Here is a 56,589-nt window from a genome sequence, read left to right as displayed (position 1 = left end):
CGACTGGACCATCGAGGACGTGGTGCAGCCGCACGCAGCCGCCCGCTTCGTGGCGCTGGGTGCGCAGCCGCGGTACAGGGATGCCGATTCTGTTAATTTCGGCATGAGCACTTCCGCCGTCTGGCTGCGTATCACCTTGCGCAACAGCAGCGCGGCCGACATCGAGCGCCGCATCGAAATCGCCTTTCCGCAGCTCGACAGCGTCGAGCTGTACGTGCCGCAGCAGGGCGGCGGCTATCGCAAGATGAGCGCGGGCGACGCCTTTCCGTTCGCGCAGCGTCCTCTGGAGCACCGCTATTTCGTGTTCCCGCTGCAGCTGGCGGCGCATTCCGATACCACGGCCTACTTGCGCGTGGTGTCCGACAGCTCGCTCGACATTCCGGCCAAGCTGTGGGAGCCGCAGTCGTTCGAGGCCGACAGCCTGCGCCAGTACATCGGCCAGGCGCTGTATTTCGGCATGTGGCTGGCGCTCGGCCTGTACAACCTGCTGCTGTTTCTCTCGCTGCGCGACCGCACGTATTTCTACTATGTGCTGTTTACCGCGACCAGCGCGCTCAGCCTCCTGTCGTACAGCGGCATCGGCTTCCAGTTCCTGTGGCCGCAATCACCGCACTGGGCGAACATCTCCAGCATGATCGGCTTCGCCGCCAACGGGCTGGCGCTGCTGCTGTTCCAGCGCCACCTGATGGCCACGCAAGCTACCGTGCCGGCGCTCGACCGCGCCATGCAGGCGTTCATGGCGGCCAACGTGCTGCAGATGCTCGGCTTCGTCTGGCTGCCGTTCTTCCCCATGGTCCAGGTCGGCATCGCCATCGATGCGCTCAACATGCTGTTGTCCGCGGTCGTGGCGATCGCCAGCCTCCAGCGCGGCCAGCGCAGCGCGCGCGTGTTCCTGCTGGCGTTCGGCGTGCTGGTGCTGACGTCGCTGCTGACCGCGCTGCGCAGCTTCGGCCTGGTTCCCACCAACTTTTTCACCACCAACGGCATGCAGCTGGGCTCGGCGATGGAAATGCTGCTGTTCTCGCTGGCGCTGGCAGACCGCTTCAACCAGATCCGGGCCGAAAAGGAAGGCGCGCAGCAGCAGCTGGTGGACAGCCTGAAACGTTCCGAGCGCATGCTGGAACAGCGCGTCGAGGAGCGCACCGCGGAACTGTCGCGCACCAACGCCGAGCTGCGCGAGCATGAGCAGGCACTGCAGGCGGCCAAGGAAGTGGCGGAGGAAGCATCGCGCATGAAGTCGGCCTTCCTGGCCAACATGAGCCATGAAATCCGCACGCCGATGAATGCGGTGATCGGCATGGCGTACCTGGCGCTGCGCACCGAGCTGACCGGCAAGCAGCGCGACTATGTGGAAAAGATCCACCGCGCCGCGATTTCCCTGCTGGGCATCATCAACGACATCCTCGACTTTTCCAAGATCGAGGCCGGCAAGCTCGACATCGAACAGACCGATTTCTCGCTCAACGAAGTGCTGGCCAACGTCAGCACCGTGACCAGCCAGAAGGCGCATGAAAAGGGCCTGCACTACCTGTTCGACGTGGCCGACGACGTGCCGGTGCAGCTGGTGGGCGATCCGCTGCGGCTGGGCCAGGTACTGATCAACCTGATGAGCAACGCCATCAAGTTCACGCCGCAGGGCGAGGTCAGGCTGCATTGCCGCGTCGAGCGCATGTCGTTCAAGGAGGTCGAGCTGCGCTTCGATGTGCGCGATACCGGCATCGGCATGACGCCGGAACAGCAGAGCCGGCTGTTCCAGGCCTTCTCCCAGGCCGACGATTCCACCACCCGCAAGTACGGCGGCACCGGGCTGGGGCTGGCAATTTCCAAGCGTCTGATCGAAATGATGGGCGGCACGATGACGCTGCACAGCGAGGTCGGCGCCGGCTCGAGCTTCAGCTTCACCCTGCGCGCCGGCCTTAATTCCGCACAGCCGGCCAAGCGTCCGCCTCTCCCGGAACGCCTGCTCGGCTGCCGCGTGCTGGTGGTCGACGACAATCCGGCGGCACGCGAAATCCTGATGCAGATGATCGCCGGCATGCACCTGCAGGCCGATGCCGAATCCGGGGCCGCCGAAGCGCTGGCGGCGATCCGCCGTGCCGACGCCGGTGCGCCCTACGACCTGGTGCTGGTCGATCTCGGCATGCCGGGCATGAACGGACTGGAACTGGCTGAGGCGGTCGAGGCCGCCGGCCTGCGGCACCTGCCCAAGGTGATCCTGGTGACCGCGTTCGGCCGCGAGGACGTGATCCGGCATGCTGAAGGCGCCCCGCTGGCAGCCGTGCTGTTCAAACCGATCGACCAGTCGATGCTGCACGATACGCTGAATACCGTGCTGGCATGCGAAGCCGGCGCACGTGCCGCCGCGCCGCGCCGGGGAGTGCCGCGCTTCGATGGGCGCAAGGTCCTGCTGGTCGAAGACAACGACGTCAATCAGCAGGTTGCGCTCGAAATGCTGGCCGCCGCCGGCCTGCAGGTCGACCTCGCAGCCAACGGGCGCATCGCCCTGGAACGCCTGCTGGTCGTCGGCCCGGGCGAGTACGACCTGGTGCTGATGGATATCCAGATGCCGGAAATGGGGGGACATGACGCCACCCGCAGCATCCGCACGGACCCGCGCTTCGCATCGCTGCCGATCATTGCGATGACCGCCCATGCTTCCGAGGAAGAGCGCGCGGCCTGCATCAGAAGCGGTATGCAGGACCACATCACCAAGCCGATCAATCCGGCGCTGTTCTACCAGACGCTGGCGCGCTGGCTGCCGCGGGGCGCGACGCCGGCCGCCGGGCCCGTGCACCTCGCAGGACCGCTGCCGGACATGCCGGCAATCGAGATACCCGGCTTCGACACCGCCGATACGCTCGAGCGCCTGGCCGGGGACGTGGCGCTGTATTGCCAGGTGCTGGACATGCTCACGCCCACGCTGCAGGATGCGCTCGCCCGTTTCAAGACGGCAGTCGCCGCGGGCGACCGTTCAGCGGCAGCGTCGATTGCGCACGGCGTGCGTGGCATGGCCTCCAATGTCGGAGCAACGGCGTTATCCGCGGCCGCGACCGAACTTGAAGCCGTGCTCGTGCACTACGAAGCCACCGACGAGCAACTGGCAAGTTTCATCGCCCTGATCGAGGAAACGCTGGACGCCGTGGCGCATGCGCTGGCAGGCAGAAGCGTCGCCGTCGCCTGAAGCGGCAGCAATCATCGTCTGCCGCGCCTGCGCGTAGCGCCGATTGCGACACTCAATCAAGCCAGTACCAGATGCCGTTGCAGCTCGGGCAGGAATTCCCGGATGTCGCGCGGCTTGCGGCGACGGGGATGCTCGATCTGGTCGAGCCGCATGGCACGTGCTGCTTTCCACAGCAGCACGTCATCCTCGTACGGACGAAGCGCAGCAGTCTTTTCCCACAGCACCCGCCGGTGCGTAATGAAATCCCAGCACACCGGCGTCAAGCCGTCGAGCTTGCCTTCGGCCTTGAGCTTCAATGCCATTCCCATCACGTCGCCGACATCCGGCACGTCTTCCGGGAAATAGATGGAATTGGCCCAGGCGCGTACATCGCAGAAATCAAGAATCTGGCCGCGAATCGGCTTGGACCATTGATTGGGATGGGCATGCCGGTTCGGCCAGCGCTCCGCTCCCACCCAGGCGCCTGTCTTTACCATGGTTGATCTCCTTTACCGAGTGAATCGAGGCTTTGCGACGACCTGAGACAGCACAGACGACCAACAAGTATTAAGAACGACGTCACTTGAAAAAACCGCAGGAAAACCATCGTGAAAACCTTACAACGTTCAAATCAATCAAAGCAGATTTGACCATCAAATTCACATACTGTTCATTCATACAGTATCACGCATTTCACCCTTTGTCCACGCGGCCCTTTTGAGATACAACATCGTTTTTGATGAGAAATTCATGATGCCATTTCACACCATTTCAAAAATGACAAAACCACGGCGGGAACGAGGCAAACACGCTTTTTTCCTGCCATCTGTTTCATATTTGACGAAATTTTTACCGTCTTTCGATCATGCAATGATGTCTTGCGGCAAAATACCGGCCTGACTAATTCTTGGTCCAACGTAATCTGGAGAAAATAATGAGTGTGATGGAACGGCTCTTCAAGTTAAGGGAGCAGAACACGGACGTGCGCACCGAGGTGCTGGCCGGCCTGACTACCTTCCTGACGATGGCCTATATCGTCTTTGTCAACCCGTCCATCCTCGGCGACGCCGGCATGCCCAAGGACGCGGTATTCGTCGCCACCTGCGTGGCGGCGGCGATCGGTACGCTGGTGATGGGCCTGTACGCCAACTACCCGATCGCGATGGCGCCCGGCATGGGCTTGAACGCCTACTTCGCCTACGGCGTGGTCAAGGGCATGGGCTTTTCCTGGGAAGCGGCGCTGGGCGCCGTGTGCATTTCCGGCATCCTGTTCGTGATCGTCAGCCTGGTGCGCATCCGCGAAATGATCATCCGTGGCATCCCGCATTCGGTGCGCACGTCGATCACCGCCGGTATCGGCCTGTTCCTTGCGATCATCTCGCTCAAGAACGCCGGCATCATCACCTCGCATCCGGCCACCTACATCACCCTGGGCGACCTGCACAAGGCGCCGGCCATCCTCGCCATCGTCGGCTTTTTCCTGATCGTCTCGCTCGATCGCCTGAAGGTCAAAGGCGCGATCCTGATCGGCATCGTCGCAGTCACCATCCTCAGCTTTTTCTTTGGCGGTAACCAGTTCGGCGGTATCGTGTCCATGCCGCCGTCGATTGCGCCGACCCTGTTCAAGCTCGATATTTCCGCGGCGCTGTCGGTCGGCATCCTGAACGTGGTGCTGGTGTTCTTCCTGGTCGAGCTGTTCGACGCCACCGGCACGCTGATGGGCGTGGCCAACCGCGCCGGCCTGCTCAAGGAAGGCAAGATGGACCGACTGAACAAGGCGCTTCTGGCCGACAGCAGCGCGATCGTCGCCGGCTCCTTCCTCGGCACCTCCAGCACCACCGCCTACATCGAAAGCGCCGCCGGCGTGCAGGCGGGCGGCCGCACCGGCCTGACCGCAGTGACCGTGGCCGTGCTGTTCTTGGCCTGCCTGTTCATCGCGCCGCTGGCCGGCGCCGTGCCGGCGTACGCGACCGCGCCAGCCCTGCTGTTCGTGTCCTGCCTGATGCTGCGTGAACTGGTCGACATTTCCTGGGACGACACCACCGAGAGCGTGCCGGCCGTGGTCACCGCGCTGATGATGCCGTTCACGTACTCGATCGCCAACGGCGTGGCCTTCGGCTTCATTTCGTATGCGGGTCTGAAGCTGTTTACCGGGCGCGCCAAGGAAGTCCCGATCATCGTGTGGATCATCGCCGCGGTCTTCGTTTTCCGCTACGTCTATCTGGGCGCGGATTAAGCGTCCCCGGCCGCCGCGACGGCGGCAAACGCAGGGCACGAAACGTCTTTCAGGCGCTTCGTGCCCTGCGTGCTTTCGGCATTCTTACCCCGCATCACCGCTTCCCGCGCAATGGCATAAAGCTTGCTGACGCTTGGCTGCCCACATCAACCTGAGGAGCCCTGCCATGAAAGCAAACCTGACCGTCCTCGCTGCAGCGCTTGCGCTATCTTTCTCGGCAAGCGTCCATGCCCAATCCTCCCCCGGTGCAAGTTCATCGCCCCAGCCATCCCAGAATCAATCCGGCAGCCAGCAGCAAGGCTCGAAGGATAACTGCGACAACATGAAGGGCAATGCCAAGGATATCTGCAAGGCCCAGGCGGAAGGCCAGAAAAAGGTATCCGAAGCACAAGCCAAGGTGAACGCGCGCGACACCCCGAAGAATCGCCTGGAACTGGAACAAGCCAAAGCCGGCGCCCAGTACAAGATTTCCAAAGCACAATGCAGCGACCAGGTCGGCGACGCCAAGAAGGCTTGCGAAGACGTCGCCAAGGCTTCGCGCGACCTCGCCATCGCCCAGGCCAAGCAGCATTCTCTGGCGCAAGCCACTTCCGGCAGCAGCGCTTCCGGCACTGCCGCTTCCGGCCAGTCCGGGCAACCGGCATCATCGAATACCGCGCCAGCCACCTCCGGTAGTTCTGCTTCACCGCAACCTAGCGCTTCCAGCGGGGATTCTTCCGGCAATCCTTCGGCCACCCAAAGCACCACGTCCGGCGCCGCTACTTCCAGCGGGGCGCAACCGGGTCAGCAGCCAGCGCCGAATCCGGGACAGTCGCCGCAATAATCCTGCTGCAAAGCAAATTTTCTATATTGCACTGAATTTGGGTCAGGGCCGGTTTCACCCGGCCCTGATGCTGACATGCGGAGCCAACTTCTTGGCAGCATGAACCCGCGTGCTTGAATTACATTTTTTGCAATATAAAACTAGGGTGTTGAGTCCGCCAGAGACCTTGCACGCCATCAATTTCATTTCGTGCAGGATGAATATTCTCTCCATGTTTTCTCAATCGGTGCGCGCTTGTCTTTCCAACCATCAATAAGACGCGCATTGAGAACAATCGCCGGAGAGTGGAGACAAAAATGCGAAACGAACTTTATGCAAGCGACCAATCGCTCTGGAAAACCGCTGTCCTGCTCGGCGTACTGCTGCTGCTTGGCGGGCGGTATGGTTTCCAGCTCTATCTGGACCACAAGCTTGACCTTGCACAGGCCGAATGGGAGATGGAAATCGAAAAGGCCAGGTCGCTGGCACAAACCGCGCAACTGCGGCTGGTTTCACTGACGAACCGGCCGCCGGCGCGCGTGGATGAAAAAAAGGCGAAGGACGCCGAACTGATCCGCGCGGAAGCGCATCACAGCCACCTTCGCTACCAGGAAATCCTGGTCCAGGCCGCGCACGAAAAGGACATGGCGGAACAATTGGCGCGACAGGAAAGCGAGCGCAGACAGCGCGATGGCGCAACCGAGAGCCGCAACCAGATTGCCGCACTGCGGCGCGCCCTGGACATTCCGATCCAGCGCCACTGAGGCAGGCGGCGTAGCAGCCCGCGCGGGGTCGACTGGCTTATGCCGTCGTGCCGCCTAGGCGCGCATACCGTTGCGCCAGGACCGAACCGACCATCAGCTGAATCTGATGGAACAGCATGAGCGGCAGCACGATCATGCCGACCGCATGGCCGGCGAACAGGATCTTGGCCATCGGCACGCCCGTCGCAAGGCTCTTTTTCGAGCCGCAAAAAATGATGGCGATCTCGTCGGCCCGGTTGAAACCCAGGCGGCGGCTGCAAAAGCGCGACAGCGCCAGCGCGGCCCCCAGCAGCACGACATTGACCAGCACCAGCCCCGCCAGCGCGGCGGGCGGCAGCTGATGCCACAATCCCTGGTTCACGGCGGCGCTGAATGCCGTATACACCACCAGCAGGATCGAGCCCTGATCCACCAGGCGCAGCGTGGCCTTGCGGCGGTCGACCCATTTCCCGATGCGCTTGCGCGCCAGCTGGCCGGCGACGAACGGCAGCAGCAGCTGCAGCACGATCGACAGCACCGCGTCGAGCGACGCGTGGCCCACGCCGCTGCCGGCAAAGACCAGTCCGACCAGCAGCGGCGTGATGAAAATGCCGAGCAGGTTGGAAGCCGAGGCGCTGCACACCGCTGCGGCCACGTTACCCCTGGCCATGGCCGTCAGCGCGATCGACGACTGCACCGTCGACGGCAGCACGCACAGGAACAGAATGCCGAGGTATAGCTCCGGCGTGATGAAATGCAGCGCCAGCGGCTTCATCAGCACGCCCAGCAGCGGGAACATCACGAAGGTGCTCGCCAGCACCAGCAGGTGCAGGCGCCAGTGCGCGACGCCCGCGAGGACTGCCTCGCGCGGCAGTTTGGCGCCGTGCAGGAAGAACAACAGGGCGATCGCCGCGTAAGTGATCGCGTTCAACGCCGTGGCATACATGCCGCTGCAGGGCAGGAAAGTGGCGACCAGCACGGCAAATGCGAGCGCCAGCGTGAAGTTATCGGGCAAATAGGTGGGACGGGCCATGCGGTTGACTATGAATGATTGTGGCTAATCTGGCGCTCAACCCATTTCGTGATGCCTTCGATCGTCCGGAAGTCGGCAATCGAGCGGCATTGGATATCGGGATGGCGCGCCTGCATCATACGCGACAAAGCCGTTCCCGGTCCCAGTTCCAGAGCAACCGTCACGCCCGCCTCCGCGCATGCATCCATGCACTCCATCCAGCGAATGGTCTCGGCGATCTGGCGCGCAAGGCAATCCAGCACGTCCTGTTTCCGATAAAGCATTTGCGCGGAAATGCCGGCCAGAACGGGGAAGCGCGGATCGCGCAGTCCGCGCATGTCCAACTCGCGCGCAAATGCCTCAGCCGCCGCAGCCATCAACGGCGTGTGCGACGCCACTTCCACCGGCAGCAGGCATGCACGCTCGCCGGCGCGATGCACCGTCTTTTGCAGTTCGAGCGCGGCCTCGCGTGCGCCGCCGACGATCACGCTGTCTTTGCCGGTTTCGATCGCGATGAACAGGTCGCAGCCGGCGATCATCTTCCTGACCTGCGCGCCATCGAGGCTGGGCAACGCAAGCATGGCCTGAGCGGCCGATCCGGAGGCGCAGACATCCATCAGGCGAGCGCGCGAAGCGGCCAGCGCAATGACATCGGCCTCCGAGATCGCGCCCGCGACAGCGCACGCGGACAATTCACCGATGCTGTACCCTGCAGCCAGCACCGGCGCCGGCAGCAGGTCCCGCAGCACGCTCCACACCGCCATTTGCGCAGCAACGATGAGCGGCTGCGCGACACGGTTTGCAAACACGACGCCGCCGGCCAGGGCCGCGGCCGGCGTCATGCCCAGCGCCTGCTCCAGATGCCAGCGCGCGAACAGATCCTCCCGCCGCCGCGCGTCGACCAGATCGAACATCTGCGCATGCTGCGCTCCCTGCCCGGGACAAAGTATGGCAAAACGGTTCGTCATCGTATTTTCCGGTCATCGGCTGCGCGGCAAGCGCCCCGTCGCCTTGTGAATGAAGCAGGCGGCGGCCAGCAGATCGGCCGCGCCGCCGGGAGACAGGCGTTGTCCGGTGAAGATGCGATGGCAGTCCTGCGCATGGGCCCGCCAGTCGGCGCAGCAGGTGCCGCCGCGCGCGATGAAGCGCCGCGCGTGCTCGCGCACCAGCCCGGCGCCCGCCGCTCCGCGCCGGTAGTAGACATTGGTATCGCTGATGTGCGCCATGAGCGCAAACAATGCGTCGATCCGGGCACGCTCCCAGCACAGGCTCCCGTCCAGCGTACGCCATAGCGCCGGCAGCGCGATGTCGAACACTGCCGGGAACCCCTGGGCCGCCTCCTCGCGTGCGCCGCTCGCGGCATGCATGGCCGCTACCAGCTGGCCGTGCGATCCGTTCGACTCCGCCCGCGTATGCGCCTGCAATGCCTCGCCCCACTGACTCAGCAAGGCAGCGCGAATCGCCCGCGCGGAAAGGGTAACGCGCCGGGAATGACAATGTCCCACCGCCGCGCACAACATGCCGAGAGCGAAAATCGCGCCGCGATGCGTGTTGATTCCGCCTGTGGTGCGCAACATGGATTGTTCCGCCTTGATGCCGAGCCGCTTGAGTTCGGAAAACGGGGCGTCATTCATGCCGGCTTGCGTGATCGCGATGAAGTAATGCCTGAGCGAAAACATGCTGCGCATGAAAGTCCCGGCATTCATGTCGTCGTGGCTGCCGTTGTCCACCGCCGATACCAGCCCCGGCTTCGGATACAACATCAGTTCGTCGTACAGGCTTTGCACCGCCATGCGCCCCACTGCCAGGCAGGTGCGCCGCTGCTGACGGGCCAGAGCGATGCTGAAGGTCTTGCCGGGCGCGGCCGGACGCGTTTCGGCCAGGCCGGCCAACATTGGCGCTAATGGATGCATGAGCGATCTTCCAGGGTGTCGAGCAAATCCTGCGGTTTCATCAAGCGCACCGCATGCAGCTCCTTTGCCAGCACGCGGCATCCGGTTTGCGCCCGCTGCGCACCGAGCCATTCCTTCCATGCCACAGCATGGCCGGACGGGAACACGATTTCGCCGTCGAGCGGCACCGCGCCGGTATGGACCGACAACAGCGCGAGTCCTGCCGCCAGCTGCGCACTTGTCGTCGGCAGGAAAAGCAGATCGAGGTCGGACGATGGCGTCAGATACGACTCGCCCGTCAGGTGCTGCATGGCCGCCGAGCCGTAGACCCTGAAGCCGATGCCGGCAGCGCCGGCCTGCTCGCACAGCGCAGCCAGGTGCGGCTGCCACGCACCAGGCATGTCCGGTACGGCGTGCTCCAGGTTCAACGGAGCCAGGCTTTTTTTTACCAGCTCCTGGCGAGCGCGAAGCGCGATGCGCCGCTTGGCGCCCGATACGGGATCGGGAGGAAGCGCGACGCCGAGGCAGACCTGGTCCGGCGCCGCGTCGTCGTCGCAGCGCCGCACGATGGCCGGCCAGTCACGCGCGCCCCAGCAGGCAAGGCCCTCGCGGCAAGAATCGCCCGCCGCATCGAGCGCCTCCTTCCAGCCTTCCGGCTCAAGCCAGACCAGGCTATGCCGCGCGAGGCTGGCCATCGGCGATCACCGCATCCATCACCCGCTGTGCACTGCGCCGGCCGCCGCGCGCCATTCCGTGCGCGCTGCGCCGATCAGTGGTGGCGGCCTGTGCCATTGCCTGCGCCAGATTGCGCGCGAGGTCATCCTTCCAGATCGCCTCGATGCCGCCCATGACGAAATAGTTCTCGGCCCCGGGCGCGAAAACCGGGTTGGACTTCGCCAGCTCCACCAGCTTTTCTTCCGGTACCTTGGTAATGCGCGCCATCGCCGGCAGTGCCATCACGCGGATAGTCGCGTCGGGCAGCGCGTAACAGGCGTCGGCCATCAGCCCGCTGGTGATGAACCCGCCCGACAGCGCCTGGTCATAGACCAGGGCCACGACCCTGTGCCCGCTGCGGCGCGCCAGTTCGATGCATTTCCCCAGGTGCGCCATGTAGCTGTTAATGCCGAGCATTTCGTCGCGATGCCGCAGGCGCTGCCCCTGGGTATCGACCAGGATCACGATCGGGCGCCCCGGGTGGTGGCGGACCGTGGCCAGTACTGCCTTCGCCTGGGCCAGCGCAATCTCCACGCCGATCGCGGTATGCCCTGTGGTGCCGATGACTGCCACCGGCTTGCCGTCGACCTCGGCCTTTCCCGACAAAAAGAAGTCCTGTTCGACGATGCTGTGCCCTTGCGGAAAAAGCTGCGCTGCGAGTGTTTTCCAATCCATGCTCAAGCTCCCATCCTGTATTGGTCAGCCATGCGGCGAAAGGGATCGGCCTCCAGCATCGGCACCTGTCGCGGTTGCGGCACGCCCATTTGCTCCCAGATCTCCAGAGGATCGGATTTCGTGCCGAAGGCCTGCAGGCGCAGTTCCAGCAAGTTCTGCTCCGCTTCCAGCGCAGACAGCGTCAGCTCGACGCCGTCTCGGGCGCAGGCGTCGATCGCCACGGCCGCGGTCGTGCGAAAGGCGCCGATGTCGTCGGCGACGAGGTATTGGCAGTCGCCAATCAGATAACGGTGCTTGCCGCCGGTCGTGCGCCACACCAGTGCGCGATCGCGCGAATCGAATTCCTCGACGCCATTGGCCGTTTCGATCACTTCCGGTCCCGACATCGCGAGCCTGCCTTCTTCCGACATCACGATCGCATTGGCGCAGCGCGCGACGATGCCCATGCCACCGAAGCAGCCGTTCGATCCGCCCACCAGCACCACCACGGGAATGCCCGAAGCGCGCACGTCGAGCACCGCGCGCATGACCTCCGATACCGCGATCAGGCCGGCATTGGCTTCATGCAGGCGCACGCCGCCGGTTTCCAGCAGCAGCAGCACCGCGTCCGCGCGCTCGAGCATCGCGCGCTTAAGCAGGCCGACGAGCTTGGCACCGTGCACTTCGCCCACCGCGCCGCCCATGAAACCACCCTCCTGGGAAGCCGCAAACACTCTCTTCCCGTCCAAAGTGCCATGCCCGATCACCACGCCGTCGTCGAACGACACCGGCGCGTCGAGCTGCTCCAGGTGCGGGCTCATCATGCGCGCCGCCGGCGGCAGCAATTCGACGAACGAACCGGCGTCGAGCAGCTGCTGAATGCGTTCGCGCGCGCTCGCTTCCATGTAACTTTTCATCATGCGGCTCCCAGCATCGTTTCCACCGCCTGGTCCAGGCGCAGGCTGACGACGGCAGGCGTCGCCCCCATGTCGTTGATCGAAATACGCGTATTGGCGAGCGGCCAGCGCGCGTGAAAATCGGTCATCACCGCCTCCCATATCGCGCCAAAGCCGTGCGCCGCGGTTTTCACTTCGATCTCGCACGCGCCGTTCAGCGGCACCGGTTCGATCAGCACTTCGAGATTGCCCGAGCTGACCACGCCGACCAGCTGCGGCCGCGAGCCGCCGTCGTGCCGGCCGTTCTTGAAGCGGAATTTCAAGCTTTCCATATCGGCCCCTACCAGTTCCTGAAACGTTTGGGCGGATCGTACAAACCGCCGGATGCGCGCACCAGGTCTTTCATGTTCTTCGCCGCAAGCAGGTCGCGCGTAGCGATGCGCTTGTCGATGCCAAGGTCTTCGGCGCGGCGGATGATGCCGCGGTCGCGCAGGTTTTCCACCATGCGCTTGTCGCGTCCGAGCCCGACCGGCGTATAACCTGCCACGCCGCGGATCGCCTGCTCGCGCTCCTCATCGGTGCGGCACAGCAGCAGGTTCGCAATGCCCTCCTCGGTCAGGATGTGCGTCACATCCTCGCCATAGATCATCACCGGTGGAATCGCCATGCCGGCCTGTTCCGCCAGCTGCCATGCATCGAGCGTCTCGACGAAGGCCGGCTGCATGTGCTCGCGGAAGGTCTCGACCATCTGCACCACCAGTTTCTGGCCGCGCGGGATCAGGTTCTTTCCGGAGCGCGCCTCGCGCCCGGCTTTCAGCCAGGCCTCGCTGACATGCCGGCGGCCGCGTGCGTCGGCGCCCATGTTGGGCGCGCCGCCGAAGCCGGAGATACGGCCCAGCGTGGCGGTCGAGGAATTTCCCTGCAAGTCGATCTGCAGCGTGGAGCCGATGAACATGTCACACGCGTAATGGCCGGCGGCCTGGCACAAGGCGCGGTTGCTGCGCATGCCGCCGTCGGGTCCGACGAAGAACACGTCGGGCCGGGCGCGGATGTACTCTTCCATGCCCAGTTCGGAGCCGAACGAATGCACCGATTCGACGAAGCCGGCTTCAATCGCCGGGATCAGCGCCGGGTGCGGATTCAACGCCCAGTGGCTGGCGATCTTGCCTTTCAAGCCGAGCGACGCGGCATAGGTCGGCAGCAGCAGCTCGATGGCCGCAGTATCGAAGCCGATGCCGTGGTTCAGGCTTTCGACCTGGTATTCGGCATAGATGCCCTTGATGGCCATCATCGCCATCAACACCTGGATTTCCGAAATCTGCGCCGGATCGCGCGTAAACAGCGGTTCGATATAGTGCGGCGTCGGCGCGGCGACCACGAAGTCGACCCAGTCGGCCGGGATGTCGACGCGCGGCAGCGTATCCACGACTTCATTGACCTGCGCGATCACGATGCCACTCTTGAACGCGGTGGCCTCGACGATGGCCGGCGTATCCTCGGTGTTCGGCCCGGTATACAGATTGCCGTTGCGGTCGGCGGCCTGCGCCGCGATCAGGCATACGCGCGGCGTCAGGTCGACGAAATAGCGTCCGAACAGTTCGAGGTAGGTGTGAATCGCACCGATATTGAGCTTGCCGGAGGACGCCAGCTTGGCCAGCCGACCGGCCTGCGGGCCGGAGAATGAAAAGTCGAGCTTCGACGCGATACCCCGCTCGAACACGTCGAGGTGCTCCGGCAGCGCGATCACCGACAGCAGCATGTGCAACCGGTTGACGCGCTGCGCGTCGAGGCTGGCCAGCGCCTTGCTGAGAAAGTCCGCCTGCTTCTGGTTGTTCCCTTCCAGGCATACGCGATCTCCCGGCTCCAGCACCTGGTGCAACAGCTCGGTGATCTTGTCGGTCGCGCACAGCTTTCCTGTCAGCGCCGGGCCAAGCGCCGCCCGGGCCCGGCCCAGGCGTTCGGCGCGATTGGTCTGCTGGGTGTTCCAGATACGATCGTTCGCGCCCATCTATTTGGCTCCCATCACGATGTCCGGCAGGCTGACGGCGATCTGCGGGAAGACGCACAGCAGCAGCACGGCAGCGAACATCAGCACCACGAACGGCATCACGCCCCAGATCACGTCCTTCAACGGAATATCCGGCGCGATGTTCTTGATCACGAAGATGTTCAGCCCGACCGGCGGATGGATCAATCCCATCTCCATCACGATGGTCATGACGATGCCGAACCAGATCAGGTCGAAACCGGCCGCTTTCAGCGGCGGCAGGATGATCGGCGCGGTCATCAGGATGATCGATACCGGCGGCAGGAAGAAGCCGAGCACGATGACCATGAGCAGGATCACCGCCAGCAGCAGCCATTTGGACAGCGCCAGGCCCACCACCCATTGCGCCGCCGACTGGCTGATATGCAGGTAGCTCATCACATACGAGTACAGCAGCGACATGCCGATGATCATCAGCAGCATGGCCGATTCCTTGATCGTCGATGCCAGGATCGGCGACAAGTCCTTCGGCTTCCAGATGCGATAAACGATCGCGATCAGCACCATCGCCAGCAACGCCCCCAGGCCGGCGGTCTCGGACGGGGTTGCATAGCCACCATACAGCGCGATCATCACGCCGGTCAGCAGCACCACGAAGGGCAGCACGCGCGGCAGCATTTCGACCTTCTGCGAAAAGGTGAAATGCTCGTTGTCGAGGTAGGCCGACTTGGCGCCACCGCCCTCATAGACCGCGAGCGCGGTACGGTATTCCTTCCTGGCGCGGTACACCGCGTAGCCGGCGAACATCAGCACCAGCATGACGCCCGGCCCTATCCCGGCCAGGAACAGGCGGCCGAGCGATTGCTCCGCCGCGACCGCATAGAGGATCATCGTGATCGACGGCGGCAGCAAAATGCCGAGCGTGCCGCCGGCGGCGATGATGCCGGCCGCAAAGCCGGGTGAATAGCCGCGCTTGCGCATTTCCGGAATGCCCGCCGAGCCGATCGCAGAACAGGTCGCCGGCGACGAACCGGCCATGGCCGCGAACAGCGCGCAGGCAAACACGTTGGCGATGCCCAAGCCCCCCGGGATCTTGTGAAACCAGGTATGGATGGCCGAATACAAATCCCTGCCGGCTGCCGACTTGCCGATGGCCGCGCCTTTCAGGATGAACAGCGGGATCGACAGCAGCGTGACCGAGGCCATTTCCTCATACACGTTCTGAGTAACGGTATCGAGCGACGCAGCCGGCATGAAGAAATACATGAAGCCGACCGCGACCGCGCCGAGGGCAAACGCGATCGGCATGCCGGAAAACATCACGAACAGGGTGACGGCGCCATACATGGCGCCCAACTGGAGTTCGCTCATCGGGCCTCCCTCTTGGTCGATGCGTGCATAAGCACCTGGACGAAGAGTTGCGCGGTCAGCAGAGTCATGCCGAGCGCCATCATCGAATAGGGAATCCACAGCGGCAGCGCGAGCGCAGACGAGGTGGTCTGGCCGTCAACCCAGGCTTCATGCAGCAGCGTCCACGACTTCCAGGAAAAGAACGCGCAAAACAGGAAGGATGCGATGTCGACGACGAACAGGCGCACGGCGTTGACGGCAGGCGGCAGCACCGAAGCGATGGCCTCGATGCCGATGTGCCCGCGATATGACTGCACGTATGCGCAGCTGAAAAAGATCGCGCCGACCAGCATGAAGACGGTGGCGTCGTCCTGCCAGTCGGTCGGCACGCGGAAGAAGTAACGCACCACGACCGCATAGGTCAGCACGACGGCGGTGATCACCATAGCCAGCATGGACAGCGCAAGTAGCGCACGGTTGACACGCTCCAGCATGCGCACCACGCCGGCCAGCGCCGGGTTGCAAGGCAGCGCCGGCCGCGCGGCCGGCTCCAGTTCGATGGCGTGGCTCATAGGGTCTGCTCCGCCAGCTTGAGCAACTTGGCGCAATTGGCATTGCGTTCCGCATAGTCCTTCCATGCGGTATCCCTGGCGATGGCCTGCCACTTCTTCACGACTGCCGGGGTCAGGTCGGCGACCTTGGCGCCAGCCTTCTGGTAGACCGTGGCGACCATTTCGTCGTCGGCCTGCGCCGACTTGCGCGCGAATTGCTCCATCTCCGCGCCGACCGTCATGATCAGCTGCTGCTGTTCCTTGCTGAGGCGGTCGAACACCGCCTTGGACATGAGCAGCGGCTCGAACATGAACCAATAGGCGCCGCCGCGGCCCGTGGTCAGGCTCTTGGCCACCTCTTCCAGGCGGAAGGATATCAGCGAGGTAGACGACGTCAGCGCCGCATCCATCGCGCCGGTCTGCATGCCGGCATAGATCTCGTTGGTCGGTCCGGTGACGACCGCGGCGCCCGCGGCCTTGAGCATCATGTCCATCTCGCGCGAGCCGCCGCGGATTTTCAGGCCCTTCGCGTCTTCCGGCTCGATGATCGGCTTGGCGCCGCGCGCGGCCATGCCGCCCGCCTGCCAGACCCAGCTGACCACCACGATCCCTTTGTCGTTCAAGAACTTGTTGAGCTCCTTGCCGACTTCCTTGTTCTTCCAGCCGTAGCCCTGTTCGTAGGATGTCACCAGGCCCGGCATCAGACCGATATTCACCTCCGGCATTTCGCCGCCGGCATACGACAGCGGCACCAGCGACATGTCGAGCGCGCTCTTGCGCACGGCCGAGATCTGGGCGTTGATTTTCATGAGCGACGCGCCCGGATAAATCTCGAACTTCAGCCCGCCCTTGCTGCGCTTCTCGACTTCCGCTGCGAACATCCGGCACAGGCGATCACGGAAATCCCCTTCGTTGATCGTCCCGCCGGGAAATTGGTGGGAAATCTTGAGGGTGGTGGACTGGGCCCATGCCTGACGCACGGACAGCAAAGGGGTAGCCGCGAGCGCGGCCAGTAGGGTACGTCTCGTCGCTGACGTCATGTTGTCTCTCCTATATTGGATGAAATCGGTGCCTCTTGTTGCGGCTTCCCAGTTTTACGTATCTTTATGCACGTTTTTTTATTGTGTATACAAGATTGCATGTTAAAAATACGTTGTCAAGTGTAGAATCGTATCTACAATTTATATAAAAATACAATTACTCCCTAATGCCATGAAAAATCGATCCGAAACGCTGCGCGATTCCATTGAAGAAATGATTGCGGTCGGCAAGCTACGCCCGGGAGAGCATCTGGACGAGACGGCGCTGGCAGCCGAATTCGGCGTCTCGCGCACGCCGATCCGGGAAGCGCTGATTCAGTTGGCGTCGATGGGATTGGTGGTCACGCGTCCGCGGCGCGGCTCGGTGGTGGCGGAAATTCCGCCGCAGCGGCTGGTGGAAATGTTCGAAGTCATGGCAGAGCTGGAAGCGATGTGCGGCCGGCTCGCCGCGCGCCGCATGACATCGAATGAACATGGGGGGCTTTTGGCGGCGCACCAGGCCTGCAACCAGGCGCGCACCGACAACGACGCGGACGAGTATTACTACCGGAACGAAGCATTCCACGAAGAGATTTACGCCGGCAGCCATAATGCATTCCTGGCTGAACAAGCGAAGAATCTGCACCGCCGGCTACGTCCTTACCGGCGCCTGCAACTGCGCGTGCGCGACCGGCTCGCCAACTCATTTGCGGAGCATGAGCAAATCGTCAATGCAATTGTGGAAGGGGATGGGGAGAAGGCGGGTGAATTGTTGCGCGGTCACGTGATGATCCAGGGCCAGCGCTTTGCCGACCTGATCGCTTCGTTGAATCAGTTGAATGCGCAGGCCGCGTAAGTTCAGCAAGCCGCCGCATGCCCGCGCGGGCATGCATGGCGCCCCATCCGGCGCAAGTACGTCGTCCGCTTATTTGGACGCCTGAGCCTCGGCAGGCGGCAGCTTCAGCTTCGCGACGTAATTCTTGCGGAACCGCACATAATCCCATGCCGTCGTTCCCGGCTGTTCGAGCATCGGCATGTGACCGGTGTCCTTCAGCATGATCACCTTCGAATTCGGCAATAGCTTATGCAGGATATCGGCGGTCGCCGGATGGATGAGGCGGTCTTCGGTACCCCAGACGATCAGGGTTGGGATCGGCAAATCCTTGACGCGTTTTTCCATGGAGGGATCATTGACGATCTGCTGGAAAATCTTTTCCTCCAGGTCGGCATTCTTGATGCGCTCCTGTGCCATCGTGTTCAGCACGATGCGCGGCACAAACGGCGGGTCGCTCATCACCATCTTGAATACGTCCGCAAACTCATCCTCGCTGCGCACGATCAGCGGGTTTTTCCCGGTCTTCAGGTAGATTTCCGCGAATTCGCTCTTGGGCGCATCCCAGATGCCGGAGGGATCGAGCAGCCACATGCTCTTGACCTCGTCGCGATACAGTTCGGCATACGCCATGGCGATCTGCCCGCCCATCGAATTGCCGCCCAGATGGACATCCTTGATATTGAGCGCCTGGGCAAATGCATGCAGCCGCTTGGCCTGTGCCGCCGGCGTGTAGTCGCCGTCGGGCAGGTGGGTCGATTCGCCGAAGCCGACGTGATCCGGGATGACGACGCGGTAGTCCTTGGTCAGGCCGGCTGCCACGCGCGTGAAGTTATCCTTGTTGCCGCCGAACCCGTGCAGCAGCATCAGCACATCGCCCTTTCCGCCCGCCAGATAAACGTAACGCACGCCATCCGGCAAGTCGATTTCATGGCGCTCCAGGCCAGCCTTCTTGCGGTCCATGTTGATCGCGAAGCTGGTGAGTTTCGGCGCCTGTCCCGCACACCCTGCCAGGAACAGCAGCGCCAGCAGGAATGGGAAAATGAGTCGCTGATGCAAAGTCATGTCGGACCTTCTCTGAAAAAATCACTGGATGTTGCGGGCTGTCTCTGAAGCGTCTTTCGCACCCGGCATTTACGCACGCTCACACCGCGCGCATCTTGAGATAACGCCAATAACGGGCCGGCCGGAATCGGGCTAGACGCCGGCAACGGGCGAAGGCGCAGGAATTCGCGCGGAATGGCGCAGGGCAACGCAATCGCACATGTGAAAATGTTAAGACGGGCCGATCAGCGGAACCGCTTTTTATGCTGACATGCGGGGCCAATCCCATGGCTTCACGGGCCACTGCCGGCACGGCCTTTCAGCGTGCCTGGTCCAGCAGCCTGAGCTTGTCGTCGAAGTTCCAGGTGCGCCGGATCTCGATCACGTCGAAGCGGCGCGCCAGTTCCGGCGGAAACGCGGCGTAGCGTGCGTTGAGCCTGACGATGCGCCGCACCGCTTCGTCAAGTTCCGGGCGTCCGCTGCTGCGATGGAAGACGATGTCCTCGACGCTGCCGTCGCTGCGCACCGCCACGGTCACGACCGGTTCTGTGTATGCCGACTCGACCAACGACTGCCTGTAATTCAGGCGCCCGTTGCGCTCGATCTTGAGACGCCAGCTTTCCACATACATCATCACGCCGATGTCGTGGTCGGCACGCCCGAGCGCCGAGCGCCGGCGCGCGGGGTCGGCAGCCTGAGGCGCCGGATCGGGCACCGGAGGCGTCAACTGGCGCGGCAGCGGCGGCATGTCCTGTGCCTCGCCGGATTTCCTCGCCTGCTCCAAAGCGCGCGCGGCGAGACTGCCGCCGGGCGCATTGGGCGCCACGGCAGCCATTTGCGCTGCACTCTCCTTTTCGGCGAGCGCCTGTTCACGCCGCGCCGCGGCGGCCTGTTCCTGCCGGCGCGCTTCCTCCCGCGCGCGCTCCTGCATGGCGAGCTCTTCCGCCTGTTTCTGGCGCAGCGCCGCTTCCAGCGCCTGCCGGCGCTCTTCGCGCTCCATCGCCGCGCGCTGCTCTTCTTCCTGCAGCCGCAGTTCCTCGCGCATTCTCGCTTCCATCGCTTGCGCGCGATGTGCGTTTTCTTCTTCCTGCCGACGTTGTTGCGCGGCTTGCTGTTGCGCTGCTTCTTGCGCCTGGCGCGCTGCACGCTCCTCATCCTGCCGCTGCGCCTCGCGTTCGAGTACGCGCCGCACGCGCTCTTCTTCTTCGCGCCTTTGCCGTTCCAGCATTGCCTGCGCCTCTTCCTGCCTGCGTTCTTCCTGTTCCTGCACCCTTGCTTGTGCTTCGCGGACATGCTGCTCGGCCTCTTGCTCCGCGCGCGCATCCATTTGCTCGTGCACAGGTGACGCGGCCAGCGCTGCCGCATCCGGGGGCGCCGGTTCCGGCAGCGCATCGGGATGCGACGCGACTGCCCGGTCGGGCCCGTCGAAGATGGGAAGCGGCACCGAGAACGTGTTCTGGCCCATGTCGTCCTGCGTCAGAAGGCGCGGCCCCGAGGCGACCATCCCCGGCTTGCGGGGCCTCGCAGGCGCGCGCGCCGGATTCTCAGTGCGGGCATGCATGGCCGATGTTATTGCTGCGGAGGTTTTCCCTTGCGCATCAGGCGACGCCGGTTGCACGTTAGCGGGCACGGCAAGTGCGCGTCGCTGCGGTGGTTCGATGCGCTCCGGCGGATGCTCCTGCGTGCTCGTGCCGTCCGGTGTCACGGATGCCGTTTCCGGGATGCGTGATGGATTGGCCAGCACCACGCGCAATCCATCCGCCTGCGCGCGCCGCTGATTCCACGGCAGTTCCAGGCCGGGCAGCCCCAGCCCGGGAAGCCCGAACTGCAGCGACATGACGAATGCATGCGCCAGCAAAGACAACGCGAAGGCAGTCGCAAGCCGGCGCCGGTATTGCGCGTCGTAATGACGTGCGTGTTCAATCACTGGAAGATGCGCGCGCTGCTTCATCGATGCTCCGCAACGTCCATGCCTGGCCCCGTTGCGTCAGGCGTCGGAAACAGGCTCATCGGCGAACTGCGTCGCGCCTGGCGTCACGACTGCTCTTTGAGCAGGCAGAGCGATTCGATCAATGGCGCAAAATAGGCGCGCGATGCGGCGTAATCGATGCAGGCATAGTCATGGAAGGAAGCCCGCACCACCAAGGGGGGAGCCGCGATGATCTTGCCGATGACGCGGTAGTTGTTGCCTTCTGCCATGCAGTCCGTCGTCGAAATGCAGGCCTGGTTCAGCGCGTCGCTTTCATCGTCGATGATGCGCCATTGATAGCCGCCCATATTGTCGAGCGACTTCAGGTCGTTGGCGCGAAACACCTTAATAACTTGTTCTGCAGCACGGTTATCGTCCTCGCGCAATTTCCAGGTACTGATATACAAGCCCTTGGTACCGTCGCTTGCCTCGAAGTAAAGCGAACTGCTGCTGCTCGCATCGCGTTGTTCCCAATCGGAAGGTAAGGACATGATCCACGTGTCGGTGCGGATGGTGCAATAAGTAGTCAATTCATTTCCCCTGAGTACAGCTTGGCTGCTGGCAGCATAAAAATCGGCCGCATTTCTTGTTCTTTCTCTCGTCATGCCAAGCCTGGACCTGCTTCGTGCCGTAGCATAACGCAATACCGGTACCGGAAGGTGATTCCCGAGGGACAGTGTCGTTTCAAATTGGAAAATAGAGGTTGATCAAAGGTTCGTTTCAATGCTGCACGATGAGATTACGGCGTTGCTCGATCTCAAACTAGGCGAAGGACGTGGTGGATAAATTGAGGAAACTCCTTCTCTCGAACAATCGATTTGAGGGAGGGCTTTCCCAACCCCATTTCGAGGACCAACGTCAATGCGAACTCATCTGCGCCTCACACTCCTCTCCCTCTCCGTCTCGCTCGCTCTCGCTGCATGCGGCGGTGGCGGCGGCTCGAGCACCGCCCCCGATTCCGGCGCTCAAACGGGTGGCAATAACAATGGCTCGCAAACCGGTAATACGGGCAACACCGGTAACACAGGCAATACCGGCAATACCGGCAATACGGGTAACACGGGCAATACTGGCACCTTCCCGACCACCACCGCGTCGACCATCATGTCCTGTCCTGCGGACGCGCTTGATCCGGGCACCACGTCCCAGTGCAGCGGCAACGACGTCGCCGTTCCCGCAGCCAATGGCAACGGCGTGCTGGTGACCAGTTCCGGCGTGCAGGCCTACGCCAAGTCGACCAAGGACAATCCGACTTCGGCCGAGGGATTTGCGCTGGCTACGGACGGCATCGCCGAGGTCAGGGTTTTCAAGGGCACCAGCAGCGTGTCCAAGCCCACGCTGATACTCAGCAATCTCGGTATCAAGTGGGACGGCGCGACCGAAAGGCCTCCGATCATCGAGCGCTTCCTGTCCACACAGGGCCGTACGGACTTCGGCGCAAACAGGACCATCACCGTTGGCTCACTGCCCGACATCAGCACGTTCACCTTCGACGCCACCAAGCGCAGCGACCCGACGTTCCAGGCGCGCTTCGCCAACAACAGCTACTTCCCGCGCACCGCTCCGGAGTCGGTCTGCCCGACCAACACGACCTGTCCGCCCGCATCGACTGCAGGTTCCGTGACCTTTGCTGCGGGTAACTGGCAAAGCGGCGGCACCGATGCGGACCTGACGACTGCCGGCCGCCTGCACGAGGATGGCGATGTCAAGGGCCCGAACGTCCCCTTCCCCGGCACGAAGGGATATCGCGACTTCGCCAACTACAGCTACCGTTATGTGAACATGGCCAAGTGGCTGTCGCAGGACACGGTCGAGATTGCCGAATGGACCGCCACCACGCAAGTCAACGAACACAGTCAGAACCGCCGCGGCGTCGTCGCCTACGGCGCGGTAACGGATCCGGCCACGGTGCCGACCACCGGAACGGCTACCTACAAGGGCTGGCTGTACGGCTGGTATGCCAAGTCCGCCGCCGATCCGGATCCTGCGCCGTTCCGTGCCGAAGTGACGGTCACGGCCGATTTCGCCGCGCGCACGGTGACGGTGACGACGATTAACGGCACCAATGTCGGAGCCACGCCGAACGTCGCACTGACCTTGCTGAACTTCACCTCGAAGGTCGCCATGGGCGCCGCCAATTCCAACCTCGCCAACTACATGACCGGCGCGATCACCAGCGGCGGCTTGCAGGGCGGGCTCGGCGGCCGCTACTTCGGTCCGGTCGAAAGCGGCGCCGGCGGCAGCGGCCCTGCTGAAGTCGGCGGCGCCATCCGCATGCAGGATGCCACCGGCGCCGCGCTGGTGGGCGGTTTCGTCGCCATCAAGCGCAATCTCCCGTAACATCGCCGACAAGAAAAGGGGGGCAGGTTTTCCTGCCCCCCTTTTCATTCGTGCCACCGCGGCACAACGATGCATCCGCGATCCGTCTTCTTGGAGGCAGTTCGCGCAAGCGCTTTCGAACAGGCTCTTACTTGCCCACATCGATCCCGTTCAGGATGGAAAGCGCGCGCACCGCGTCCGAAGATCCTGCATTGTCATCGAACCCGACGCTGCGCACGCCACCGCCCGCCGCATCTTCCTGATAGCGCCAGTCGCCATCGGCCAGCGCCAGGCCCGCCGGTGCCGGCTTCTGGACTTCCGGCTTGCCGGCGAGCGCGACTCGCATGTAGTCGACCCAGATCGGCAGCGCCAGCGTCGCGCCGAATTCGCGGCTGCCGAGCGACTTCGGATCGTCGTATCCCATCCATGCCACCGCCACCACGTTGGCGCCGTAGCCGGCGAACCAGCCGTCGAGCGCATCGCTGGTGGTGCCGGTCTTGCCGGCGATGTCGGCGCGCCCGAGCTTCTGGCCCGCCGCGGCGCCGGTGCCGTTGCGCACCACGTCGCGCAGCATGCTGTCCATCACGAACGCGTTGCGCGCATCGATCACGCGCGCGCCCTGCGTGCCGGCGCGCACCGGCCTGGCGCTGAACAGTTCCCGGCCGCGCGCATCGGTGACCTTGCGGATCAGGTAGGGATTGACGCGGTAGCCGCCGTTGGCGAACACGGCATAGGCGCCGGCCATCTGCAGCGGCGTGGCCGAGCCGGTGCCGAGCGTCATCGTGAGGTTGCGCGGATGCTTGTCGGCGCCGAAGCCGAAACGCTCGAGGTGCTCGTGCGCGTACGGCACGCCGACCGCGCGCAGGATGCGCACGGAGACGATATTCTTCGATTTGGCCAGGGCGCGGCGCATCGAGATGGGGCCGTCGAAGCCGTCGTCGTTCTTCGGTTCCCAGGCCTGCCCGCCGGTGTCGGCCGAGCCGAGGGCCAGCGGCGCGTCGTTGATCAGGGTGCCGGGCGCAAAGCCCTTCTCGAGCGCGGCCGAATACACGAAGGGCTTGATGCTCGACCCCGGCTGGCGCCATGCCTGCGTCACATGATCGAACTTGCCGAGGCTGAAATCGAATCCACCCACAAGGGCGCGGTAGGAGCCGTCGTCGGCATTGAGCGCGACGATGGCGGCCGCCACCTCCGGCAGCTGCGTGATCCGCCAGCGTCCGTTCGCATCCTGCATCACGCGGATCACGGCGCCGGGCCTGATGCGCAGGGGCGATTTCGCATTCGCCGACAGGCCGGCCGCCGCCAGGCGCAGGCCCTCGCCGGCAATGTCGATCGCGTCGCCCGACGCGGTGAGCGCGCGCACCGCTTTCGTCGAAGCGGACAGCACCACGGCGGGCAGCAGGCCGTCGCTGGCCGGGCGTTTCGCCAGCTCGTCGTCGATCGCTTCCAGCCGCGCGTCGGCCGCCTTGGGCAAGGCGATGATTGCTTCCGGGCCGCGATAGCCGTGCCGCATTTCGTAATCCATCACGTTGCGCCGCAGCGCCTCATAGGCGGCATTCTGGTCGCGGCTGAGAATGGTGGTGTAGACGTTGAATCCGCGCGTATAGGTGTCTTCCTTGAACTGCTCGACCATCGCCTGCCGGGCCGCCTCGGCGACGAACTCGGCGTGGGCGCCGAACTCCTGCCCGCCGGTGCGCACGCGCAGTTCCTCGCGCGCCGCCTGGCGGTATTGCGCGTCGGTGATGTAGTCGCGGTCGCGCAGGCGCTGCAGGATGTACAGCTGGCGCTGCCGTGCGCGCTTCGGGTTGGCGACCGGATTGTTGGCCGCCGGCGCCTTGGGCAGGCCTGCCAGCATGGCCGATTCCGCGATCGTCACTTCCTGCACGGGCTTGCCGAAATAGGTGCGCGCCGCGCTGGCAAAGCCGTAGGCGCGCTGGCCGAGATAGATCTGGTTCATGTACAGCTCCAGGATCTGGTCCTTGGTCAGCGCTTCCTCGATCTTGTAGGCGAGCATGACCTCGTACAGCTTGCGCGTATAAGTCTTCTCGCGCGACAGGAAGAAGTTGCGCGCGACCTGCATCGTGATGGTCGACGCGCCCTGTCCCATGCCGCCGCCGGCCAGGTTGGCTACCGCCGCGCGCAACACGCCGGTGATGGCGATGCCGCCATGCGCATAGAAGCCCTCGTCCTCGGTCACCAGCAGCGCTGTTTTCAGGATCGGCGGGATTTGCCTGATCGGCACGTATTCGCGGTGCTCCTGGCCGAATTCACCGATCAACACATTGTCGGCCGTATAGACGCGCAGCGGGATTTTCGGCGTGTAGTCGGTGAGCGTATCGAGCGACGGCAGGTTCGGCTCGATGACGAGCTTTATATAGGCTACGGCGAAGGCGGCGAACACGCCGGCGATGGCGAGCAAGCCGAAGAGCAAGGGCCAGAGGATGCCGCGCGAGCGTGGCGGCGCTTTTTTGGGAGGGGCTTTTTTGGACTTGGTCAATTTGGAGCCGGATGACGTGTTGGGGAGCAGCCAGCGCATGCCGCGAGGGGCGTTTTGCTATGCGCGCCGACAAGTATAAGAAGCCGGGCGGCGATTTGTCGTCCCGCAAGAAAAATTTACAAATGCCGCGGCCGCCAAAGCGTGGCCTGATCGACAACGCGGCCGCCGAACAACCAGCCTACCAGACCAGGATCGCCCTGAAATCGTTGACGTTGGTGCGCGTCGGCCCGCTCACCACCAGTTCGCCCAAAGCGCTGAAAAAACCGTAGCCGTCGTTATTGTCGAGCATGGCGCGCGGTCGCAGGCCGAGCCGCGCGGCGCGTTCCATCGCATCGGGAAGGTAGAGCGCGCCGGCGTTGTCTTCCGTGCCGTCGATGCCGTCGGTGTCGCAGGCGATCGCGGCGACGCCCGGCGTGCCGTCGAGGGCCGTCGCAACGCTCAGCAGGAATTCCGCATTGCGCCCGCCGCGCCCGTTGCCGCGCACGGTCACGGTGGTCTCGCCGCCGGAGATCAGCACGCAGGGCCGTGAAAACGGCTCGTTGCGCAGCGCGACCTGGCGCGCGATGGCGGCATGCACCAGGCCCGCGTCGCGCGCCTCCCCTTCTATACAGTCGGACAGGATATGGGGCGCCACGCCGGCCGCGCGCGCCGTCGCGGCAGCAGCTTCCAGCGCCTGCTGCGCGGTGGCCACAATATGATGCTCGTTGCGCACGAAGCGCGCATCGCCGGGCTTGGGCGTTTCCCCCGCGCCGGACGTCAAATGCCGCTCGATTGCAGCCGGAATGTCGATACGGTACTTGCGCAGCACCGCCAGCGCATCGGCGCAGCTGGTCGGGTCCGGCAGCGTCGGGCCGCTGGCGATGATGCCCGCATCGTCGCCGGGCACGTCGGAAATGAGCAGCGTCACCACGCGCGCCGGCGCGCAAGCCAGCGCCAGGCGCCCGCCCTTTATCGCGGACAGGTGCTTGCGCACGCAGTTCATCTCCGAAATCGTCGCGCCGCTCTTGAGCAGCGCCTTGTTGAGCGCCTGCTTCTGCTCCAGCGTGATGCCCGGCGCCGGCAGCGCCAGCAGGGCCGAGCCGCCGCCGGAAATCAGGCACAGCACCAGATCGCGTTCGCTCAATCCCTGCACCATCTGCAGCATGCGGCCGGCGGCCTGGCGCCCGGCTTCGTCGGGCACCGGATGCGCCGCCTCGACGACTTCGATATGGCGGCATGCGGCGCCATGACCGTAGCGCGTCACTACCAGCCCGGCAATCTCGCCCTGCCAATGCCGCTCCACCGTGCTGGCCATGGCCGCGGCCGCCTTGCCCGCGCCGATGACGAGCGTGCGGCCGCCGGCGGGCGGCTGCGGCAGGTACGCAGGCAGGCACTTTTCCGCGCTGACGGCGTCCACGGCACTGGCATACATGTCGAGCAGCAGTTGGCGGGGATCGATCTCATGCATAGGAGTACGGGAAAATGGTTGAGCGGGCTGGAGAATTGGCAAAAAGCCATCGCGCGCCATCCCTCCGTCGCGCCATTGCAGCTTGGCGGAGACGAAGCATGCGTCACGCATTGACGTATAGCGTAATAAAGCTGAAACTGATCCAGCAGTGTAACGAGAATAACGGATGCGCGCTGAAACCGTAAAAAAGCTGGGAGGCATGGTGCTGGCGTTGGCCACGATCGCCGCGGCCGGATACCTGTCGTATTCCTTTAGCCACAACGCCGAAATTCGCGACTTGCATGCCAAGGCGGAGCGGCGGCTGGCCACGTCCAGCGCGACGCTGTTCGCGCCGATCGACAAGTACCGCTACCTGCCGGCGCTCGTCGCGCTGCAGCCGCAAGTCATCGATGCGCTGCGGCACCAGGACGACAAGCGGCGGCTGCGCCTGGCGAACATCTACCTCGAACGCGCCAACAGCAGCGCCGAGTCAGCCGTCGTCTATATCCTCAACGCCAAGGGTGTGGTGATCGCGGCGAGCAACTGGCAGCAGCCGACGAGCTTCGTCGGCCAGAATTACGCGTTTCGCCCGTATTTCCAGGATGCGCTGCGCGATGGTAGCGGCCGGTTTTACGGCGTCGGCGTGACCAGCAAGATGCCCGGCTTTTTCCTTTCCCATGAAGTGCGCGACGGCGGTTCGGTGCTCGGCGTGGCTGCTGTCAAGGTCGATCTGGGCAACCTGGATGCAGGATGGAACAGTGCCCGCCTGGGAGGCGAATTCTTCGTGACGGATGAGCACGGCGTGATCTTCCTGAGTTCACACCCCGACTGGAAGTACCGGCCGCTCGCTGTCCTGACGGCAGACGCGCGCGACGAGGTCAGACGCACGCGCCAGTACGATACGGTGCTCAAGGAACCGCTGGCGATCACGACGCTCGCCCAGCTGCGGACGGACGAAAAGCTGGCCGATATCGCGCAGGAAGACGATGCCGCCAACGGCCGGCGGCAAGAGCGCTATTTCATCAAGACCGCGTCGCTGGCCGACTCCGGCTGGACCTTCAACGTGCTCATTCCGACGGCATCGGCCGACCTGCGCGCGGCGGGCACCGGCGCCGCCACGGCCGTCGCGGCGGCATTCATCATGCTGGCGGTACTGTATGTGCAACAGGCCCGCCGCCGCAGCCAGGAACGCGAAAAATCGCGGCAGGAACTTGAGCGCACGCACACCGCGCTCGAACAGCAGCACCGCGAACTGCAGCAACTGACCGAAGAGCTGCGCGTCACCTCGATCACCGACCCGCTGACCGGCGCCTACAACCGGCGCTTCTTCTTCGAGACCGCCGGCAAGCTGGTCAGCGCCGCCCAGCGCCACGGCTCAGCACTGTCGATCGTCACGATCGACGTCGATCATTTCAAGCGCATCAACGACTTGTACGGGCACCCGGCCGGCGACGAGGTGCTGCGCAAGCTGACCGAGATCTGCAAGGATGCGCTGCGCGAAAGCGACGTCTTCGCACGTTTCGGCGGCGAGGAGTTCATCATGGCGCTGCCCAACAGTGACAGCGCCGCAGCCTATGCGGCGGCGGAGCGGCTGCGCATCACGACGATGGAACAGACCATTGTCGTCAAGGATGCCCCGCTGCGCATCACGATCAGCTGCGGCGTATCGCAATTCCTTCCGCAGGAAACCGGTATCGACGAAACGCTCAAACGCGCAGATGAAGCACTGTACGAGGCCAAGAACAGCGGGCGCAACCGGGTGGTGCTGTGCTAAGCGGAAAACGCTTATTGGGGATTTTCCTTAAATATTTCCCCAAAGCAACTCATCACCTTCAAACCAGCTTGCCCTCGGAAAAACGGGGAATCGGCTATCCTATGAAATGCCTTTCGGCATCATTAAAAGATGCTGGAACGTCAACAGATTTCACAAACTGGAAACGGAAAAAGTTATACACTGCGCCTTCTTTTTTTCCATGTGTTAACTTCCCGCGTCTCTTAGTCCGCATCGAAACAGTCCATTCGTCAACGAAATTTACCCGCCGTTAGATGCTCCTTCCGGTTCGATTCATCAAAGCCCTGCTCTCCTCCACCGTCTGGTGGCTAGGCGTGGCGGTGTCGCTTGTACTGGCGCTGCTGGTGGCCAGGATGGTCGACAGCAAGACCGAGGCGGTATTTGATTACCAGGTCAATAATGCGCAGCTCGCGATTCAAACCCGGATGCGCGCCTATATCGATGTATTGCGCGGCACAAGCGCCCTTTTCTATACAGGCAACAGCATTTCCCGGGAACAGTTCCATGCCTACGTGACGCATCTGCAGCTCGATCGCAGCTTCCCCGGCATTACCAATCTGAACGCCGCCTTCCATATCACTGCGCCCGAAAAAAGTGCGTTCGAAGCAGCGGTACGCGCCGAGGCCGGCATGAGCGGCGCCGGCCATCCCGATTTTCGCATCACGCCCGCCGGCGACCGTGCCGAGTACCATGTGCTGACCTACTTGGAGCCGCTGGAAACCAACCAGGCATCGTTGGGCCTCGACATCGCATCGGTCGACACCGTGGCCAGGACGCTGGCGGTGGCGCGCGACACCGGCCAGCTGATGTCATCTGGACGGCTCATCCATGTCTCGGGCCCGAACCGGCATGTGGGCATGGCGATGCGCATTCCGCTATACCGGCGTGGCATGCCGACCAGAACTATCCAGGAAAGGCGCGCCGCATACTACGGCTCGGTAGGCGCCGGTTTCGACATCAGCAAGCTGATGCTTGGCGCGGTTGACAAAAAGGTGCTGCCCCACCTGGGCTACAGGATCTATGACATCGGCGTGTCCGGCGACCGGCCTGGTTCCGGGACCCGGGATGCGGGCCACTTGTTGTTCGACAGCGAGGCCGGGGAGGCGAAGCCGGCCCCGTCGGGGCCGGTATTCGTCAAGCGGGTGGCAATGACGGTCGGCCCGCGCGTATGGGAAGCCGAATTCATCGCAAGCAAGGCTGCCATGATGGATGAACTGGACAAGTCGCTGCCGCACATCGTCCTGGTGGTCGGCCTGGGAACGGCGGGGCTGTTATTCAGCATTATCTATTCGCTGACATCGGCGCGCCGGCGCGCGGTGGAACTGGCCAAGGAAATGACCAAGGACTTGCGCGCCAGCGAAGCCAGCCTGGCCGAAGCGCAGCACATGGCGCACCTGGGCAGCTGGCTGCTCGACATCACCACGCAGACGATGACCTGGTCGGCCGAAACTTTCCACCTCTTCGGAATGGAGCGGCATTCGGCACTTCCGAACTATTCGGACTACCTGCACCGCGTCCATGAAGAAGACCGCCAGCGGGTCCAGTCCGGCCTGGCCAAATCGCTGCGCAGCGGCGAAGAGTTCAGCACCGAGCACCGCATTGTGCGGTGCGACGGCACCACCCGCTGGGTACAGACGATCTGCCGCCCGAGCAATAACAACGGCGTGATCGTGTTGCGCGGGACCATCATGGACATCACCGAACGCAAGCAGACGGTCGAGGCGCTCAAGCGCTCGCGCAAGCTGCTGCGCGAGCTGACCGCGCATCAGGATCGTGTGAAGGAAGACGAACGGCGCCGCATCGCGCGCGAAATCCACGACGAGCTGGGACAGACGCTATTGGCGTTGCGCATCGACGTGTCGATGCTGGAGACGCGCACCGGCAACACGCACCCGCGGCTCAACGAAAAGGTGCGCGGTGCGCTGCAGTACATCGACGCCACCGTCCGGACCATCCGTACCATCATCAACAACCTGCGCCCGGCGGTGCTCGACCTCGGGCTGACCGCCGCCATCGAATGGCAAGTCAATGAGTTCCGCCGGCGCAGCGGCATCTCCTGCGAACTGGTACTGGGCCAGGAAGAATTCGCGGTGGACGATGCGCGCGCCACCACCCTGTTCCGCATCCTGCAGGAATCGCTGACCAACGTGATCCGGCACGCCAAGGCGAGCCACGTGCTCATCGAACTGAACAAGGAGGGCGAGCATCTGGTGATGAAGATCGCCGACAACGGCGTCGGCATTCCTCCCGGCGCACGCAAGAGCTCCAACTCGTTCGGGCTAGTCGGCGTGGAAGAACGGGTACATGCGCTGAATGGCAAGTTCGTGATCGCGAGCGCGCCAGGCGCGGGCACCACCCTCACCATCCATATTCCTCTCGCCACGGAAAAACTGCCGGAAGACGTGGCCGGCGGAAAACTGGTACGCGGATCCGGCGCCGAATGAGCGCTGCCCCGTGGCGCCGGCCGCTCACTTTCCGTGCAAATACACGTTGTCGTCGAAGGTCAGCACCCATTGCGGGCGATAGACGGTGAAGATGGTCAGCAAAAAACCGGTCAGGAATGATTCGCCCCAGGCCAGCAGCAGCATGTAGGCAACCGTGTCGCCACGGGTCGGTGCATGCACCACCCACAATTCGTTAGCGCCGAGCGACATGAGGCCGATGGTCGACAGCATCGCCATCGCGCCGAAAAACCCGTTGCCGAGCAAGTACACGAAAATATTGCGCGGGAAATACGTCCGCGTCAGGCGCATCACGGTTTCACCGCAGTAAGCCGGCAGTACCGACAGCAGCAGCAGGTTCATGCCGAGATTGGTCCACAGTCCTTCATGTATCGCGGTGTACGCGATGACCGACAGCGCGATGCCGGTGATGGCGAGCTGCCGTCCGAACATCAGCACGAACAGGGGCATGCCCAGCAGGTGCAGCGCCATGCCGCCAGTAATCGGCACGTCGAAACGCCACAGCAGCGGCAGCAGGATGATGAAGGCGCACCACGCGGAAAACGCGCCCGGCGCGGTCAGCGCCTTCCAGGGCGCGGTCCTGACCGCATGCGTGATGATGACTAGCGCGGCCAGGCTGGCCAGGAAGGCGCTCGTCACCGGCAAGGAGAAAAGAAAGATGCCCATGACGTACCATTATAGGAACGTCCTGCCTGTAATCAAAGCATCTCCGCCCGCGCCGGTCTTTCCGCATGAAAAACCGGCGCGCTACGCAGCCACAACGAAAACAGGTCAGGCGCGCAGGCGCGTCTCCTCGACCGGCAACAGCATCGAGCCCGTGTCGCGGTAGCGCACGTGCCAGGAAAATGCTTCTTCCAGCACGTGCGGCGTCTGCCCGCCGCGCCGGTTGGCGCGCTCGACATAATCGCGCAGCATCTCGCGGTACGGTTCGGCGACGCAGTTGCCGATGATGGCTTGCGCGCGCTCGCGCGGCGCCAGGCCGCGCAGGTCGGCCAGCCCCACTTCGGTGACCAGGATGTCGACGTCGTGCTCGTTGTGATCGACGTGCGACACCATCGGCACGATGCTCGAAATATCGCCGCCCTTGGCCAGCGACTTGGTCGCGAAGATCGCCATGTACGCATTGCGCGCGAAGTCGCCGGAGCCGCCGATGCCGTTCATCATATGGGTGCCAAGCACGTGGGTCGAGTTCACGTTGCCGTAGATGTCCGCTTCCAGCGCGGTATTGAGCGCAATGATACCCAGGCGACGGATCACTTCCGGATGATTGCTCACCTCCTGCGGACGCAGCACCAGCCGGTCCTTGTAGCGCGCGATGTCGGCGAATACTTCACGGCTCTTTTGCGGCGACAGCGTGATCGACGAGCCGGAGGCGAAATCGAGCTTGCCGGCGTCGAACAGGTCGAAGGTGGAATCCTGCAGCACTTCCGAATACATCGTCAGGTTGTGGAACGGGCTGTCGATGAAACCGGCCAACACCGCGTTGGCGATGGTGCCGATGCCGGCCTGCAGCGGCAACAGGCTGTCGGTCAGACGCCCCTGCTTGACCTCGTTCTTGAAGAAATCGACCAGATGGCCGGCAATCTGCGCCGTTTCCGCATCCGGCGGCAAGATGTTGGAAGAACTGTCGGCCTTTTCGGTAACGACGATGGCGACGATCTTTTCCGGCGGAATTTCGATGGCGGCGGTGCCGACGCGGTCGCGCACGTTCATGATCGGAATCGGCTCGCGCTGCGGACGCCGTTTCGGAATGAAGATATCGTGCAGCCCTTCCAGGTCCGGCGATTGTGTCAGGTTGATTTCGACGATGACCTTGTCGGCCAGGATCGCAAAGCTGGCGCTGTTGCCGACCGACGTGGTCGGCACGATTGCGCCGGTCTCGGTGATGGCGATGGCCTCGATGATGGCCACGTCAATCGGGGCGATCTGCCGGGTGCGCAGCAATTCGACCGTTTCCGACAGATGCTGGTCGACAAACATCACTTCGCCGCGGTTGATCGCCGAGCGCAGCGCCGGATCAGCCTGGAACGGAATGCGTCGCGCCAGCGCACCGGCCTCGGTCAGCGTCTTGTCGATGTCGTTACCAAGCGAAGCACCGGTCATCAATGTGATCTTCAACTGTTCGTGGCGCGCGCGCTCGGCCAGCGCCAGCGGCACGACCTTGGCATCTCCGGCGCGCGTAAAACCGCTCATACCCACCGTCATGCCGTCGCGCACCCAGTGGGCGGCATCGGCTGCGCTGGTCACCTTGTCGCGCAAGGACGGCAAACGGATACGGTCGTGGAAGTTGTCTCGCATTGTGTAACCCTTTTAATAAGTATCTTCGATGGGGGAACAGTGAATTACTCACATATGAGTGATTAGATCACTCATATGTGAGTGAGTCAAGGCAGGTATAATCCCGCTCGACCTCCTTGGCGAAAGGCTTGAGATGGAACACGACGTAAAACATCGGATCAATTACCGCAACTTGCCGCAGCTATTCCTGAAAGCGCGCGAAAGCCTGATGTCGCATTTCCGCCCCATCCTCAATCATTTTGGCGTGACCGAGCAGCAGTGGCGCATCCTGCGCGTGCTCGACGAATACGGGCAGCTCGAACCGCGCGAGCTGTGCGAAATGTGTCAGTTCCTCAGCTCCAGCATGGCTGGCGTGCTGGCGAGGATGGAAGAGATCGGGCTGATCCAGCGCAACCGGGTGGTGGAAGACCAGCGGCGCGTGCTGGTGCGGCTTGCGCCCGAAGGCGACGCCCTCATCAGCAAGATCGCGCCGCTGATCGACTTGCAATACGAGTACATCGAGCAGGCGTTCGGCAAGCGGGCGATCGACGAGCTGTTCAAGGCGCTGGAAGGGTTTATTGCGGCGCAAGGGGATTCGGTCGAGCATGTGAATTTGCCGGCAGCGGACGCCAGCGATCATTCAAGCGACGATTTCCCGGCCCCGGAAGAGTCAGGTCTTGCGGCGCGGGCCGCCATGCGCCGCAAGGCGGGAAAATAAGGGCCGGCCGGTACCGCACGACAGATGATTCAAAAAAAAAACGCCTCGGAAGACCGAGGCGTTTTTCAATGGCGCGCAGCGTTTGAAGGCTGCCTGCCGTATCTGGTGCCGGTGGACGGAATCGAACCGCCGACCTTTTCATTACGAATGAATTGCTCTACCAACTGAGCTACACCGGCACGCTGAGTAATCGCGCTACATCAGCGAAAGCGCGTATTCTATCAAAAAAGTAAGTCGTGTCACTAGGGAGCTTGCATGTCGAGGCGGATTTCGACATGAAATTTGACGGAAAGCCTGGTAAATCGGCCTTCCGCGACTGCCGCAGGCGTCCTTATTCGCGCACTTATTCGTTGTGATAGCTGGTCACGCGCTCGACTTCGCTCCTCGATCCGAGGAACACCGCCACCCGCTCGTGCAGCTTTTGCGGCTGGATGTCGAGGATGCGCTGGCGGCCGTTGGTGGCGGCGCCGCCGGCCTGCTCGACGATGAAGGCCATCGGGTTGGCTTCATACATCAGGCGCAGCTTACCGGGCTTGTCCGGCTCGCGCGCGTCGGCCGGGTACATGAAGACGCCGCCGCGGTTCAGGATGCGGTGCACGTCGGCCACCATCGAGGCGATCCAGCGGGTATTGAAATCCTTGCCGCGCGGTCCGGTCTTGCCGGCCAACAGCTCATCCACATAGCGCTTGACTGGCGGGTACCAGTGGCGGGCATTGGAGGCGTTGATCGCGTATTCCTTGGTCTCGGCGGGAATTGCCATGTCGCGCTGCGTGAGCACCCAGGACCCCATCTCGCGGTCGAGCGTGAAGCAATTCACGCCGTTGCCGGTGGTGAGCACCAGCACGGTCTGCGGACCGTAGACGGCGTAGCCGGCGGCGACCTGCTTGCTGCCGCACTGCAGGAAATCCTGCTCGCTCGGGTTGGTCATGCCTTCCGGCGCTTTCAGCACCGAGAAGATGGTGCCGATCGAGACGTTCACATCGATGTTGGACGAGCCGTCGAGCGGATCGAACAGCAGCAGGTATTCGCCCTTCGGATAACGGTGCGGGATCGGGTGGATGCCTTCCATTTCCTCGGAAGCCATCGCCGCCAGGTGGCCGCCCCACTCGTTGGCTTCGAGCAGCATTTCATTCGACAGGATGTCGAGCTTCTTCTGCACTTCGCCCTGCACGTTTTCGCTGCCGGCGCTGCCCAGCACTTCGCCCAACGCGCCCTTGCCGACGGCGTGGCTGATGGTTTTGCAGGCGCGTGCGACCACTTCGATCAACAGGCGCAGCTCGGCCGGGATGCTGTTATTGGTGCGCTGCTCTTCAACAAGGTACTGCGTGAGGCTGATCCGTTTCATAGGCATTTCCAGAATCAAGAATGGTTAATTGGCGAGGGATTTGGTGATCACTTCCAGCACGTCTTTCGACAGCGACTTGGTGGCGGCGACGCGCCTCAATGCGGCTTGCATCTTTTCCTGCAAGGCTGGCGCGTATTTGCGCCAGCGGTCGAGGCTGCGCGCCAGGCGCGCGGCGACCTGCGGATTGATTGCATTGAGCGCGATGACCTGGTCGGCCCAGAATTCGTAGCCGCTGCCGTCGACTGCATGGAATTGCGCCGGGTTGCCGTTGCAGAAGCTGAAGATCAGGCTGCGCGCGCGATTGGGGTTTTTCAGGGTGAAGGCCGGGTGCTGCATCAGCGCGCGCACCTTGGCCACGTCAGTGGTGCGCGCCATTGCCTGCAGCGCGAACCACTTGTCGATCACCAGCGCTTCCTGCTCGAAATCGGCATAGAAGCGCGCCAGCGCTTCGTCCTTGCCGGCGGCGCTGCTGTTGACCAGGGCCGACAACGCAGCGATGCGGTCGGTCATGTTATTCGCCTGGTCACACTGGCTTTGCGCCAGCAGGTGGCCCTGCGGCTCATCGAGCTCCACGAGGTAGGACAGCGCGAGATTTTTCAGGGCGCGCTTGCCGGCCGACGCCGCGTCCGGGCTGTACGCGCCGGGCGTACGATTCGCCTGGTAAGCCACTTCCCACTCGACCCGCATGGCCGCTGCCAGCGCGCGGCGCATGAACTGGCGCACCGCGTGGATCGCGTGCGGGTCGACCACGTCCATCTGCTCGGCGACGACCGTCTCGGACGGCAGCGTCAGGGCCAGTTCGCAGAATGCCGGATCGAGCGTGCGGTCGGCCAGGATCTTGCGATAGGCCTTGCCCAGCGCCGTTTCCTGCAGCTCAGAATCGGACAAGGCATGATCTTTCTGCACTGCCTCGGCCAGCGCCAGCAGGCGGCGCATCGCCAGGCGCTGACCGGCTTCCCAGCGGTTGAACGGGTCGCTGTCGTGCGCCATCAGGAACGCCAGCTCGGCGTCGGAGTAGTCGATCTCGAGCACGACCGGCGCGGAAAAGCCGCGCAGGATCGACGGCACCGGATGCTCCGGCACGTTGCAAAATTCGAAGCTCTGGCGCTGCTGCGTCAGCTCCAGCACCATCGTCGTCGGCGCGAGGCCATCGATCTCGACGCCGTCCAAATGCAGCGGCAAGTCGCGCCCGTTACCGTCAATCAAAGCGACCGCGACCGGGATATGGAAGGGTTGCTTGGCCGGCTGCCCCGGCGTCGGCGGGCAGGATTGCGTGAGCGTGACGGCATAGGTCTTGGCGACTTCGTCGTAGTGCGTATCGACCTTCAGGTGCGGCGTGCCGGACTGGCAGTACCACAGCTCGAACTGCGACAGGTCGCGCCCGTTGGCGTCACCCATTGCGCGGCGGAAATCGTCGCACTCGACCGCGCAGCCGTCATGGCGCTGGAAGTACAGGTCCATGCCCTTGCGGAAGCCCTCGCGGCCGAACAGGGTCTGGTACATGCGCACCACTTCCGCGCCTTTTTCGTAGACGGTGACGGTATAGAAGTTGTTGATTTCGACGTAGGAGTCGGGCCGCACCGGATGCGCCATCGGGCCGGCGTCTTCCGGGAACTGCGCCTGGCGCAACACGCGCACGTCCTCGATGCGCTTGACCGCGCGCCCGCTGTCGGTGCCGATCATGTCGGCTGAAAACTCCTGGTCGCGGAAAACGGTCAGGCCTTCCTTCAGCGACAGCTGGAACCAGTCGCGGCAGGTGACGCGGTTGCCGGTCCAGTTATGGAAATATTCGTGGCCGACCACCGATTCGATGTTCGCGTAGTCGGTGTCGGTGGCGATGCGCGGGTTGGCCAGCACATACTTGGTGTTGAAGATGTTCAAGCCCTTGTTTTCCATCGCGCCCATGTTGAAGTCGCCGACGGCGACGATCATGAAGCGGTCGAGGTCGAGCTCCAGGCCGAAACGCTCCTCGTCCCAGCGGATACTGCGCTTGAGCGAATCCATCGCGTGCTGGGTCTTGTCGAGATTGCCCTCTTCCACCCAGACCTGCAGCAGCACTTCGCGTCCGGACTGCAGCGTGTATTTTTCCTCCTGACACACCAGCTTGCCGGCCACCAGCGCGAACAGGTAGGACGGTTTCTTGAACGGGTCTTCCCACACAGCGTAATGACGGCCGTCGCCCAAGTCGCCCTGCTCGACCAGATTGCCGTTGGACAGCAGGACCGGATACTTTTCCTTGTCAGCACGCAACATCACCTTGTACTTCGCCATGACGTCGGGGCGGTCGGGGAAATAGGTGATCTTGCGGAAGCCTTCGGCTTCGCATTGCGTGAAGAAATTACCGTCGGATACGTACAAGCCCATCAGCGAAGTATTCATGCTCGGATGGGTAACGGTTTCGATTTCGAGCGTGACCCGGTCGGGCGGATTGTGGATCTCCAGAGTGCCCTGACCCAGCGTGTAGGCGCGCTTGCTGAGCGCCTTGCCGTTCATCCGCAGCTGTACCAGGCGCAAGGCCTCGCCGTACAGCACCAGGCTCTTGCCCTTGCCGGCGTGGTTGCGCGTCAGGGTCATGCGGGTGGCGACGTGGGTCGCTTCCGGATCGAGGTCGAAGCCCATTTCAACCGTCTCGACCCAGAAGGCGGGCGGCGTGTAGTCCTTGCGATAAATGGTCAGGGGAGTATCGGTACGCATGGCGAGGTCCGTAAATCGGAGGATAATGTGGCGCAAACCCGCATTTTACCAACCTATGGTAGGGGAGCCTATTCCGGCGAATTCGACATTTGCGCTTTTCGTGATGGCGGCGCGCCGAGGAGCATTCCGGCACTTCCCTCGCGGTTACAAATACTTACGCACTTAATTTGCATCTGACTTATGCTGAAATCCGGGATGCCGAGCTGGAGAGAAGGTATGAAACGTTGGCTGATCGCCGCCTGCCTGGTCGCGTCGGGCTTGCTGCTGGGCGGCTGCGCCACGAACACGATCAAGAGCGATGTCACGGCATTCCATGAATGGCCGGCGCAGCTGCAGGACAAATCCTATGTCTTCGAACGCACCAGGGACCAGGACAACAACCTGGAATACCGCAGCTACGAAAACCTGGTGCGCGCCGAACTGAACCGGCTCGGCTTCACAGAGGCGAACACGGCGCATCCGCCCAAGCTGAAGGTGATGCTCAGTTACGGCATCAGGGTGCGTGACGTGCACGAGGTATACCCGGTGGTAGTCAATCCCTATCCGGCGCCCATCGTCAACCCGTATTGGTACGGGCCGGCCTGGCGCGGCTACTACAGCCCGTTCTACGACCCGTTCTGGTACGGACCGCCGGTCGTCGAGCGGCGCGAAGAGAATTACCAGCTGTACACGCGCCAGTTGCGCGTCGTGATGGCGCAGGTAGCCGACGGCAAGAAGCTGTATGAAACGACGGTGGTCAGCGAAGGGCGCAACGGCTCGCTGGCAGCCGTGATGCCGTACATGGTGAAAAGCGCCTTTGCCGATTTCCCCGGCAAGAGCGGCGTGCCGCATCGGGTGGAATTGAAGATGCAGTGATCTATCTTCGTCCGCCTCAGCTCAGGCCCCAGACGAAGATAGCCCCTTACATATACATCGCTTCCGAAATGAAGGTGATCGCGACGATCACCAGCACCGCGCACAACAGCACGACGAGCAGCCGGCCGAACTTCGGGCTGTCGTCGCTCCCGGACGGCTGCTCGGCCGGATGGCGCATCGGATTGTCGTCAGGTCGTTCCACTATCGGCTCACGGAATCAGGATGGTCGAGCCGGTCGTCTTGCGCGCTTCCAGATCGCGGTGCGCCTGCGCCGCGTCCTGCAAGGCATAACGCTGGTTGATGTCGATCTTGACCTTGCCGCTGACCACCATGCTGAACAAATCGGCCGCCATCGCGTCCAGGTCTTCGCGCTTGGCGATATAGTTGAACAGCGACGGCCGGGTAATGAACAGCGAGCCGCGCGAGGCCAGTTCATTCAACGAAAACGGCGGCACCGGGCCCGACGCGGCGCCGAAGCTGACCATCATGCCTAGGGGCGCCAGGCAATCGAGCGAGCCGGTGAAGGTATCCTTGCCGATCGAGTCGTACACCACCGGCACGCCACGGCCTGCGGTGATTTCCTTGACGCGCTCGACGAAGTTTTCCTTGTTGTAGTTGATCGTGTGGGTACAGCCGTGCGCCCTGGCCAGTTCCGCCTTTTCGTCGGAGCCGACGGTGCCGATCATGGTCACGCCCAACGCCTTTGCCCACTGGCAAGCGATCAGGCCGACCCCGCCGGCGGCCGCATGGAACAGGATGGTTTCGCCGCCCTTTAGCGGGAAAGTACGGCGGAACAGGTATTGCACGGTCAAGCCCTGCAGCATCATCGCGGCGGCCGTCTCGAAATCGATCTCGTCGGGCAGCTTGACCAGCACCGCGGCCGGCATCACGCGCGCCTGCGCATACGCACCGGGCGGACGGCCCGCGTAGGCAACCCGGTCGCCCGGCTTGACGTGCGTGACACCCGGACCGACCGCTTCCACCGTGCCGGCGCCCTCCATGCCCAGGCCGGCCGGCAGCGGCTGCGGGTAGGCGCCGGTACGGAAGTACACGTCGATGTAATTCAGGCCGCAAGCGGCCTGGCGCACGCGCGCTTCGCCGGGACCGGGCTCGCCGACCTCGACATCGACATATTCCATCACTTCGGGACCGCCGGCGGCGGACATGCGGATTGCCTTCGTCATTATTCTTCCTTTATGAATGATGATGGTGATGGGGAACCATTTGCGCCAGCAGCAGCTTGGCCGACACGACATTGGTGGCGCACGGCACGTTGTGCACGTCGCAAGCACGCACCAGCGCGTTGACATCGGGTTCGTGCGGATGCGCGGTCATCGGGTCACGCAGGAAGATCACGCAATCGATCTTGCCATCGACCAATTCGGCGCCAATCTGCAAGTCGCCGCCGTAGGGTCCGGACAGCTTGCGCTCTACAGTCAGACCAACTTCGTCGGCCAGTCGCTTGCCGGTGGTGCCGGTGGCGACCAGGAGGCACTGGCGCAGCAGGTCCGCATACTCGGACGCGAGTTCCACCATGTCGTCCTTCTTCTGATCGTGAGCGATCAATGCGATGCGTTTTTTCACGGTGACTCCGTTTCGCTAAAAGATGTTCTAGAACGTGCCTGGATAGTTGCCGCCGTCGAGCAGCACGTTCTGGCCAGTCATGTAACCGGCATGCACGCTGCACAGGAATGCGCAGACTGCGCCGAATTCGGCCGGCGTGCCGAAACGCTGCGCCGGGATCTGCATGCGTCGTGCCTCGAACGCTTCTTCCACGGACTTGCCGGCGGCGACCGCCGCCCCGCCCAGCGTCTTTTTCAGCCGATCGGTGTCGAACTGGCCCGGCAGCAGGTTATTGATCGTAACGTTGTGGGCGACGGTCTTGCGCGCCAGCCCGGCCACGAAACCGGTCAGCCCGGAGCGCGCGCCATTGGACAATCCGAGTATGTCGATCGGCGCCTTCACTGCGCTGGACGTGATGTTGACGATCCGCCCGAAGCGGCGCGTCATCATGCCGTCGACGGTGGCCTTGATCAGCTCGATCGGTGTCAGCATGTTGGCGTCCAGCGCCGCGATCCAGTCGTCGCGCGTCCAGCTGCGGAAATCCCCTGGCGGCGGGCCGCCGGCATTGGTCACCAGAATGTCGGGGGCCGGGCAAGCAGCAAGCGCCAGCGCGCGGCCTTCGGCGGTGGTGATGTCGCAGGCTACCGCCGTCACCGTCACCCCGCTCTGGCCGCGGATCTCGGCAGCCGTGCGCTCCAGCACATCGGCCGTGCGCGCCACCAGCGTCACGTTGACGCCCTCGCCCGCCAGCGCTTCCGCGCAGCCGCGCCCCAATCCCTTGCTGGCGCCGCATACCAGCGCCTGTTTGCCGCGTAGCCCGAAATCCATGCTATTCCCTTACGCTTTTTTTCTTGAAACCAGATAAATCCCGACCAGCACCAGCGCAGTGCCAGCCAGCTGGATGCCCGTCACCGGTTCGTCCAGGATCACCGCGCCCATGAACAGGGTCGACACCGGGCCGATCATGCCCGCCTGCGAAGCGGACGCCGCGCCGATGCGCGCGACCGCAACCATGGTCAGGAAGACTGGCAACACGGTGCACAGCACCGCATTCAACAGCGACAATCCGTAAACCGGCATCGGCTGCACCAGCATCGAGCTTGGCCGCAACAGGAAGAATTGCAAGATACATGCCGCGCTCGATGCGCACATCGCATAGGCAACCAGACGTATCGCTCCGACGCGCCGCACCAGCGCCCCCGACAACAGCAGGTAGACCGCATACGAAATCGCGCTGCCGAGGACGAGCACGCCGCCGAGCATCACATTCGAGCCGCCGAAGCGCACATCGTGCAGGAACACCAGCACCGTGCCGAGATAGGCCACGCCCAGCGCGACCCACTCCAGCATGGTAATTTTTTTCTTCAGGAAGGCAAACGAAATCAGCAGCACGAAGGACGGCGTCAGAAACAGGATCAGCCGTTCCAGTCCGGCGGAGATATATTGCAAGCCAAGAAAGTCCAGGAAGCTGGACAGGTAGTAGCCGAGCAAGCCCAGCAAAATGACTTTGCCGATATCCGACATCTCCAGCGCCGGTTCGGAACGCGCCTTCCATAATGCAACCGCCGCAAAGAACGGCAACGAAAACAGCATGCGGAATGCGATCAGGGTGACGGCGTCGACGTGGTAGCGGTAGATCAGCTTGGCGACGATCGCCTTGGCGGAAAACAGGATAGCGCCGGCAATCGCGATCGCCAGTCCTGACAGATAAGCTTGACGGGAAAAAGCAGGCTGGACGGGAGCAGTGGTCGTTGAAGTCATGCAGCGATTTTACGCCGCGAATGATTTTCCGGCAGAACGGGACCGAGCCGCCCCGCCTTCCTACTTTTTCAGCAGCGAACCGAGCACGCCGCGGATGATTTCACGCCCGACTTGCGAGCCGATCGAGCGCGCGGCCGACTTGACCATCGCCTCCACCATCGTGTCCTTGCGCCGGCCCACGCCGCTGCCACCGAACAATCCCCCCATCATGTCGCGCACCGAGTCGCCGAACGACGGCCCGCTTTCCTGCGGCGCGCTGTCGGCGCCGCCGGCCGGCCTGGCTGCCGGCGCCTCTTGCCTGGCCGTAGCCTGGGCGGCAACGCGCCCCTTCAGCTTTTCGTACGCCGAATCGCGGTCGACCACCTTTTCATACACGCCGGCAACGATGGAATTGGCGATGATTTCGCTGCGCTCCGCTGCCGAAACAGGCCCGATCTGCGAGGCCGGCGGCACGATGTAGGCGCGCTCGACCATGTCGGGCCGGCCCTTTTCGTCGAGAAATGAGATCAAGGCCTCGCCCACGCCCAGCTCGGTGATGACTTGCGCTGTGTCGAGCTGCGGGTTGGGGCGGAACGTCTCGGCCGCTGCCTGCACCGCCTTCTGGTCGCGCGGCGTATAGGCGCGCAGCGCATGCTGCACCCGGTTGCCAAGCTGGCCAAGCACCGTGTCGGGAATATCGAGCGGATTTTGCGTGACGAAATACACGCCGACGCCCTTCGAGCGGATCAGGCGCACCACCTGCTCGATCTTTTGCAGCAGGGGCTTGGGCGCTTCGTTAAACAGCAGGTGCGCCTCGTCGAAGAAGAACACCAGCTTGGGCTTGTCGACGTCGCCCACCTCGGGCAGGTGCTCGAACAGCTCGGCCAGCATCCACAGCAGGAAAATCGCGTACAGGCGCGGCGAATTGAGCAGCTTGTCGGCGGCCAGAATATTGATCATGCCGCGGCCGTTGCCGTCGGTTTGCATGAAATCGTCGATATTCAACATCGGTTCGCCGAAGAAGCGGTCGCCGCCCTGCTCCTCGATCGCGATCAGGCCGCGCTGGATGGCGCCGATGCTGGCGGCGGAAATATTGCCGTATTCGGCCTGCAGCTCGCCGGCGTGCTCGGCCACGTGCTGCAGCATCGCACGCAAGTCCTTCATGTCCAGCAGCAGCAAGCCATGGTCGTCGGCCACCTTGAAGACCAGCTGCAGCACGCCTTGCTGCACCTCGTTCAGGTTCAGCATGCGCGACAACAAAAGCGGGCCGAGATCGGAAATCGTCGCGCGCACCGGATGACCCTGCTCGCCGAACACGTCCCAGAACGTCACCGGGCAGCCCGACCAGGCCGGCTCGTCAAGCTTGAGCAAAGCGAGCCGCTCCCGGATCTTCGGCGTGGCCGAGCCTGGTTTTGCCAAACCGGAAAGATCGCCCTTGACGTCGGCCATGAACACCGGCACGCCGATATCCGACAGCGCCTGCGCCAGCACCTGCAGCGTGACGGTCTTGCCCGTGCCGGTGGCGCCGGTGATGCAACCGTGGCGATTGGCGAGATTGGGCAGCAGAGCCAGTTCCCTGGCCTGGTTCTTGGCGATCAGTAGTGGGTTCGACATTGTTGTAAGTGCTTCCTGGCAGATTTTGGGTGGGGGCGATATGCTAAAATTGTAGATTGCTTTTCGGCCGGGCAGTCACTTATTTTGAGTCAAATTGTTAACTCGAAATCAGCATTCCCTGCCCAACTCCTCCTTCTATTTCCAAGAAAGTTTTGCCATGGCTGGACACAGTAAATGGGCCAATATCAAGCATAAAAAAGCCGCGACCGATGCCAAGCGCGGCAAGATCTGGACGCGCCTGATCAAGGAAATCACGGTGGCGGCCCGCATGGGTGGGGGCGACATGACCAGCAACCCGCGCCTGCGCCTGGCGGTGGACAAGGCGGCCGACGCCAACATGCCCAAGGATAACGTGCAGCGCGCGATCCAGCGCGGCACCGGCGGCCTGGAAGGTGTGAACTATGAAGAAATCCGCTACGAGGGCTACGGCATCAACGGCGCCGCAATCATTGTCGATTGCATGACCGACAACCGCGTGCGCACCGTGGCGGAAGTGCGCCATGCGTTTTCCAAGTTCGGCGGCAACATGGGCACCGAGGGTTCGGTCGCCTTCCTGTTCAAGCATTGCGGCCAGCTATATTTTGCGCCGGGCACTAATGAAGACGCGCTGATGGAAGCCGCGCTCGAATCCGGCGCGGAAGACGTGGTCACCGACGAAGAAGGCGGTATCGAAGTCATCACCGCGCCGAACGATTTCTCGGCGGTCAAGGATGCGCTGGAAAAGGCTGGCTTCAAGGCCGAGGTGGCGGAAATCGTGATGAAGCCGTCGACCGAAACCGTGTTTACCGGCGACGATGCCGCCAAGATGCAGAAATTGCTCGACGCGCTGGAAAACCTTGACGACGTTCAAGAGGTCTATACCAACGCGGTCATCGAAGAGTAACCGTTTTTTGCCTTTCGCTTTACCCGTTTCACAAGTAAATTACAGTGGGGTTGCCGCCGGCACCGCCCCACTTCCAACGAGTAGTTATATCCATGAAAATTCTGGTAGTCGGTTCAGGCGGCCGCGAACATGCCCTGGCTTGGAAACTTGCACAATCCGAGCGGATTCAAATGGTTTATGTGGCACCGGGCAATGGCGGCACGGCGCTCGATGCGCGCCTGCAGAACATCGACATCACGGACCCGACGTGGCTGGCGCAGTTCGCGATCAAGGAAAACATCGCCCTGACCGTGGTCGGCCCGGAAGCGCCGCTGGCCGCCGGCATCGTCAACGTGTTCCGCGAGCATGGCCTGAAAATCTTTGGGCCGACCAGGGAAGCCGCGCAGCTCGAAAGCTCGAAGGATTTCGCGAAAGCGTTCATGAAGCGCCACCGCATCCCGACCGCCGACTATCAGACTTTCACCGACCCGCAAGCCGCCCGCAAGTACATCAACCAAAAAGGCGCACCGATCGTGATCAAGGCCGACGGCCTGGCCGCCGGCAAGGGCGTGGTGGTGGCGATGACGGTCGACGAGGCGCATGCCGCCGTCGAGATGATGTTGTCGGATAATAAACTCGGCAATGCCGGCGCGCGCGTCGTGATCGAGGAATTCTTGGCCGGCGAGGAAGCCAGCTTCATCGTGATGGTTGATGGCAAGAACGTGCTGCCGCTGGCGACCAGCCAGGACCACAAGCGCCTGAAGGACAATGACGAAGGTCCGAATACCGGCGGCATGGGCGCCTACTCGCCGGCACCGATCATCACTCCGTCGCTGCATGCGCGCGTCATGCGCGAAATTATCAACCCGACCGTGCTCGGCATGATGAAGGATGGCGTGCCGTTTTCCGGCTTTTTGTATGCGGGCCTGATGATCGACGCCAAGGGCAATCCGAAGACGCTGGAATTCAACTGCCGCATGGGCGACCCGGAAACGCAGCCGATCATGGCGCGTCTGAAGACCGATCTGGTCGGTGTGATGGAACACGCCGTCAACGGCACGCTCGACCAGGTCGAACTGGAATGGGACCGCCGCACCGCGCTGGGCGTCGTAATGGCGGCGGCCGGCTACCCGGATGCGCCGCGCAAGGGCGACACGATCACCGGCATTCCGGCCGAGACGCCCGATTGCATGACCTTCCACGCCGGCACTACGCTCAACGGCGACAAGCTGGTTACCTCGGGCGGCCGCGTGCTGTGCGTGGTCGGCCTGGGCGACAGCGTGCGCATCGCGCAAAAGCACGCGTATGATGCGGTCGACAAGATTCACTTCGATGGCGCGCAGTTCCGCCGCGACATCGGGTGGCGCGCGCTGAAACGGCACGCGCAGTGATTGCCCCGCCAGGAACCTGGCACTGACGTAAAGTCGAAAAACGATGCGCCTTCTCCCGCCTGCGGGAGAGGGCCGCTCGCCCATGATCGGAACCACCGTGACCACGCCCTCCCCAGCCACTGTCAAAACCTACTTGCTCGACCTGCAATCGCGCATCGTCGATGCCCTCGAACAGATCGATGGCAAATCCTTCATTACCGACCGCTGGGAACGTCCGCAGGGTGCGGGACCGATCGTCGGCGGCGGCATTTCACGCATCCTCGAGGAGGGCAACGTCCTGGAGCGCGCCGGCGTCGGCTTCTCGCACGTTTCCGGCACCAGCCTGCCGCCGACGGCTGCGGCCAACCGCCCCGAGATCGCCGGACGCGATTGGGAAGCGATGGGCGTGTCGCTGGTGCTGCATCCGCGCAACCCGTACGCGCCGACCTCGCACATGAACGTGCGCTTTTTCACCGCCACGGCACCAGGCCAGGAACCGGTGTGGTGGTTCGGCGGCGGCATGGACCTGACGCCGTATTACGGTTTCGAGGAAGATGCGCAACACTTCCACCGGGTCTGCCGCGATGCGCTCGTCCCGTTCGGCGCCGGCCTGCATCCGCGCTTCAAGAAATGGTGCGACGACTATTTCTACCTGAAGCACCGCAAGGAGCCGCGCGGCATCGGCGGCATCTTCTTCGACGACTTCCATGAACTCGGCTTCGATCAAAGCTTTGCCATGATACGCAGCGTCGGCGACCATTTCCTCGATGCCTATCTGCCCTTGCTGCAGCGCCGCAAGGATACGCCCTACGGCGAGCGCGAGCGTGATTTCCAGGCCTACCGGCGCGGGCGCTACGTCGAGTTCAATCTCGTGTTCGACCGCGGCACGCTGTTCGGCCTGCAGTCGGGCGGACGCACCGAGTCGATCCTGATGTCGATGCCGCCCATCGTCAAGTGGCGTTACGACTGGGCGCCGCAACCGGGCACGCCGGAAGCGAAACTGTATTCGGATTTCCTGGTACCGAAGGACTGGGTGTGAGCCGCCGTTGCATCGCTTTATTGGGAGGCAGTTTCGACCCGGTGCATGAGGGCCACGTCGCGCTGGGCAATTATTTCGCCAAACTGCTGTTCCCGGACGAATTGCGCCTCCTCCCCGCCGGCAATCCATGGCAAAAGCAAGGCTTGCAAGCATCGCCCGAGCAGCGCATCGACATGCTCAGGCTGGCGTTCGGCGGCATGTCGGTGCCGGTTGTCATAGACCGCCAGGAAATCGAACGCAGGAGCGCAACGTACACGATCGATACCTTGCGCCAGCTGCGCGCCGATCTTGGCCCGCAAGTCAGCCTAGTGTTCCTGATCGGCGCCGACCAGTTGTTGCAGTTGCATACCTGGAAGGAGTGGGACCACCTGTTCGATTATGCGCATATTTGCGCCGCTTCGCGTCCCGGGTTCGTGCTGGACGAGGCCCATCTTCCCGTGCCGGTCGCCCAGGAATTCGCGCGCCGCGCCGGTACGCCGGAGCAGATCCGCGATTGTGCGCATGGATTGGCCTATGTGGCGACCAATCTGGCGATCAATATTTCCGCCACTGAAATACGTGCCGCGCTCCAACGCGGCGCACAGCCGAATTCGCTCATCCCTCCCGGGGTGCTAGACTATATAAAACAACATCATCTCTATCAAAATTAATGGATATCAAAAAACTGCAAGCCACCGTCATCGATGCCCTGGAAGACGTCAAAGCCCAGGACATCCGCGTCTATGACACGGTCCACCTGACCAGCATGTTCGACCGCCTGGCCATCGCGTCCGGCACCTCGAACCGCCAGACCAAGGCGTTGGCCGCATCGGTGCGCGACAAGGTCAAGGAAAAAGGCGGAGAAATAGTCAGCATCGAAGGCGAAGAGACCGGCGAATGGGTGCTGGTCGACTTGGGCGACATGGTGGTGCACATCATGCAGCCGGCGATCCGCGACTACTATCGCCTCGAAGAGATCTGGGGCGACAAGGAAGTCAAGGTTGGGGCCGCCAAGCGCAAGTCCGCGCGCGCCGCCGAAGAAGGCGAGCAGGAACCCAAGAAGCGATCGCGCCACCTGGCGGCAAGCCAGACTACCCTGGACGACGAGCCGAAGAAGCCGGCGCGCAAGGCGGCTGCCAAGACTGCAGCCAAGACGCCCGCCAGGAAGACCGCCGCCAAGACCGCCGCCGCGAAGGTTCCGACCGGCAAAAAGGTCAAGGTCGCCGCTCCGAAGAGTGCCTCGCCCGCCGCCAAAAAGCCAGCCGCGAAGACTGCAGCCAAAACGGCGGCAAAGCCGGCCGTCAAGCGCGCCCCCAGGACCAAGGCGGCGGAATAAGCCCCCGCCATGCAGTTGGTCATTGCGGCGGTCGGCCACAAGATGCCGGCCTGGATCGAGGCCGGGTTCGGCGAATATACCAAGCGCATGCCGCCGGAATGCCGCATTCAGCTCAAGGAAATCAAGCCGGTCGAGCGCTCCGGCGGCAAGACTGCGGAAACGGTCATGGCTGCCGAACGCACCAGGATCGAAGCGGCCATCCCGAAGGGTTCGCGCGTGATCGCGCTGGACGAGCGCGGCCGCGACCTCACGACGGTCCAGCTGTCACAACACCTGACACATTGGCAACAGGACGGGCGTGATGTTACATTCGTGATCGGCGGCGCGGACGGACTGGATGCGGGATTCAAGGCATCGGCCGACATGCTGGTACGGATTTCCAGCCTGACCCTGCCGCATGGGATGGTGCGGGTGCTGCTCGCCGAGCAGCTGTATCGCGCCTGGTCGATTACGCAAAACCACCCGTATCACCGAGTATAGATGAAACCGGTAGACAACAAGATATACCTTGCTTCCAAAAGCCCGCGGCGGCGCGAACTGCTGCGCCAGATCGGCGTCGAGTTCGAGCTGCTGCTGCTGCGCGACCAGTCGCCGCGCGGCCCCGAAGTCAGCGAGGAAGTCCTGCCGGGCGAAAAGGCCGAAGACTACGTGACGCGCGTCACCCGCGAAAAGGCCGAGTATGCCGCAAAGACCATGCTGTGGCGCCGGCTGCCGCTGCGGCCGATCCTGGCTGCGGACACTACCGTCGTGGTCGATGGCCGGATACTGGGCAAGCCGGCCGACCCGGCTGAAGCGGCGGACATGCTCAAATCGCTGTCCGGGCGTACCCATCAAGTGCTGACCAGCGTAGCGCTGCGCCGTGATGAGGAAACATATCAGTTGACACAGACCTCGCATGTCACTTTCGCGAGCTTGACCGACGACATGCTGGGAGCGTATTGCGCCACGTCGGAGCCGTACGACAAGGCGGGCGGCTACGCCGTGCAGGGCCTGGCCGCCGTATTCATCGAAACCATTGCGGGCAGTTATTCCGGCATCATGGGCCTGCCGTTGCGCGAGACCGCGCAGTTGTTGCAGCAAGCCGGAATACCAGTGCTATGAGCGAAGATATCCTCATCAACATCACCCCCCAGGAAACCCGCGTTGCGCTGATTCTGCAAGGCGCCGTCCAGGAACTTCATATCGAGCGCACGCTGTCGCGCGGGCTGGCCGGCAATATCTACCTCGGCAAGGTGGTGCGCGTGCTGCCCGGCATGCAGTCTGCATTCATCGATATCGGGCTGGAACGCGCCGCCTTCCTGCACGTGGCCGATATCTGGGAAGCGCGCCCGCACGACAATCCGAATGCGGCCGCCGCCCCGATCGAAAAGCTGCTGTACGACGGCCAGGCCGTGATGGTGCAGGTGATCAAGGACCCGATCGGCACCAAGGGCGCGCGCCTGTCGACCCAGATATCGATCGCCGGCCGCATGCTGGTCTACCTGCCGCAGGATTCGCACATCGGCATTTCGCAGCGCATCGAGAACGAAGCCGAGCGCGAGCTATTGCGCGGCAAGGTGCAGAAGCTGCTGCCTCCGGAAGAAAAAGGCGGCTTCATCATCCGAACCATGGCCGAGGACGCTTCGGACGTCGACCTGCAGATGGATGTCGACTACCTGCGCAAGACCTGGGCCACTATCACCCAGCAGGCAAGAACGCGCCCGGCGCCGAACCTGCTGTACCAGGACCTGAACCTGGCGCAGCGCGTGCTGCGCGATTTCGTCAACGACCATACCTCGACCATCCAGATCGATTCGCGCGAAAACTACCAGATGCTGCAGCAGTTCGGCACCAGCTACACGCCATCGGTGCTGGCCAAGCTGGTGCACTACACCGGCGAACGGCCGCTGTTCGACCTGTACGGCGTGGAAGAGGAAATCCAGCGTGCGCTGGGACGGCGCGTCGACCTCAAGTCCGGCGGCTACCTGATCATCGACCAGACCGAGGCGATGACCACCATCGACGTCAACACCGGCAGCTACGTCAACGGCCGCAATTTCGACGACACGATCTTCAAGACCAACCTGGAAGCCGCGCACGCGATCGCGCGCCAGCTGCGCCTGCGTAATCTCGGCGGCATCATCATCCTCGACTTCATCGACATGGAAAGCGCCGAGCACCGCAACGCGGTGCTCGGCGAGCTGAACAAGGCGCTGTCGCGCGACCGCACCAAGATTTCGGTGTCCGGCTTTTCGCAGCTGGGCCTGGTCGAGATGACGAGAAAACGCACGCGCGAGTCGCTCGCCCACATTCTGTGCGAAGTCTGCCCGGCATGCGGCGGCAAGGGCCAGGTCAAGACCGCGCGCACCGTGTGCTATGAAATCCTGCGCGAGCTGCTGCGCGAAGCCAAGCAGTTCAACCCGCGCGAATTCCGCATCCTCGCCTCGCAGGTGGTGGTCGACATGTTCCTGGAAGAGGAATCGCAGCACCTGGCGATGCTGGGCGACTTCATCGGCAAGCCGATTTCGCTGCAGGTGGAAACGGCTTATCACCAGGAGCAGTACGACATTATTTTGATGTGACGAGATATCCGTTTGTCGGCCTGCGCTGCTCTCGCGCTACGACGACGGCTGCCTGATCCAATTCGAAATAATATCCACCGCCTCCCGCTCCATCCCGATAAAACCGTGCCAGTGCAGTGCCGCGCACGGATCGCCGGTCGGGTTCGCGCCGCCATCGGCCATGACTTGTTTCTTGACTGGCGCGTTCGTCAGGCCACGCAAAATCAGCGGCACTTCATGGGGCCGGCATTGCACGCAGCCGTCCCTGGCGTGATGCAGCACCAGGACGGGCATCCTGATCGCCGCCAGGTCCTGCGTCGGCACGGCGCCGACCTTGCGGAAATTGGTGACCGAGCTGGTCAAAACCAGGCCTGCGATGGATGGGTCCTGGACATGGATCGCCATCGCAGTCGCCGAAACCGTCCCGCGGCTGGTGCCGACAATCCAGATCGGCGCCGCGCTCTGTTGCTTCACGAATTCCAGGACCGCACGTATATCCGCCAAGTGCGCGCTGCTGATGCGATCCGCGTAATCCAGTTCGTCCGAGTCATCCGGCCTTCCGAAGATGGCCACATTAAACCCGTTCTCCAGGAAATACGGCACGCTGCGCACCAGGAAGTTGCGGCTGGCAGGGCGGCCCTCCTCGACCTTGCCGAAACCGCCCCCGCCGCCGGGAAACAGAAAGACTGTCGCCCGTGCGCCTTCTTTCGCTTCCCAAAACAAGGTGGTCTTCACCTCCGGCCGGGTCGGAACTTTGAATAACTGCCCTTGCGCGCTGGCATTCAACGCACAGAATGCCAGCGCACATCCCATTGCAACGCGAAACACTGCCTGCAATAAACGATTCATTTGTCTCTCTTATAGCTGGGCCAACACCGATTTTAGGTGTTTGGCTAAAGTTGCATATTATCAACAAATTGGTTGAATGCGGGGCAAGAAATCTGCCCACCACGAACTCGGCGATTACCAGTCCGCGCCTTGTGCCTCGCGCCCCGCAAGCGGAGCGCGGAACGGTTCTGCGCTCCCCTCGCATGCCGCTTTTGCATCTTGCCCATCCTCCATTTGGCCTATGGTTTCGCCTCACCAAGCGTTATATCATTCGATATATAACGCTATGCCATGCCAATTTTTACACTTCCGCTGATAAATGAAGATCGAAGGACGCCTGTGGATCGCCAACGACGACGGCAATCTTGCCGGCCGCGGCCGCATCGACCTGCTGCAGCGGATTGCCGACACCGGCTCCATCAGCCAAGCGGCGAAAAGCATGGGCATGAGCTACAAGGCGGCCTGGGATGCCGTGGACACGATGAACAACCTGGCCGGCGCGCCGCTGGTGGAACGCAGCACGGGCGGCAAAGGCGGCGGCGGCACGCAACTGACCGAGCGCGGCCGGCGGCTGATCGCATCGTTCAAGCTGATCGATGACGAGCACCGGCGCTTTTTGCAATCGCTGGGCGAACACATCGAAGACTTCGCCGGCATCTATCCGCTCATACGAAGACTGAACATGAAGACCAGCGCGCGCAACCAGTTTTACGGCAAGGTCAGCCGGATCAGAAGCGGCGCCGTCAACGACGAAATCGATGTCGCGCTGCCCGGAGGCGACGAAATCGTCGCGATCATCACGCGCGAAAGCACGCAGCACCTCGGACTGGCTGTCGGTTCCGAAGTCATCGCCCTGATCAAGGCGCCTTGGGTCATCGTCGCGGTGCCAGACGATGACATCAGGCTCTCCGCGCGCAACCGGCTGCGCGGCACGGTGGTCAAGCTGACGCCGGGCGCGGTCAACTCCGAAGTCGTGATCCAGCTGCAAGGCGGTACCACGGTCTGCGCGGTGATTACCAACGAGAGCGCGCGCGAACTGGGCTTGGCCGAGGGCCGCCCGGCATGCGCCATTTTCAACGCGTCACACGTCATCCTCGGCGTGCCCGCATAACCCGTCGCCCTGAAGTCCATGATCAAACCAAGCTTCCTTGCCGGCCTGCTGCTCTGTGTCGCAAGTTGCGCACAAGCCGACACTCTCACCGTTGCGGTCGCCGCCAACATGCAATACGCATTCGAAGAATTACAGGTGGGATTCAAAAAGGAGACCGGCCACGATCTCAAACCCGTCTACAACTCCTCCGGCAAGTTCGCTGCCCAGATCATGAACGGCGCGCCGTTCGACGTCTTCCTGTCGGCCGATATGGAATATCCGGAGAAGCTGCACCTGCAAGGCTATGCCGACACGCCGCCGAAGGTCTATGCCTACGGCGCACTGGTGCTGTGGACGATGAACGATCTCGACCTCGGCAACTGGCAACGCGTGCTGGCGGGTCCCACGGTGCGCAAGATCGCGATCGCCAACCCGAAGACCGCGCCTTACGGCCGCGAAACGCTGCGCGCGCTGGCTCATCTCAGCCTGGAACAATCCCTGGCGCCGAAGCTGGTGTACGGCGAGAGTATCGCGCAGACCAACCAGTACATCCATTCGAAGTCGGCCGACGCCGGCTTCACCGCCAAATCGGTGGTGCTCGCGCCGGAAATGAAGGGCCAGGGCAAATGGATCGATCTGCCCAGGAGTGCGTATCAACCGATCGCACAAGGCGCGATCATCCTCAAGCACGGGCAGGCAACCAGTCCGCAAGCCGCACAGCGCTTCCTCGACTTCCTGTCTTCCGCCAGGGCGCGCGCGGCCCTGGAACGCTACGGCTACCTTCTGCCATGAACCGGCTGCCGGCCACGATCGTTGCGGTTGAAGTGCACGGCAGCATTGCCGTCGTCGACGCCGCGGTGGGCGATCACCGTTTTGCCGCGACCCTGGTTGGCGCCGGCGAAGAGGTGGCTTCCTGGACGGCGGGCATGGCAGCTACGCTGCTGTTCAAGGAAACCGAAGTCTCGCTGGCCAAGAACCTGTCCGGCCTGATCAGCATGCGCAACCGGATTCCAGCCTCCGTCACGGCCGTCGAGCGCGGCAAGCTGCTGACCAAGGTGACGCTGGCATTCGACCGCTTCGTCGTCGAATCGGTCATCACGACCCGATCCTCGCATGTGCTCGGGCTTGACATTGGCGACGTAGTCGAAGGCTTGGTAAAGGCAAACGAAATGACGGTTATCCCGGAGGCGCGCACATGAGCCACGACTGGCAGCCGCTGCTGCTCACCTTCCGCCTCGCCGCGCTGACCACGGTGATCCTGCTGGCGACCGGCATTCCGCTCGCCTACTGGATTGCCTATTCGCGCACCCGCTTCAAGCCGGTCATCGAAACCCTGGTCAGCATGCCGCTGGTGCTGCCGCCTTCGGTGCTCGGCTTTTACCTGCTGCTCGCATTCAGCCCGCAGCATGCGTTCGGCCACTGGCTGGAGCAGTGGTTTCAGGTCAGGCTGGTCTTCAGCTTCGCTGGACTGGTGGTCGGTTCGGTGATTTTCAGCCTGCCGTTCATGGTGCAGCCGATTCAAGCGGGATTTCAGAGCATCCCGCTGTCGCTGATCGAGGCGTCGCGCACGCTCGGCAAGTCCGACCTCGTCACCCTGTTCCGCGTGCTGCTACCGAATATCAAGCCTGCCCTGCTTTCGGGCTCGGTGTTGAGCTTTGCGCATACGGTCGGCGAGTTTGGCGTGATCCTGATGATCGGCGGGAATATACCCGGTGTCACCAAGGTCGCATCGATCGCAATCTACGACGAGGTGGAGAGCCTGAACTATGCGGCGGCCAATTTCTATGCGCTGGTGCTGTTTGCGGTGACGTTTGCGATTCTGCTTACTGTCTATGTCGTTAACAAGAAATGGCTGAAGGCGGGATGACGTGATCGAGATTGCTCTAAACAAAGCGCTGCGCCATACCGGTGGCCAGTTGCAGTTAGAGATACATGCCGGGATCGACACTGGCAGCTTCGTCGCGTTGTCCGGCCCTTCCGGTGCCGGCAAGACCAGCCTGCTCAGAATGCTCGCCGGGCTAAGCGCGCCGGATGCGGGCCGCATTGTGTTCGACGACACAACATGGTTCGATTCGGAGCGCTGCCTGAACGTCCCGCCGCAGCGACGCTCGATCGGCTACGTATTCCAGGACTACGCGTTGTTCCCGAATTTAACGGTACGCCAGAATGTTGCTTACGCCATTGGGCAAGGAGACAAGATCTGGATCGACGAGTTACTTGAACTGACGGCGCTCACCGACCTGCAGCATCGCTTGCCGGACACGCTGTCCGGTGGGCAGAAACAACGCGTTGCACTTGCGCGCGCACTCGCGCGCAAACCCCGCCTGCTCTTGCTCGATGAGCCACTCTCGGCGCTTGACACGGCATTACGTGTCCAGATGCAGGATGATCTCGCCCGCCTGCATCAACGCTTTGGACTCACCACTCTCCTGGTAAGCCATGACATCGGGGAAGTGTTCAAGCTTTCCCACCGAGTATTGCGAATGGAGTCCGGGCGGATCGTACAAGCAGGCTCGCCGGCCGAAGTATTCCTGCAAAAGCGGCTCTCCGGCAAGCTGAACCTGCATGCGCAAGTACTCGCGATTCAGCACGAAGAGGTGGTTCACATTGTTTCTCTGCTGATCGGTCAGGAGATCGTGGAGGTCATTGCATCCGATGACGAAGTGGCAGGCCTGCGTCCTGGCGACTGCGTCGCGATCGCATCGAAAGCAATCAGCTCCCTCCTGTTCAAAAGGAGTTGACCACTTGACTTCCATCTGCATCCGCTGACATGCCACGTCCCACCCCGGATAAATCGATTTTTCCGAGCATGACCCTCATCACATATGAAATATCCGTGCTAAAAGTCCCTGTGATAGAGAAAATTGTAGATCTTCAACCATAGAGGGCGTAGCGGCATATTGAAGCCCTGATGCCCGTGATGTCCGAATGCATCTTGCAATTCTCCTTCACAGCTGAACCGTGCCGCCAGCTCAACGGGGGCGAAGCGAAAACCACATTGCTCCAAGTAAGGCCGCTGGTATTGGCAAATGACCACATCCTCGTTGTCGGTCGCTTGGATGCGCTCATCCTTTGCCAGAAATTGCTGCAGACGTTTGCTGCGGAGGGAAAATCCGCCATTGCCCACGCGATGCTCACGGTGCGCCTCGCCTTTGGTCAAATGAACAGGCCATGGAGCACCAATATAGTCATATCCCAGGAATGCCTGATCCCACAGCGCATGCTTCCAGATAAAACCATCCCATTGTGCGACGAGAACGTAATCGGTATCAAAGTAGCGATCCAGATCTTTTAGCACAAACTTTGAATAGGCTTCGATAGAGCGGATCTGCTCGATCTTGACCGTCGAAGCATCACAGGAATCGAAATGCGTCAGCAGTTT

The 56,589-nt window shown here is 62.8% G+C and carries 52 protein-coding genes and 1 tRNA gene (2 of these 53 cut by a window edge); 23 read left to right on the top strand and 30 right to left on the bottom strand.

Features of this window, described 5'->3' with window-relative positions:
- Window positions 1–3,181: the 3' portion of a 7TM diverse intracellular signaling domain-containing protein gene (locus tag FAY22_RS01045; RefSeq protein ID WP_146328514.1), read on the top strand. 155 nt of this gene lie to the left of the window's left edge; the window shows 3,181 of its 3,336 coding nt (coding positions 156–3,336); its start codon lies beyond the left edge, outside the window; its stop codon occupies window positions 3,179–3,181.
- 56 nt (window positions 3,182–3,237) lie between these two features.
- Here the strand turns inward: FAY22_RS01045 and FAY22_RS01040 are convergent, their stop codons facing one another.
- The gene (locus FAY22_RS01040; protein ID WP_146328513.1) at window positions 3,238–3,657 is read right to left on the bottom strand and encodes a hypothetical protein; all 420 of its coding nucleotides are present in this window, start codon (window positions 3,655–3,657) and stop codon (window positions 3,238–3,240) included.
- Between the two features lie 437 nt (window positions 3,658–4,094).
- On the opposite strand from FAY22_RS01040, the gene FAY22_RS01035 reads away from it, so the two are divergent.
- The 3 genes from FAY22_RS01035 to FAY22_RS01025 all read left to right on the top strand — a co-directional run bounded on the left by FAY22_RS01035 (window position 4,095) and on the right by FAY22_RS01025 (window position 6,962).
- A complete protein-coding gene (locus tag FAY22_RS01035) occupies window positions 4,095–5,396 on the top strand; it encodes an NCS2 family permease (protein WP_146328512.1) in 1,302 nt (433 codons plus the stop codon).
- 166 nt (window positions 5,397–5,562) lie between these two features.
- A complete protein-coding gene (locus FAY22_RS01030) occupies window positions 5,563–6,219 on the top strand; it encodes a hypothetical protein (RefSeq protein ID WP_146328511.1) in 657 nt (218 codons plus the stop codon).
- Between the two features lie 296 nt (window positions 6,220–6,515).
- On the top strand, window positions 6,516–6,962 hold the full coding sequence (locus FAY22_RS01025) for a hypothetical protein (protein WP_146328510.1): 447 nt from the start codon (window positions 6,516–6,518) through the stop codon (window positions 6,960–6,962).
- Between the two features lie 37 nt (window positions 6,963–6,999).
- On the opposite strand, the gene FAY22_RS01020 is transcribed toward FAY22_RS01025, so the two are convergent.
- The 11 genes from FAY22_RS01020 to dctP are packed head-to-tail and all read right to left on the bottom strand — an operon-like array spanning window position 7,000 to window position 17,037.
- Complete coding sequence (locus FAY22_RS01020; RefSeq protein ID WP_146328509.1) at window positions 7,000–7,974, bottom strand: bile acid:sodium symporter family protein; 975 nt, start codon at window positions 7,972–7,974, stop codon at window positions 7,000–7,002.
- 8 nt (window positions 7,975–7,982) lie between these two features.
- The gene (locus FAY22_RS01015; RefSeq protein ID WP_146328508.1) at window positions 7,983–8,921 is read right to left on the bottom strand and encodes an ACP S-malonyltransferase; all 939 of its coding nucleotides are present in this window, start codon (window positions 8,919–8,921) and stop codon (window positions 7,983–7,985) included.
- A 12-nt stretch (window positions 8,922–8,933) separates the two neighbouring features.
- A complete protein-coding gene (gene mdcB, locus FAY22_RS01010) occupies window positions 8,934–9,866 on the bottom strand; it encodes a triphosphoribosyl-dephospho-CoA synthase MdcB (protein WP_246860611.1) in 933 nt (310 codons plus the stop codon).
- On the bottom strand, window positions 9,854–10,540 hold the full coding sequence (gene mdcG / locus FAY22_RS01005) for a malonate decarboxylase holo-[acyl-carrier-protein] synthase (protein ID WP_146328507.1): 687 nt from the start codon (window positions 10,538–10,540) through the stop codon (window positions 9,854–9,856). Before mdcG ends, mdcB begins: the two co-directional genes overlap by 13 nt.
- Window positions 10,518–11,234 (bottom strand): biotin-independent malonate decarboxylase subunit gamma, encoded by a 717-nt coding sequence (gene mdcE, locus FAY22_RS01000; protein ID WP_146328506.1) that lies wholly within the window; start codon window positions 11,232–11,234, stop codon window positions 10,518–10,520. Before mdcE ends, mdcG begins: the two co-directional genes overlap by 23 nt.
- Window positions 11,235–11,236: 2 nt before the next feature.
- Window positions 11,237–12,133 (bottom strand): biotin-independent malonate decarboxylase subunit beta, encoded by an 897-nt coding sequence (locus FAY22_RS00995; RefSeq protein ID WP_146328505.1) that lies wholly within the window; start codon window positions 12,131–12,133, stop codon window positions 11,237–11,239.
- A complete protein-coding gene (mdcC, locus tag FAY22_RS00990; protein ID WP_146328504.1) occupies window positions 12,130–12,441 on the bottom strand; it encodes a malonate decarboxylase acyl carrier protein in 312 nt (103 codons plus the stop codon). Before mdcC ends, FAY22_RS00995 begins: the two co-directional genes overlap by 4 nt.
- A gap of 8 nt (window positions 12,442–12,449) precedes the next feature.
- Window positions 12,450–14,117 carry a malonate decarboxylase subunit alpha gene (gene mdcA / locus FAY22_RS00985; protein ID WP_146328503.1) on the bottom strand — a complete coding sequence of 556 codons (1,668 nt, stop codon included), beginning with the start codon at window positions 14,115–14,117 and terminating at the stop codon, window positions 12,450–12,452.
- The gene (locus FAY22_RS00980; RefSeq protein ID WP_146328502.1) at window positions 14,118–15,467 is read right to left on the bottom strand and encodes a TRAP transporter large permease; all 1,350 of its coding nucleotides are present in this window, start codon (window positions 15,465–15,467) and stop codon (window positions 14,118–14,120) included.
- On the bottom strand, window positions 15,464–16,018 hold the full coding sequence (locus FAY22_RS00975; RefSeq protein ID WP_146328501.1) for a TRAP transporter small permease: 555 nt from the start codon (window positions 16,016–16,018) through the stop codon (window positions 15,464–15,466). Before FAY22_RS00975 ends, FAY22_RS00980 begins: the two co-directional genes overlap by 4 nt.
- Window positions 16,015–17,037, bottom strand: a complete 1,023-nt coding sequence (dctP, locus tag FAY22_RS00970; protein ID WP_146328500.1) for a TRAP transporter substrate-binding protein DctP — start codon at window positions 17,035–17,037, stop codon at window positions 16,015–16,017. The genes FAY22_RS00975 and dctP overlap by 4 nt, the downstream gene beginning before the upstream one ends.
- A 172-nt stretch (window positions 17,038–17,209) precedes the next feature.
- Between dctP and FAY22_RS00965 the strand changes: the two genes are divergently transcribed.
- Window positions 17,210–17,872, top strand: coding sequence for a GntR family transcriptional regulator (locus FAY22_RS00965; RefSeq protein WP_146328499.1), 663 nt, complete (start codon window positions 17,210–17,212; stop codon window positions 17,870–17,872).
- Between the two features lie 69 nt (window positions 17,873–17,941).
- Here the strand turns inward: FAY22_RS00965 and FAY22_RS00960 are convergent, their stop codons facing one another.
- The 3 genes from FAY22_RS00960 to FAY22_RS00950 form a co-directional block, all read right to left on the bottom strand.
- Window positions 17,942–18,913: an alpha/beta fold hydrolase gene (locus FAY22_RS00960; protein ID WP_146328498.1), complete on the bottom strand. Its 972-nt coding sequence runs from the start codon at window positions 18,911–18,913 to the stop codon at window positions 17,942–17,944.
- 298 nt (window positions 18,914–19,211) lie between these two features.
- Complete coding sequence (tolA, locus tag FAY22_RS00955) at window positions 19,212–20,843, bottom strand: cell envelope integrity protein TolA (protein WP_146328497.1); 1,632 nt, start codon at window positions 20,841–20,843, stop codon at window positions 19,212–19,214.
- An 83-nt stretch (window positions 20,844–20,926) separates the two neighbouring features.
- Window positions 20,927–21,466, bottom strand: coding sequence for a hypothetical protein (locus FAY22_RS00950; RefSeq protein WP_146328496.1), 540 nt, complete (start codon window positions 21,464–21,466; stop codon window positions 20,927–20,929).
- 256 nt (window positions 21,467–21,722) lie between these two features.
- Between FAY22_RS00950 and FAY22_RS22110 the strand changes: the two genes are divergently transcribed.
- Window positions 21,723–23,201, top strand: a complete 1,479-nt coding sequence (locus FAY22_RS22110; protein ID WP_210411868.1) for a hypothetical protein — start codon at window positions 21,723–21,725, stop codon at window positions 23,199–23,201.
- A gap of 127 nt (window positions 23,202–23,328) precedes the next feature.
- Here the strand turns inward: FAY22_RS22110 and FAY22_RS00940 are convergent, their stop codons facing one another.
- Together FAY22_RS00940 and FAY22_RS00935 are read right to left on the bottom strand one after the other, a co-directional pair.
- Window positions 23,329–25,677 (bottom strand): penicillin-binding protein 1A, encoded by a 2,349-nt coding sequence (locus FAY22_RS00940; protein ID WP_371417407.1) that lies wholly within the window; start codon window positions 25,675–25,677, stop codon window positions 23,329–23,331.
- Window positions 25,678–25,855: 178 nt separating this feature from the next.
- Window positions 25,856–27,124 (bottom strand): glycerate kinase, encoded by a 1,269-nt coding sequence (locus tag FAY22_RS00935; protein WP_146328494.1) that lies wholly within the window; start codon window positions 27,122–27,124, stop codon window positions 25,856–25,858.
- Window positions 27,125–27,290: 166 nt separating this feature from the next.
- On the opposite strand from FAY22_RS00935, the gene FAY22_RS00930 reads away from it, so the two are divergent.
- Together FAY22_RS00930 and FAY22_RS00925 are read left to right on the top strand one after the other, a co-directional pair.
- Complete coding sequence (locus tag FAY22_RS00930) at window positions 27,291–28,877, top strand: sensor domain-containing diguanylate cyclase (protein ID WP_146328493.1); 1,587 nt, start codon at window positions 27,291–27,293, stop codon at window positions 28,875–28,877.
- 272 nt (window positions 28,878–29,149) lie between these two features.
- A complete protein-coding gene (locus tag FAY22_RS00925; protein ID WP_146328492.1) occupies window positions 29,150–31,339 on the top strand; it encodes a CHASE domain-containing protein in 2,190 nt (729 codons plus the stop codon).
- Window positions 31,340–31,363: 24 nt separating this feature from the next.
- Here FAY22_RS00925 and FAY22_RS00920 read toward each other — a convergent pair whose 3' ends face one another.
- Together FAY22_RS00920 and FAY22_RS00915 are read right to left on the bottom strand one after the other, a co-directional pair.
- On the bottom strand, window positions 31,364–32,023 hold the full coding sequence (locus FAY22_RS00920) for an energy-coupling factor ABC transporter permease (RefSeq protein ID WP_146328491.1): 660 nt from the start codon (window positions 32,021–32,023) through the stop codon (window positions 31,364–31,366).
- 105 nt (window positions 32,024–32,128) lie between these two features.
- Window positions 32,129–33,655, bottom strand: coding sequence for an acetyl-CoA hydrolase/transferase family protein (locus FAY22_RS00915; RefSeq protein WP_146328490.1), 1,527 nt, complete (start codon window positions 33,653–33,655; stop codon window positions 32,129–32,131).
- Window positions 33,656–33,788: 133 nt separating this feature from the next.
- On the opposite strand from FAY22_RS00915, the gene hpaR reads away from it, so the two are divergent.
- Window positions 33,789–34,352 carry a homoprotocatechuate degradation operon regulator HpaR gene (gene hpaR, locus FAY22_RS00910; RefSeq protein ID WP_146328489.1) on the top strand — a complete coding sequence of 188 codons (564 nt, stop codon included), beginning with the start codon at window positions 33,789–33,791 and terminating at the stop codon, window positions 34,350–34,352.
- 103 nt (window positions 34,353–34,455) lie between these two features.
- Here hpaR and FAY22_RS00905 read toward each other — a convergent pair.
- From FAY22_RS00905 to pepN, 3 genes are all read right to left on the bottom strand, one after another.
- Window positions 34,456–34,531, bottom strand: a tRNA-Thr gene (locus FAY22_RS00905).
- Between the two features lie 164 nt (window positions 34,532–34,695).
- Window positions 34,696–35,697: a class 1 fructose-bisphosphatase gene (locus FAY22_RS00900; RefSeq protein WP_146328488.1), complete on the bottom strand. Its 1,002-nt coding sequence runs from the start codon at window positions 35,695–35,697 to the stop codon at window positions 34,696–34,698.
- 24 nt (window positions 35,698–35,721) lie between these two features.
- Window positions 35,722–38,391 (bottom strand): aminopeptidase N, encoded by a 2,670-nt coding sequence (gene pepN, locus FAY22_RS00895; RefSeq protein ID WP_146328487.1) that lies wholly within the window; start codon window positions 38,389–38,391, stop codon window positions 35,722–35,724.
- A gap of 216 nt (window positions 38,392–38,607) precedes the next feature.
- Between pepN and FAY22_RS00890 the strand changes: the two genes are divergently transcribed.
- Complete coding sequence (locus FAY22_RS00890) at window positions 38,608–39,246, top strand: DUF4136 domain-containing protein (RefSeq protein WP_146328486.1); 639 nt, start codon at window positions 38,608–38,610, stop codon at window positions 39,244–39,246.
- A 46-nt stretch (window positions 39,247–39,292) separates the two neighbouring features.
- Here FAY22_RS00890 and FAY22_RS21885 read toward each other — a convergent pair whose 3' ends face one another.
- Genes FAY22_RS21885 through FAY22_RS00865 form a run of 6 tightly spaced genes read right to left on the bottom strand, consistent with a single transcriptional unit; the run spans window position 39,293 to window position 44,163 of the window.
- Window positions 39,293–39,448 (bottom strand): hypothetical protein, encoded by a 156-nt coding sequence (locus tag FAY22_RS21885; RefSeq protein ID WP_168204714.1) that lies wholly within the window; start codon window positions 39,446–39,448, stop codon window positions 39,293–39,295.
- Between the two features lie 7 nt (window positions 39,449–39,455).
- On the bottom strand, window positions 39,456–40,430 hold the full coding sequence (locus FAY22_RS00885) for a quinone oxidoreductase (RefSeq protein ID WP_146328485.1): 975 nt from the start codon (window positions 40,428–40,430) through the stop codon (window positions 39,456–39,458).
- 10 nt (window positions 40,431–40,440) lie between these two features.
- On the bottom strand, window positions 40,441–40,830 hold the full coding sequence (locus FAY22_RS00880; protein ID WP_040039945.1) for a methylglyoxal synthase: 390 nt from the start codon (window positions 40,828–40,830) through the stop codon (window positions 40,441–40,443).
- A 27-nt stretch (window positions 40,831–40,857) separates the two neighbouring features.
- Entirely contained in the window at window positions 40,858–41,637 is a 780-nt protein-coding gene (locus FAY22_RS00875) for an SDR family oxidoreductase (RefSeq protein ID WP_146328484.1), read from the bottom strand.
- A gap of 9 nt (window positions 41,638–41,646) precedes the next feature.
- Complete coding sequence (locus tag FAY22_RS00870) at window positions 41,647–42,570, bottom strand: DMT family transporter (RefSeq protein WP_146328483.1); 924 nt, start codon at window positions 42,568–42,570, stop codon at window positions 41,647–41,649.
- 60 nt (window positions 42,571–42,630) lie between these two features.
- Window positions 42,631–44,163, bottom strand: coding sequence for a helicase HerA-like C-terminal domain-containing protein (locus FAY22_RS00865; RefSeq protein ID WP_146328482.1), 1,533 nt, complete (start codon window positions 44,161–44,163; stop codon window positions 42,631–42,633).
- A 157-nt stretch (window positions 44,164–44,320) separates the two neighbouring features.
- Between FAY22_RS00865 and FAY22_RS00860 the strand changes: the two genes are divergently transcribed.
- The 8 genes from FAY22_RS00860 (at window position 44,321) to rng (ending at window position 51,310) form a co-directional block, all read left to right on the top strand.
- Window positions 44,321–45,046: a YebC/PmpR family DNA-binding transcriptional regulator gene (locus FAY22_RS00860; protein WP_146328481.1), complete on the top strand. Its 726-nt coding sequence runs from the start codon at window positions 44,321–44,323 to the stop codon at window positions 45,044–45,046.
- A 92-nt stretch (window positions 45,047–45,138) separates the two neighbouring features.
- Complete coding sequence (purD, locus tag FAY22_RS00855; RefSeq protein WP_146328480.1) at window positions 45,139–46,416, top strand: phosphoribosylamine--glycine ligase; 1,278 nt, start codon at window positions 45,139–45,141, stop codon at window positions 46,414–46,416.
- A gap of 82 nt (window positions 46,417–46,498) precedes the next feature.
- Window positions 46,499–47,434: an oxygen-dependent coproporphyrinogen oxidase gene (gene hemF / locus FAY22_RS00850; RefSeq protein ID WP_146328479.1), complete on the top strand. Its 936-nt coding sequence runs from the start codon at window positions 46,499–46,501 to the stop codon at window positions 47,432–47,434.
- Window positions 47,431–48,084, top strand: a complete 654-nt coding sequence (locus FAY22_RS00845) for a nicotinate-nucleotide adenylyltransferase (RefSeq protein WP_371417329.1) — start codon at window positions 47,431–47,433, stop codon at window positions 48,082–48,084. The genes hemF and FAY22_RS00845 overlap by 4 nt, the downstream gene beginning before the upstream one ends.
- Complete coding sequence (gene rsfS, locus FAY22_RS00840) at window positions 48,084–48,749, top strand: ribosome silencing factor (protein WP_146328478.1); 666 nt, start codon at window positions 48,084–48,086, stop codon at window positions 48,747–48,749. Before FAY22_RS00845 ends, rsfS begins: the two co-directional genes overlap by 1 nt.
- Window positions 48,750–48,758: 9 nt before the next feature.
- Window positions 48,759–49,229, top strand: coding sequence for a 23S rRNA (pseudouridine(1915)-N(3))-methyltransferase RlmH (rlmH, locus tag FAY22_RS00835; protein ID WP_146328477.1), 471 nt, complete (start codon window positions 48,759–48,761; stop codon window positions 49,227–49,229).
- Window positions 49,230–49,850, top strand: coding sequence for a nucleoside triphosphate pyrophosphatase (locus FAY22_RS00830; RefSeq protein WP_146328476.1), 621 nt, complete (start codon window positions 49,230–49,232; stop codon window positions 49,848–49,850).
- Window positions 49,847–51,310, top strand: coding sequence for a ribonuclease G (rng, locus tag FAY22_RS00825; protein ID WP_146328475.1), 1,464 nt, complete (start codon window positions 49,847–49,849; stop codon window positions 51,308–51,310). Before FAY22_RS00830 ends, rng begins: the two co-directional genes overlap by 4 nt.
- 36 nt (window positions 51,311–51,346) lie before the next feature.
- Here the strand turns inward: rng and FAY22_RS00820 are convergent, their stop codons facing one another.
- Complete coding sequence (locus FAY22_RS00820) at window positions 51,347–52,102, bottom strand: alpha/beta hydrolase (RefSeq protein WP_146328474.1); 756 nt, start codon at window positions 52,100–52,102, stop codon at window positions 51,347–51,349.
- Between the two features lie 334 nt (window positions 52,103–52,436).
- Between FAY22_RS00820 and FAY22_RS00815 the strand changes: the two genes are divergently transcribed.
- From FAY22_RS00815 to FAY22_RS00795, 5 genes are read left to right on the top strand one after another with little or no spacing between them, the layout of a single operon-like run.
- A complete protein-coding gene (locus tag FAY22_RS00815; protein WP_146328473.1) occupies window positions 52,437–53,228 on the top strand; it encodes a TOBE domain-containing protein in 792 nt (263 codons plus the stop codon).
- A gap of 18 nt (window positions 53,229–53,246) precedes the next feature.
- Entirely contained in the window at window positions 53,247–53,999 is a 753-nt protein-coding gene (modA, locus tag FAY22_RS00810; protein WP_146328472.1) for a molybdate ABC transporter substrate-binding protein, read from the top strand.
- The gene (locus FAY22_RS00805) at window positions 53,996–54,406 is read left to right on the top strand and encodes a molybdopterin-binding protein (protein WP_146328471.1); all 411 of its coding nucleotides are present in this window, start codon (window positions 53,996–53,998) and stop codon (window positions 54,404–54,406) included. Before modA ends, FAY22_RS00805 begins: the two co-directional genes overlap by 4 nt.
- Window positions 54,403–55,074: a molybdate ABC transporter permease subunit gene (gene modB / locus FAY22_RS00800; RefSeq protein ID WP_146328470.1), complete on the top strand. Its 672-nt coding sequence runs from the start codon at window positions 54,403–54,405 to the stop codon at window positions 55,072–55,074. The genes FAY22_RS00805 and modB overlap by 4 nt, the downstream gene beginning before the upstream one ends.
- 1 nt (window position 55,075) lies before the next feature.
- Window positions 55,076–55,948 carry an ABC transporter ATP-binding protein gene (locus tag FAY22_RS00795; protein ID WP_146328469.1) on the top strand — a complete coding sequence of 291 codons (873 nt, stop codon included), beginning with the start codon at window positions 55,076–55,078 and terminating at the stop codon, window positions 55,946–55,948.
- Between the two features lie 98 nt (window positions 55,949–56,046).
- Here FAY22_RS00795 and FAY22_RS00790 read toward each other — a convergent pair whose 3' ends face one another.
- Window positions 56,047–56,589: the 3' portion of a DUF5672 family protein gene (locus tag FAY22_RS00790; RefSeq protein ID WP_146328468.1), read on the bottom strand. 183 nt of this gene lie beyond the right edge of the window; 543 of the gene's 726 nt are visible here — the last part of the coding sequence; its start codon lies off the right edge, out of view; its stop codon occupies window positions 56,047–56,049.

It is taken from the genome of Noviherbaspirillum sp. UKPF54, from assembly GCF_007874125.1.
In the GTDB taxonomy this organism is placed as follows: Bacteria; Pseudomonadota; Gammaproteobacteria; order Burkholderiales; family Burkholderiaceae_D; genus Noviherbaspirillum.
The sequence above is the reverse complement of the archived record's forward strand: the minus strand, read 5'-3'. Positions and strand labels throughout refer to the sequence as shown.

Excerpts from the sequence above, each read along its gene's own strand:
- FAY22_RS01040 (WP_146328513.1), bottom strand. The coding sequence starts at position 3,657 with ATGGTAAAGACAGGCGCCTGGGTGGGAGCGGAGCGCTGGCCGAACCGG.
- FAY22_RS01035 (WP_146328512.1), top strand. The coding sequence starts at position 4,095 with ATGAGTGTGATGGAACGGCTCTTCAAGTTAAGGGAGCAGAACACGGAC.
- FAY22_RS01030 (WP_146328511.1), top strand. The coding sequence starts at position 5,563 with ATGAAAGCAAACCTGACCGTCCTCGCTGCAGCGCTTGCGCTATCTTTC.
- FAY22_RS01025 (WP_146328510.1), top strand. The coding sequence starts at position 6,516 with ATGCGAAACGAACTTTATGCAAGCGACCAATCGCTCTGGAAAACCGCT.
- FAY22_RS01020 (WP_146328509.1), bottom strand. The coding sequence starts at position 7,974 with ATGGCCCGTCCCACCTATTTGCCCGATAACTTCACGCTGGCGCTCGCA.
- FAY22_RS01015 (WP_146328508.1), bottom strand. The coding sequence starts at position 8,921 with ATGACGAACCGTTTTGCCATACTTTGTCCCGGGCAGGGAGCGCAGCAT.
- mdcB (WP_246860611.1), bottom strand. The coding sequence starts at position 9,866 with ATGCATCCATTAGCGCCAATGTTGGCCGGCCTGGCCGAAACGCGTCCG.
- mdcG (WP_146328507.1), bottom strand. The coding sequence starts at position 10,540 with ATGGCCAGCCTCGCGCGGCATAGCCTGGTCTGGCTTGAGCCGGAAGGC.
- mdcE (WP_146328506.1), bottom strand. The coding sequence starts at position 11,234 with ATGGATTGGAAAACACTCGCAGCGCAGCTTTTTCCGCAAGGGCACAGC.
- FAY22_RS00995 (WP_146328505.1), bottom strand. The coding sequence starts at position 12,133 with ATGATGAAAAGTTACATGGAAGCGAGCGCGCGCGAACGCATTCAGCAG.
- mdcC (WP_146328504.1), bottom strand. The coding sequence starts at position 12,441 with ATGGAAAGCTTGAAATTCCGCTTCAAGAACGGCCGGCACGACGGCGGC.
- mdcA (WP_146328503.1), bottom strand. The coding sequence starts at position 14,117 with ATGGGCGCGAACGATCGTATCTGGAACACCCAGCAGACCAATCGCGCC.
- FAY22_RS00980 (WP_146328502.1), bottom strand. The coding sequence starts at position 15,467 with ATGAGCGAACTCCAGTTGGGCGCCATGTATGGCGCCGTCACCCTGTTC.
- FAY22_RS00975 (WP_146328501.1), bottom strand. The coding sequence starts at position 16,018 with ATGAGCCACGCCATCGAACTGGAGCCGGCCGCGCGGCCGGCGCTGCCT.
- dctP (WP_146328500.1), bottom strand. The coding sequence starts at position 17,037 with ATGACGTCAGCGACGAGACGTACCCTACTGGCCGCGCTCGCGGCTACC.
- FAY22_RS00965 (WP_146328499.1), top strand. The coding sequence starts at position 17,210 with ATGAAAAATCGATCCGAAACGCTGCGCGATTCCATTGAAGAAATGATT.
- FAY22_RS00960 (WP_146328498.1), bottom strand. The coding sequence starts at position 18,913 with ATGACTTTGCATCAGCGACTCATTTTCCCATTCCTGCTGGCGCTGCTG.
- tolA (WP_146328497.1), bottom strand. The coding sequence starts at position 20,843 with ATGAAGCAGCGCGCGCATCTTCCAGTGATTGAACACGCACGTCATTAC.
- FAY22_RS00950 (WP_146328496.1), bottom strand. The coding sequence starts at position 21,466 with ATGACGAGAGAAAGAACAAGAAATGCGGCCGATTTTTATGCTGCCAGC.
- FAY22_RS22110 (WP_210411868.1), top strand. The coding sequence starts at position 21,723 with ATGCGAACTCATCTGCGCCTCACACTCCTCTCCCTCTCCGTCTCGCTC.
- FAY22_RS00935 (WP_146328494.1), bottom strand. The coding sequence starts at position 27,124 with ATGCATGAGATCGATCCCCGCCAACTGCTGCTCGACATGTATGCCAGT.
- FAY22_RS00930 (WP_146328493.1), top strand. The coding sequence starts at position 27,291 with ATGCGCGCTGAAACCGTAAAAAAGCTGGGAGGCATGGTGCTGGCGTTG.
- FAY22_RS00925 (WP_146328492.1), top strand. The coding sequence starts at position 29,150 with ATGCTCCTTCCGGTTCGATTCATCAAAGCCCTGCTCTCCTCCACCGTC.
- FAY22_RS00920 (WP_146328491.1), bottom strand. The coding sequence starts at position 32,023 with ATGGGCATCTTTCTTTTCTCCTTGCCGGTGACGAGCGCCTTCCTGGCC.
- FAY22_RS00915 (WP_146328490.1), bottom strand. The coding sequence starts at position 33,655 with ATGCGAGACAACTTCCACGACCGTATCCGTTTGCCGTCCTTGCGCGAC.
- hpaR (WP_146328489.1), top strand. The coding sequence starts at position 33,789 with ATGGAACACGACGTAAAACATCGGATCAATTACCGCAACTTGCCGCAG.
- FAY22_RS00900 (WP_146328488.1), bottom strand. The coding sequence starts at position 35,697 with ATGAAACGGATCAGCCTCACGCAGTACCTTGTTGAAGAGCAGCGCACC.
- pepN (WP_146328487.1), bottom strand. The coding sequence starts at position 38,391 with ATGCGTACCGATACTCCCCTGACCATTTATCGCAAGGACTACACGCCG.
- FAY22_RS00890 (WP_146328486.1), top strand. The coding sequence starts at position 38,608 with ATGAAACGTTGGCTGATCGCCGCCTGCCTGGTCGCGTCGGGCTTGCTG.
- FAY22_RS00885 (WP_146328485.1), bottom strand. The coding sequence starts at position 40,430 with ATGACGAAGGCAATCCGCATGTCCGCCGCCGGCGGTCCCGAAGTGATG.
- FAY22_RS00875 (WP_146328484.1), bottom strand. The coding sequence starts at position 41,637 with ATGGATTTCGGGCTACGCGGCAAACAGGCGCTGGTATGCGGCGCCAGC.
- FAY22_RS00870 (WP_146328483.1), bottom strand. The coding sequence starts at position 42,570 with ATGACTTCAACGACCACTGCTCCCGTCCAGCCTGCTTTTTCCCGTCAA.
- FAY22_RS00865 (WP_146328482.1), bottom strand. The coding sequence starts at position 44,163 with ATGTCGAACCCACTACTGATCGCCAAGAACCAGGCCAGGGAACTGGCT.
- FAY22_RS00860 (WP_146328481.1), top strand. The coding sequence starts at position 44,321 with ATGGCTGGACACAGTAAATGGGCCAATATCAAGCATAAAAAAGCCGCG.
- purD (WP_146328480.1), top strand. The coding sequence starts at position 45,139 with ATGAAAATTCTGGTAGTCGGTTCAGGCGGCCGCGAACATGCCCTGGCT.
- hemF (WP_146328479.1), top strand. The coding sequence starts at position 46,499 with ATGATCGGAACCACCGTGACCACGCCCTCCCCAGCCACTGTCAAAACC.
- rsfS (WP_146328478.1), top strand. The coding sequence starts at position 48,084 with ATGGATATCAAAAAACTGCAAGCCACCGTCATCGATGCCCTGGAAGAC.
- rlmH (WP_146328477.1), top strand. The coding sequence starts at position 48,759 with ATGCAGTTGGTCATTGCGGCGGTCGGCCACAAGATGCCGGCCTGGATC.
- FAY22_RS00830 (WP_146328476.1), top strand. The coding sequence starts at position 49,230 with ATGAAACCGGTAGACAACAAGATATACCTTGCTTCCAAAAGCCCGCGG.
- rng (WP_146328475.1), top strand. The coding sequence starts at position 49,847 with ATGAGCGAAGATATCCTCATCAACATCACCCCCCAGGAAACCCGCGTT.
- FAY22_RS00820 (WP_146328474.1), bottom strand. The coding sequence starts at position 52,102 with ATGGGATGTGCGCTGGCATTCTGTGCGTTGAATGCCAGCGCGCAAGGG.
- FAY22_RS00815 (WP_146328473.1), top strand. The coding sequence starts at position 52,437 with ATGAAGATCGAAGGACGCCTGTGGATCGCCAACGACGACGGCAATCTT.
- modA (WP_146328472.1), top strand. The coding sequence starts at position 53,247 with ATGATCAAACCAAGCTTCCTTGCCGGCCTGCTGCTCTGTGTCGCAAGT.
- FAY22_RS00805 (WP_146328471.1), top strand. The coding sequence starts at position 53,996 with ATGAACCGGCTGCCGGCCACGATCGTTGCGGTTGAAGTGCACGGCAGC.
- modB (WP_146328470.1), top strand. The coding sequence starts at position 54,403 with ATGAGCCACGACTGGCAGCCGCTGCTGCTCACCTTCCGCCTCGCCGCG.